This window comes from Brevundimonas sp. Root608 (genome assembly GCF_001427825.1).
Taxonomy (GTDB): Bacteria; Pseudomonadota; Alphaproteobacteria; order Caulobacterales; family Caulobacteraceae; genus Brevundimonas.
This window is the reverse complement of the sequence record NZ_LMGT01000009.1, coordinates 53919-104204: the sequence shown is the minus strand read 5'-3', so window position 1 is coordinate 104204 and position 50286 is coordinate 53919. Positions and strand designations below refer to the sequence as shown.

Sequence of the window (50286 nt, the reverse complement as noted above, 5' to 3'; positions counted from 1 at the left end):
CAGCAAGGCCAGCAGGCTCTGATCCTGTTTGAGCCGATCCAGACGAGCGGCGAGCATCTGGTCCCGCTCGGTCAGATCGGGGGCCGTCTGACCGGAACCGGAAGCGGCCGCCGGCGCCCCGTCGCCGGCGCTGCGCTGCAGATTGGCGTGAACCTCGGCCACCGTCGCCGGCCGGCCGTCGCGATAGAAGATCGACCGGTTGGCCGACGCGGCCTCGGGGAAGATGGCCGCCGCGGGACTTCCAGGCCGCCGGTCCATGGCGTCCATCAGCTGGGCGGCGCCCGCCGGTCCGAGAAAGTGAGCGGCGTAGAGGTCCCCGGCCCCCGGCTCACGGCCCGACCGGCCGCGAAGATAGGCGGCGTTGGAGGCGGTCAGCTCGGCCGCCATGGTCGAGGCTGCCTGGGGATCGAAGCGAAGGTCCAGCACCACGTTGCGGGCCGAGCCCTCGACGCGCCAGCGGCCGTCGCCGCCACGATAGATCAGGTCGGCGTACTGGCCGTAGCCGTGCTTGGCGCCGTGCGCCTTCACCGTACCCAGCCAGGTCTGTTCGATGAACTGGAACAGGCCGGCGGCCGATGACGTCCGGGCCTTGGCCGACGGGTTCATCGCGCTTTCGCGGCGGGCCGTCCGGACCAGGAAATCGGCGTCCACGCCAGTGGCGTTCGAGGCGCGCCGGATGGCCGCCTCGACTCCGCCAGAGGAAGGAATCGCTCCGATGTTCATGAGTCACGAGGCTGGGGGACCGTGGTTAATCAAATCCTAACGCCAGGATTAACGTCCACAGTCCCTTAACCCTGGCCGGTGGTGCGCGGTCCGGTGGCGTTTCCATGGCCACGCTCGTCCAAAACTTGCCGCAAGACCAGCGCTCAACTTCCCCGTGGGACGCTGTGGGGACGGCGAGAGACAGGGAGTGACGGCCATGATGATGACGACCGCTGGCGGACCCGGACTGGTGCATCCGCTCGATTTCAACGAACGCAGACGACCCCGGTTTTCCCGCGCGACCTGGATCGCAACGGGGATCGTGGTGGCGGCTCACGCCGGATTGGGAGTCGCCCTCTACTATCAGCGGTTCGAGATGCCGGCCGTGGCCGTCCCGACTGAGAGAAAGCCCATCGAAGTGATCTTCCGGCGGTCGCCTCCTCCTCCGAAGCCGGTCGAGGCGAAGACCCCTCCGGCGCCGAACCCCAACGTCAACGACACACCGATTCCCACGACGCCGGTCGAGACCCTGCCGACGGCCTCAACCGACAAGCCAGTCGGCGATACGACAGTGTTCACGATGGACAGGCCCGTCGACATTGTCGTGCCTGACAGCCCTTCCGCCGAACCGGTGGACACGCCCGCGCCGTTGATCCGGAACCCCAGCTGGTCGCGCCAGCCGTCCGCCGCCCAGATGATGGAAGCCTATCCGAAGCGGGCGCTCCAGGCGGAGGTCGAAGGCTCGGCCTCGCTGAACTGTCTGGTCCTGCCCACGGGAGCGGTGACGGACTGCAGCGTCACGCGTGAGACGCCCGGCTACGGGTTCGGTGGCGCGGCGCGGAGCCTGTCGCGCCATTTCCGGGTCAACCCGCGCACCGTGGACGGCGCGGCGGAGGGGTCGCGGGTCAGCATCAACCTGCGCTTCACCCTGCCGGAAGACTGATCAGGCGAACCTGAGCGGGTCGAGGGCGGCGGCGTCCGCCACGGGCGCCCTGCCCTCGACCCCGTCGGCGACGACCTGGGCGACCAGCGGCCCCAGCAGCCAGCCGTTGCGGAACGGGGCCAGGGCCAGGTGGAGGCCTGGCTCGCCGGCGGAACCGGCCAGCGGCAGGCCGTCCGGCGAAGCGCCCCGGACCCCCACCCGTGGCGACCCGGCCTCGCCTGCGGCGCCAAGCAGGGCCAGGCCTGCCGTCACGCGGCGCGCCGACTCGGCCAGGTCCGGTTCGATATCCCGGCGCCCCCGCTCCATGGTGGCCCCGATGACCACGCCCCCGGCGGCGGGGACGATATAGAGGTCGGGAGTCCGCAGCGTCCGCGGCGGCGGGGGAGCGGAAACCGGCGTCAGTTGGCCGCGAAAGGGTTCGACGGCGGCGACGGCGGCGGCGGCCCGCTCGGGCAAGCCCGGAAGCGGGGCCGCGACGCCCGTGGCGAGCACGACCGTCGGCGCGAACCATGTCCGCCCGTCCTCGGCCTCGACCCTCCAGCGACGCGCATCGGCGGACAGGCGCGCCACGGAAGAGCGAATGACGGTGACGCCGGGGGCGCGGGCGAGCGCCTTGAGGGCGGTCGCCACCTCGACGCGCCAGTCCTCGGGCGAGGTCAGTCCCGCGGGGCTGCGGCTGGCGGCGAAGCCCATGGCGGCCAGGCGCGTGAGGGCTGCGGGGATGTCGGGACCGCGCCAGTCGACGCCGTCGCGATGCAGGGTCAGGCCAAAGGTCTCGGCGAAGCCCGGCCACCGGTCGCGGGCGCGCTTCAGCAAGGCGGCCCGCTCGGGCGTGGAGTCGTCAGACAGGCTTTCCAGCGCCGGGGCGATCATGCCGGCGGCGGCGGAGCTGGCATTGGGGCCGCCGGGGTCGATGACGGTGACGGCATGCCCCCGCGCGCCCAGCTCGGCGGCCGAACACAGGCCGAGCACGCCGGCGCCGATGACGATTACATCCGGGGAAGAAGTCACGGGCGACCAGATCGACCCCCCGCGACTGGAATGCAAGCCTACTCCGCAGCAATCGCGGCGGCGCGGTTCGCGTCAATGCGAGCGGTGAGAGCCTCGTGCTGGTCCCACAGGGCCTGCGGCAGGCGGTCGCCGAACTGGGCGTAGAAATCCGGGATCAGCGAGGCCTCCTCGGCCCAGACCTCGGCATCGACGTCGAGCAGGATCGACAGGTCGGCGTCCGAAAGCGTCAGGCCCGTCAGATCCAGCGCCTCGCGCGTCGGCACACGGCCGACCGGCGTATCGACGGCCGCGGCCTCGCCGTCCAGGCGTTCCGAAATCCACTTCAGGACGCGGGCGTTGTCGCCGAAGCCCGGCCAGACGAATTGGCCGTCCTCGTTCTTGCGGAACCAGTTGACGAAGTAGAGGCGCGGCAGGTTCGCCGCCTCGGTCTTCCCGGCCATCGACAGCCAGTGGGCGAAATAGTCGCCCATGTTGTAGCCGCAGAACGGCAGCATGGCGAAGGGATCGCGGCGCAGGGTCCCGATGGCGTTCTCGGCCGCGGCGGTGCCTTCCGAGGCCACCGAGGAGCCCATGAAGACGCCGTGCTCCCAGTCGAAGGCCTCGGTCACCAGCGGCACGGCCGAGGCGCGGCGGCCGCCGAACAGGATGGCGTCGATGGGCACGCCCCGGGGATCTTCCCATTCCGGCGCGATGGTCGGGCACTGGCTGGCCGGGGCGGCGAAGCGCGCGTTCGGATGCGCGGCCGGCTCGCCGGACGCGGCGTCATGGGCGGCGCCTTTCCAGTTCGTCAGGCCCTCGGGCGCCTCCCTGGACAGGCCTTCCCACCAGACGTCGTTGTCATGGGTCAGGGCGGTGTTGGTGAAGACGGTGTTGGTCGCCATCGTCGCCAGGGCGTTGCCGTTGGTGTTGCGGCTGGTGCCGGGAGCGACGCCGAAGAACCCGGCCTCCGGGTTCACGGCGTACAGGCGGCCGTCGTCGCCGAAGCGCATCCAGGCGATGTCGTCGCCGATGGTTTCGGCCTTCCAGCCGGGGATGGTCGGCTGGAGCATGGCCAGGTTGGTCTTGCCGCAGGCCGAGGGGAAGGCGGCGGCGACGTATTTGGCGCGGCCCTTCGGATCGGTCAGCTTGAGGATCAGCATGTGCTCGGCCAGCCAGCCCTCGTCGCGGGCCATGACCGAGGCGATGCGCAGGGCGTAGCATTTCTTGCCCAGCAGGGCGTTGCCGCCATAGCCGGAGCCATAGGACCAGATCTCGCGGGTCTCGGGATAGTGGACGATCCACTTGTCGTCGTTGCAGGGCCACGGCACGTCGGCCTGACCCTCCGCCAGGGGCGCGCCCAGGGTGTGGACGGCGGGCACGAAGACGCCGTCATCGCCCAGCACGTCCAGCGCCGGCTGGCCCATGCGGGTCATGATGCCCATCGACACGGCGACATAGCCGCTGTCGGTGATCTCGACGCCGAGGGCGCTGATCTTCGAGCCCAGCGGGCCCATGGAGAAGGGCACGACGTACATCGTCCGGCCGGCCATGCAGCCGTCGAACAGGCCGTTGAGCCGCGCGCGCATCTCGACCGGGTCAGACCAGTTGTTGGTCGGGCCGGCGTCGATCTGGTTGGCCGAGCAGATGAAGGTGCGGCTCTCGACGCGGGCCACGTCCTTCGGGTCCGAGGCGGCGTAGTAGCAGCCGGGGCGTTTGGTCTGGTCGAGCTCGCGCAGCGTGCCCTTGCCGATCAGGTCGGCGACGATGGCGGCCTTTTCGGCCTCCGAGCCGTCGCACCAGTGGACGCGCGCCGGCTTCGTCAGGGCGGCGATCTGCCCGACCCAGGCGACCAGGCCGGCGTGGTTGGTGGGGGCCGGATGCAGGCCGGGAATGGTGTCCGTCACGCGCACTCTCCTGAACGTCGCCCGGCGATCTGACGCCGCCGTGGCTCTTCCCTTGCGTGGCTCATCACGCAATGTTTCAGCCGGAATGACACCGAAGCGGACGCCGCGTCAACCGATGCACGTTTCAACCTCTCGCAGGCCGAACGCCCGGCTGCCCCTGCATATTTCCGTTCCCTGCGGGCGGCCGCGCGGAGTATCCGGACAGGCATGCAGACGATGGACTCCGTTTCCCCGACTCCCTCCGGCGCCCTCGCCTCGCCCGCCGTCGCGCGGAACACCGGGCCGATCCTGCAGATTCTGCGGGCCCATCTGCCGGCCCGGGGACGGGTGCTGGAGATCGCGGCGGGTTCGGGCGAACACGCCGTGGCCTTCGCCGGGGCCCTGCCCGGCCTGGACTGGACGCCCAGCGATCCGTCGGTCGAGGCCCGGGCCAGCATCGCGGCCTGGGCCGCGGGGGCGGGCCTGCCCAATCTGCGCGCGCCGCTGGCGCTGGACGTGCTGGACCCCGCAACCTGGCCGGAGGGACCGCTGCGGGTCGTGGTCTGCATAAACATGATCCACATCAGCCCCTGGGCGGCGACGGAGGGGCTGATGGCGCTGGCCGGGAGCCGGCTGGCCGTCGGCGGCCTGCTGGTCCTGTACGGGCCGTATCGCGAGCCGGAGATGCCGCTGGCGGCGTCGAACGCGGCCTTCGACGAGAGCCTGAAAGCCCGCCATCCGGCTTGGGGACTGAGAGACCGGGACGAGGTTGCGGCGGCGGCGAAGGTGGAAGGGCTGGCTCTGACACGGCGGGTCGAGATGCCGGCGAACAATCTGATGCTGTTGTTCCGGCGGGTCTGACCGGCCCTTGTGCTTCCGGCGGAGATGTGAGGGCATCGACCCCAAGCTTGGCTGAACCTGATCGAAAGCGCCGACATGAAACGTCTCCTCCTTGTTCTGGCTGTTCTGGCCACCGCGGCTCCGGCGTGGGGGCAGACGCCGCCGACGGCCGCGCCGGCCGCTGCTCCGGCTCCGGCTCCGGCTCCGCCCTATGGCGCGCCGATCGGGCTGGAGGCGGCGCAGGCGCTGATCGATCGCGCCGTCGAGGCGGGCCGCGCCCGCGGTTTCCGCCTGGCCATCGCCGTGGTCGAGCCATCGGGGGAGCTGGTGGCCTTCGGGCGGATGGACGACGTCCAGTACGGCTCGATCACTGTCGCCCAGGCCAAGGCCCGGTCCGCGGCCCGGTTCCGCACCGCCTCCGCCTCGGCGGAGGAGCGGCTGGCCGCAGGGCGCATCGCCCTGCTGGCCATCGACGGGATCGTGCCCGTCGCCGGCGGCGTACCGATCGTGGTCGACGGCCGGGTGGTCGGAGCCATCGGCGTCTCTGGCGCATCCTCGGCGCAGGACGACGAGGTCGCGCGAGCCGCCATAGCCGCCGCCCTCGGCGGCTGATCGGCGGCTGGACCCGGCTTCGCCCTGCGGCTACGGACCCGCATGGCGTTTTCCCGCACCTATGACGGCCCCGAGCCGGTCCGGATCAACAAATGGCTGGGCCAGACCGGCGTCTGCTCGCGGCGCGAGGCCGACGCCCTGATCGCCGACGGCCTCGTCTCGGTCGACGGCGAGGTGGTGACCGACGCGGGCCGCAAGCTGGAAACCGGACAGACGCTGACGCTGAACGACCGGGCGACGGCGGCCCTGGCCGAGGGCGTGACCATCGTCATGCACAAGCCGCTGGGGTACGTCTCGGGCCAGCCGGAGCCGGACAAGATCCCGGCGGTGCGGCTGATCACCGAGGCCAACCGGGTCGGCGAGGGCGCGGTCCCGCCCGAGGACGCCTCCCTGCCCCCGATCGGCCGGCTGGATGAGGATTCGCGGGGCCTGCTGCTGCTGTCGTCGGACGGGGTGGTGGCCAAGGCGGTGATCGGGCCGCAATCCGATCTGGACAAGGAATATCTGGTCCGCGTCGCCGGCGACGTGACCGAGAAGAAGCTGAAGATCCTGCGCCACGGCCTGATGCTGGACGGGCGTCAGCTGAAGCCCGCCTACGTCAGCCGGATGGAGTCCTTCCGGCTGAAATTCATCCTGCGCGAGGGTCGCAACCGGCAGATCCGGCGGATGTGCGAGATGGTGGATCTGGAGGTTGTGGATTTGATCCGTGTACGGATCGGGCCACTGAAACTGGACAATCTGCCCGAGGGCAAATGGCGGATGCTGACCGCCGAGGAGCGGGCGGCGCTGGTCGGCTGAGACTCCGAAAAACACCGTCCAACTCGTCCAACTCGTCCAAAGAGTCCGCTCCGTCCGCTTCTCCGGAATGGGCGTGCACGGCGTGCGCCTTCGCCGGGCTGAGAGGCGTTCGATCGAAGGCCCAGGGACGCACCGTATCAGCCCGGTGCGTCAGAATCGGTCGCATCGCGGCGTGACGCCATCACGCGGGCACATAGGTCAACCGGATCGCTTCCCCGCCGATCCGGTCATGGGCGACAAGGCGGAGCGGCGGCCGGGGGACGGCGAAGAACGGAGCGCCCTGACCCAGGACGACGGGATGGAGGTAGAGGCGATATTCATCGATCAGACCGAGGTCGGTCAGGCTTTGCGCCAGAACCGGCCCGCCGACGTGGATGTCGCCCTCCAGGTCGGTCTTCAGCCCGCGGATCACGCCCTCCATGTCGCCTGAGACAAGGGTGGCGTTGGGACCGACCGAGGTCAGGGAGCGCGACACGACCCATTTGCGTTCGGCGCGCCACGCCGCCGCGAACGCCTGAAGATCCGGGGTCCAGTCGGGATCGTCCTGTTCCCAGTAGCGCATGATTTCATACAGGCGGCGGCCGTAGATGCTGCCCGTCGCGCCCCGCACCTGTTCTATCCAGTGACGAAAGAGCACCGGATCGGGCGCGAACTTCTCGTGGTCGACGTAGCCGTCGAGCGACACATTCATTCCAAACACGAGCCGGGCCATGCCGGAAACTCCCCCTGTCTAGGCCCGGCCCGCGGCGAGTTCCGGCCGCGCCGCCTCCGCCGCCCGGAACGGCTTCATCTGGTCGGCCAGCGCACGCTGGAAGGCCGGGCGGGCCTCGGCCCGGACCACATAGTCGGCCAGCGCAGGATAGTCGGCGAGGATGTCGGTATGGCGCAGGTCGCGCAGCACATGGGTCATCAGGATATCGGCGGCGCTGAAGCGGTCGCAGGCGAACCACCGGCGGTCGCCGAGCGCGGCCTGCAGATCGCCCAGCCGCTTGCGCAACATGGTCTCGACCTCGGGACGGCGCTCCTTCGCCCAGGCCTTGTCGGCATGGAACAGGTCGATGCCGGCCAGCTCGGCCACACAGGGCTCGACGCTGTTGGAGGCCGCGAACAGCCAGGTCATGACCATGGCGCGCCCGGCCTCGTCGGCGGGCATCAGCTGGTCAGAACTCTGGGCGATGTAGAGGACGATGGCGCCGCTCTCGAACATCTCGACCTTGCCGTCGCTGAAGGCGGGGACCTGGCCGAAGGGCTGTTTCGCGCGATAGGCCGGCGTCGCCTGGTCCTCGAAGCCGATCAGGTGGTCGTCATAGCCCAGACCCGCCTCCTCCAGCGCCCAGCGCACGCGGATGTCGCGGACCGAGCCCTGGGCGAAGGGCGGGACCCATCTGAAGGCGGTGACCTTGATCATGGCGGGCTCCCTCCCGTTTGACAGTTGCGTTGATATCAACATAATTGACGCCATGTCAAACGTGCCCGCCGCCTTCGCCGCCACCCTGCACATCCGCGACCATTGCCTGTGCCTGCATGCCCAGCGCGCGGCGCGGACCCTGTCGCGGCGGTTCGACGAGGCCTTTCGCGGCCTGGGCATCACCAGCGGCCAGTTCTCGCTGCTGAACGGACTGAACCGGCCCGAGCCGCCGACCATAGGCGCGGTGGCGGCGCTGCTGGCCATGGACCGGTCGACGGTGACGGCCAATCTGAAGCCGCTGGAGCGGATGGGCGCGGTCGTCCTCGGCGTCGATCCGAAGGACCGGCGCAGCCGCCGTCCGGCCCTGACCGACGCGGGTCGGGCGCTGCTGGCGGCGGCCACGCCGATCTGGGTGCGCGAGCATGGGGCGATCGAGGCCGGACTGGCCGGCGCCGGGGACGCGCTGCGGGCGGGTTTGCGGCAGGTGGGATGAGCCCCTGCCCTTCTCCCGAAAGGGGAGAAGGAAGGTCGCTCACTGGTGGTCGATATTCACATCGGCGTTGGCGCCGGTGATGGCGGTGTCGGTCCCGTTCACCTGGGTCGCCTTGACCCGGTTGATGTCGGCCAGGGTGATGCCGCTGTTGCCCGCGTCGAAGGCGCCGGTGATGGCGTGGCCGACGTGCCGGCCGCTGTCGTAGGTCCCGTCATCCTCGAGGAAGAAGTCGACCGGGGTGTCGTAACCGCCGCCCGAGGCCTTGCGGGCCGCCACGGTCGCGGCGTTGCCGAGGGTCAGGGTGACGGCGCCGCCGTTGTGCGCCACGCTGGCGACGCCCCGCTGCAGCACGGTGTCGGCGTCGGCCGAGCGGACGAAGCAGAGGTTCTTGCCCGGCCGCACATGCAGGGTGTGCGTCGCCGTCTTGGCCCTCAGGATCCCGCCCGGATAGACGAAATAGGCGCTGGTGCCGCGGTCGTCGCCGGCCGAGGTGAAGAACTGCGCCGCTACGTTGTCGTAAAGCATGATGACCTCCCTTGGTGTCGGTTGAAGACAACCAAGGGTTATCACAGGTTGTGACCGCGAGCTACTTTTTTCTCGCTTTAGTTGTGTTGGAGAGGTTCAGCGCCACGGCGGCGCGGACGAGGGCCTTCAGGGCCTCCGCGTCGATCACGTCCCCCTCGTGGAAATCGACGGCGCGGCGGGTGCTTCCCTCGAGGCTGGCGTTGAACAGGCCGGAGGGGTCCTCCAGCGCGGCGCCCTTGGCGAAGGTCATCTTGACGGCGGTCTTGTAGACCTCGCCGGTGGTGAGGATGCCGGCGCGCTCCCACACCGGGACGCGGCCCCATTTCACCGTCTCGACCACCTCCGGGTCAGCCTCGTGGACGAGGGCGCGGATGCGGGCGAGGGTCCGGCCGCGCCAGTCGCCGAGGGCCGCGATCTTCGCGTCGATCCGTTGCGGGGCGGAAAGACCGGCCTCGGCCGGGTCGATGTCCATCTTTCCCATGGTCGTTCCTCCGTCACATGCGCTCGCCGGGCAGCCGGCTGGCCTGCCGGATCCAGTCGGCCAGTCGAGTCTCGTCGAGCGGGTCGCCCTCGTGGATGTGGAAATAGCGCACGTCCTTGTGCTTCGAGCCCACGGGCGGAACGGGGTCCAGCGACGCGCCGCGGTAGAAGGCCAGCTTCAGATAGCGGTCGAAGGCGTGGAAGCCGGCAAACCAGGCCCCCTCCTCGACGCCGTACAGCGGGGTGTTCCATTTGACCGCCTTCCGCACGCCGGGAACCATGCGCGTGATCAGGGCGTCGAGGCGGCGGGCGGCGTCGCTTTTCCAGCCCGGGGCGGCGGCGATCCACGCCTGGACCGGGGCGTCGCCATGGCCCTTGGGGATCTGGGGATTGCCGCCCGAGAGCAGGACGGGTTTCTCTGGCTTGTCGGTCATCAGGTCGCCTCCTCAATCGGCCCGCGCCACCACCTGTTCCAGCTTCGCGAGGAACTGCCGCCAGCCGGCGTTGGCGCCGCCGAAGGCCTGTTTCTGATCGGGGCGGAAGCCGGCCTGCTCCACGCGCAGATGCGTTCCCGCGTCCGTCGGGGTCAGGGTGAAGGTCACCACGCTCTTCATCGCATAGGCCGGATCGTCGTGGGCGTAGTCCCAGGTGTAGGAGAGAGTCCTCTCCGGCTCGACGGTCAGGACCTCGCAGTCCAGCACCCCGCCCCAGTCGCCGCTGAGCCTGAAGCTGTGGCCGACCACCGGCCGGAAGTCGTTCTTCATCAGCCATTCCTCGATCAGGTGCGGCTGCGTCAGGGCGCGCCACAGCTTCCCGGGCGGAAACGGGATGTCCCGCTCGATGACGACGGAGCGGGTTTCGGTCGCGGCGGCGGTCATTGGTCCATCCTTTTGAGCAGGTCCTCGAGGTGGTCGATGCGGGCTTCCCAGAAGCCGGTCATGCGGCCGGTCCAGTCCGCCAGCGGGGCGAGGGCCTCGAGCCGGGCGCTGTAGTGGGTCTGGCGGCCGTCGGGCCGGTCACGCACCAGCCCGGCCTGTTTCAGCACCCCGAGATGTCTGGACACGGCCGGCTGCGACACCCCGGCCTGGGCCGTCAGCACCCCGACCGTGGTCTCGCCGTCGCGGCACAGACGTTCGAACAGGGCCCGCCGGGTGGGGTCGGCGAGGGTCCGGAACAGGACGTCGTGGGCGGGCGGCGGGTTCAATCCATAACTCCAGAGCTATGGATTGGACGCATAGCTGGCGGGTTATGGGTGAGTCAAGCCCGAGGCCGCCGCCGCCAGCATCCACACCGCCATGACGACCATCATCAGGTTCTCGGTAAGGGAGACGAAACCCAGCGGGACATTGGAGGCGCCGCCGACGCAGGCGCATTTGAGCTCGCGCTTGTCGACATAGACGGCCTTGAACACCGACACCGCGCCGATCCCGCCGATGAACAGGGCGACCGGGGCCGACAGCCAGGTCAGGGCGCCGGCCAGCATCAGCACGCCTGCGCCCAGCTCGGCGAAGGGATAGATGTAGCCGTAGGGCACCCAGCGCCGGGCCAGCAGGTCGTAGTTGAGGAACATGGTCGAGAATTTCTCGACGTCCTGCAGCTTCAGCATGGCCAGCAGACACATGGCCGTGGCGATGAAATTGGGCAGGACCATCGCGGTGATCGCCCGCAGCGACAGCCAGTCGATCGCCAGGGCGATCAGGGCGGCGACGGCGAAGACGGCCAGCACGGGGGTGTAGCTGGTCGCCCCCTCCTCCGGGACCGTCTCGCCGAAGAAGCGGCGCAGGTCGTCATGGCCGCCGATGCGGACGCCGCCGATGAAGGTCTGGGGCGTGGTCCTGACGCCGTGCACGGCCTTGAAGGCGTCGGTCTCCTCGCGGGTCTTCAGATGGTGGTCCTGGACGGCGTAGCCCTTGCGGCGCAGCAGCCAGAGCGACTTCCGGCCATAGGGGCAGACGTGGTCGGCCATGACCATGCGGTGGAGGACGGCGGTCCTGGGGGCGGCGGCGGTCTGGTCGGACATGGGTTTCTCCTGTTGCCGATAACGATCCGCCCCCCATGTAGGGTCCGGACCATGGTACGGAGTCAAGGCATGACCGGTATGACCATCGCGCGGCTGGCCAGGGCCGGCGGCGTGGGCGTGGAGACGGTGCGCTACTACCAGCGGCGCGGCCTGCTGGAGACGCCGCCGCGACCGGAGGGCGCGGGGCTCGGCGGCGGCGTGCGGCGCTACGGGGCGGAGGATGTGCGGCGGCTGAGGTTCATCCGCCAGGCGCAGGGGGCGGGCTTCACCCTCGAGCAGATCGGGGAGCTGCTGGCGCTGGACGCGGGCGAGGACCGCGGCCGGGCGCTGGCCCTGGCCGAGGCGCGGCTGGCGGAGCTGGATGCCCGGATCGCCGAACTGGAGGCGGCGCGCGCGGCGCTGCGGCGACTGGCGGGGGCTTGCGCGGGCGGGGGGAAAGGGCCCTGCCCGATCCTGGAGGCGTTCGAGGGGTGAGGTCAGCGCGGTCGGCGCATGGACGGTTCCGCGAAAAAACACGGTCCAGGTCGTCCAACTCGTCCACCGGACGGGCGGCGGCGCGCCTCTACGGCGCGACGGGGTTCGGTTGTCAAAGACCTGGACTGGGATGATAGCCGGCCGGTACGTCAAAAGCGGACGCAGGCGACCCCGCGCCGTTCCCCCTTGCGGGAGAAGGACGCCAGAGGAACGACCCGGCCTTCTTCTCCAGCAGCGCCACCAGCTCGGGCTGCATGAAGGCGTCGTCGTCGGGGATGTCGAGGCGGATGACGCGGGCGCGCTTCAGCTGCGGTTTGAAGCGGCGCAGGAGTTTGGCGCGGTGGGCGCGCTCCATGACGAAGATGAGGTGGGCCCGTCCTGTTGTCCTTTCGTCATCCTCCGGCGAGCGCAGCGAGACCGGGGGACCCAGCGGCGCCGAAGGCGATCTGTTCAGGCACGCTGTTTGACGACGGAGTCCGGGACAGGTTCGCGCTCTCGCGCGCCGCTGGGTCCCCCGGTCTGCGCCGCGAAGGCGCGGCTTGCCGGAGGATGACGAAAGGAAGGTCGGGCGCCAGGCCGGCGGAGGCGGTCCCGACTCCGGGGTGGGACGCGAACACCTGCTCGGCCGTGGGGGAGCGGAGGCGGTTGCGGGAGCAGAGGAAGAGGAGGTTGGTCAGGATGAGATTTAGTTAGAATCAGAAGGTTCGTCCGGGCTGAGAAGTCCGCGTCTCGGCGGATTCTTCACAGTTGGATTCGCGGCGAGTGCGTTGGACACAGTGTCCCAGTTCGCCAAGGCATTTCGAGCGCGTGGCGAGAGCGTATCTCGGCCAAGAGCTTTGACTACTTCTTCAACGCTCATTGTGGCCAGTTCGCCTTGGCCAACGATGCCCGCGCTGAAGTGATTTCCAGCAATGCGTGCGACATCAGCCTCAGTAAGTGGGCGATGAGGAAGGCGAGCTTCCATAGAGCGCACGATTTCGGTCAACTGGTCGAGGCGAGAATTCGTTTCCGAGTCAACGGGACTGACCGGCTCGGGAGCCGGCGTATTGCTCTCGCTGTCCGGCCTATGCACTTCACAAAGCGCTTCTCCGTAACGGGACCAAAGCGACTCGAAATGTTCAGAGAAGTCCGCGTCCAACTGACCGTAGCCCGTCATCTCGCGGATCGAGTCAGCAATCCGCTGGATTCCAAACTTGTTCAGGTCCGCTGCTTGGAAGGCACTGAGGGGCGTGTCGGCGATCAACCGAGTTGGAACGCCACATAACAGCGGCATAACGCGCGCTTTTGTAACAACCTTGGCTAGCGCGCCGGCTTCATAGTGGATCCAAGGCCTTAAATGATTTTCCGCAGTTACGACGACAATGCCAACATTACATGCATCGAGCTTCTCCGAGATCACATCATACCAGCGCTGGCCGCTGCTTATATTTTCCGAAGAAATAAAGAATCCAAAGGTTGGAAATAGTCTTCGAAAAAATTCGTAGACTTTTTGGGCCGTTTTCTGACTTGCTGGCAAAGACCAGCTAATAAAGATGTGTGAGTCCGTCATAGGGGAATGTTGTCATGCTTCTTCCACGGGTTGTCTAGCTGCTTGTTCTTCAGCGTCCGTAGCGCCCGGATCAGCCGCCGCCGCGTCCCGTGCGGCATGATCACGTCGTCGATATAGCCGAGGCCTGCCGCCACGAAGGGGTTGGCGAAGCGTTCCTTGTACTCGGCCTCGCGCGCCGCCAGGGCCTCGGGGTCGCCGGCCTCCTTGCGGAAGATGATCTCGACCGCCCCCTTGGCGCCCATGACGGCGATCTCGGCCGAGGGCCAGGCGTAGTTGACGTCGCCGCGCAGGTGTTTGGAGCTCATCACGTCATAGGCGCCGCCATAGGCCTTGCGGGTGATGACGGTCAGCTTGGGCACGGTGGCCTCGGCATAGGCGAACAGCAGCTTGGCGCCGTGCTTGATCAGGCCGCCGTACTCCTGACGCGTGCCGGGCATGAAGCCGGGCACGTCGACGAAGGTGACCAGCGGGATGCCGAAGGCGTCGCAGAAGCGCACGAAACGGGCGGCCTTGCGGCTGGAGTCGATGTCGAGGACGCCGGCCAGGACCTGGGGCTGGTTGGCGACGACGCCGACGGTCTGGCCGTCGAGGCGGCCGAAGCCGGTGACGATGTTCTTCGCGAAGTCGGGGGCGATCTCGAAGAATTCGGCCTCGTCGACCGTCTTCAGGATCAGCTCCTTGATGTCATAGGGCTGGTTCGGATTGGCCGGGACGAGGGTGTCGAGGCTGGCCTCGTCGCGCTGGGGATCGTCGTAGGAGTCGCGGACGGGCGGCTTTTCGCGGTTCGACAGGGGCAGGAAGCCAATCAGGCGGCGGACCTCGCTGAGGGCCTCGAGATCGTTCTCGAAGGCGCCGTCGGCGACGCCGGACTTCTGCGAATGGACGCGGGCGCCGCCCAGGTCCTCGTGGGTCACCACCTCATTGGTGACCGTCTTCACCACATCGGGGCCGGTGACGTACATGTACGACGTGTCCTTCACCATGAAGATGAAGTCGGTGATGGCGGGGGAATAGACGTCGCCGCCGGCGCAGGGGCCCATGATGACGCTGATCTGGGGGATGACGCCCGAGGCCAGGGTGTTCTGCAGGAAGATGTCGGCATAGCCGGCGAGGGATTCGACCCCCTCCTGGATGCGGGCCCCGCCGGCGTCGAACAGGCCGATGATCGGGGCGCCGTTGGTCAGGGCCATGGTCTGGATCTTGACGATCTTGGCCGCGTGGGCGCCCGAGAGCGAGCCGCCGAAGACGGTGAAGTCCTTGGAGAAGACATAGACCAGACGGCCGCCGATGGTGCCGCGGCCGGTGACGACGCCGTCGCCGGGGATGCGCTGGGTCTCCATGCCGAAGTCATGCGAGCGGTGCTCCACGAACATGTCGGTCTCCTCGAAGGAGCCCTCGTCCAGCAGCACGTCGATGCGTTCGCGGGCGGTCAGCTTGCCCTTGGCGTGCTGGCTGGCGATGCGTTTCTCGCCGCCGCCGAGGCGGGCGCCGGCGCGGCGCTGTTCCAGCTGTTCGAGGATGGTCTTCATGCGGCGTCTCCTTGAGCGCTGGCTTAAGGAGACGCGCTGGCGGTGGCAAGCGACGCTAGCCCGAGAAGCCCTCGCCCAGCGTCGGCGGCGCGGTCATGCCGGCCAGACGGGTCAGCTCCGCGACGTGAGCGGCGAAGGCGTCGCGGCCGGCGGGGGTGAAGGCGGCCCAGGTGCGCTGGCGGCCTCCGCTGGCGACCTTGCGCAGCTTGATATAGCCGGCGTCCTCGAGCTGTTTCAGATGTTTGGACAGGACCGAGTCGGACACGGCGATGGCGTCTCGGACCATGGCGAACTCGGCCTCGTCGGCGGCCGAGAGGATGGCGCAGATCTGGAGGCGGCCGGGCGCGTGGATGACCGGGTCGAACCGGGGCACGCCGCTCACGTTTTCGCACCCATTTCGGCGCGATAGACGCGACGCCAGATGCGGGAGCCGACCAGGGCCGCGACGAAGGCCGCGGCGCCGGCGAGGGCGGCGACGACCGCGACGTCGGTCTCCGGGGACTGGCGGCGGACGATGGTCACGCCGACGATGATGGCCGCGGCGGCCAGGCCGATGGCGATGGCGACCCATCGGGCGTGGCGCGGTGACACCCCGGTGATGCGCAGGCCGGTGCGGCGCGCCTCGTGCTGGAACAGCACGACCAGCGCCAGGACGCCAAGCGAACTGGCGGTCACGTTCCATGGGTTGTCGAAGGCCTGCCCCCCGACCATCACGGCCATGATGGCGGCATAGGTCAGATCATAGCGCCAGCCGCCGACGGCGACGCGGTCATGGACGGTCTTGCGGGAGCTGGCGATGGCGGCGAGCGCCTCGGCCGGCGTGGGGCCGGACTGCTGCGGGTGGTCGTCGGTCATTGGGCGTTCCTCACTTTCTGATCTGGAAAGTGAGTGTGATTTTCCAGATCGTCAAGTGATAACTTTCCGGCATGGAAAGTTATTCGAGGGCCCGGAACCACCGGTCCAGCAGGAGGGCTTCCGCGCGCCGGCCGGCGGTGCGTTCGGCGGCCTCGGCGTCGACGCCCCACTGGCGTTCCTGAAAGGCCTCGTCGAGCCGGCTGAGGTCGAAGGCCGCCTCCCCCGACAGGACGCCGCGCTGGACGGCGAGGCCGAGGACGGCGGACCCCAGCAGGGGCACGGCGGTCGCCAGACCGGTCAGGGCGAAATCGTCCAGCCGCAGGGCCAGATCACGCACGCGAGCGATAGCGGCGGGATCCTGGGGCCGGTGGATGATGCCCTCGGCGGGCTCCAGATGAACGCCGAGCTCGAGCGCCGCCCAGTCGCGCCAGGGCGTCCACTCGCGGGCCTGTTCGGCCGCCAGCGAGGTCGGATGGTCAGCGAGGTAGCAGAGCAGGTCCGAGCCGGCGAAGGCGGCGATCTCTTCGGCCACCGGTTCGCGGGCCTGGCTGACCCGGTCGATGGCGGTGGAGGCCAGACGGGTGGCGGGCATGGTGGCGGGGTCGATGAACTCGCCCTGGGCGGCCCATTCCTCGGCCACGAGGCGGGCGGCGGCTCCGGTGGGGAGGAGCAGCGGGGCGTGGGCCGGGGTTTTCGGCGTGCGGCCGTCGAGGGTGACCGCCCAGCCCCCTTCCCGCTCCGCCACATCGGCCGTGGTCCAGAAGCGTTTGAGGCGCTCTTCGGACTCGCGGAAACCCTTGCGGGCGGCGACATTCGGATCGAGGGGCGGGATGTGGCTCATGAAGATCTCAGGCGGCGCGGGTCAGGTCGGCGAAGCCGTCCAGCACCACGGTCAGTTCGGAGAAGGATCGGGCGACGTGGCGGGCCCCGGCGGCCTGCTGTTCCTCGACGGTGTGGAAGCCCCAGGCGACGCCCAGCGGCAGGACTCCGGCGTTGACCGCCATGGTGATGTCGTGGGCGGTGTCGCCGATCATCACGGTTTGCGAGGGTTCGGCGTCGCAGGCGGCCATGGCGGCGTGCAGCATGGCCGGATCGGGCTTGCCGGGCCCGTCCTCGGCGCAGTGGGACGAGAGGAACAGGTCGGCCCAGCCCTGGCGGGCCAGGTTGCGGGCCACGCCGCGGCGGTTCTGGCCCGTGGCCAGGGCGAGCCGCCAGCCGTCGCGGTGCAGCCGGCGCAGGGTGGTCATGGCTTCGGGATAGAGCGGCTCCTCGTGGCCCTCGGCGTACATGCGGTTGAAGCTGGCGCGGAAGCCGGCGACGAAGCGGGCCAGGGTTGGCGCATCGAGGCCCGGCTCCAGCACCGCCATGGCGTGCTCCAGAGACAGGCCGACGATCTGGCGGACGCGGTCGTAGTCGGGCTCGGGCAGGCCGATGTCGCGCGCGGCCTCGCAGGCGGCGCGATGGATCGAGGCGCGGCTGTCGACGAGGGTGCCGTCGATGTCGAAGACGGCCAGGGGCCGGGTCATCGCACCCCTCCCCGTGCATCGGAGTAAAAGGCGATCATCTCAGCCGCTTCACCCCTTCGAACGGATCGCTCTCGTTGCCCTCGGCCTCCTCGAAGCCGAAATGGGCGAAGCCGGCGCGCATCTCGGGCGACAGCGGCGCCTCGACCACCAGCATGCCGCCGCGCGGATGCTCCAGCTCGATGCGGCGGGCGTGCAACTGCAGCTTCAGCGGGCCTGACAGCTCCTTCGATTTCTCGTCGCCATATTTCGGATCGCCGAGGATCGGATGGCCGATGCCGGCCATGTGGGCGCGCAGCTGGTGGGTCCGGCCGGTGAAGGGCCGCAGCGCCATCCAGCTGGCCCGGTGAGCCGCGCGGCTGATGGTGGCGAAGGCGGTCTCGGCGGGTTCGGCCCGCGGGTCCTTGCGGTCGGCGGGACGCATCATCTCGAAGTCGTTGATGCCGGTCTTCTTCAGCGGCATGTCGATCTGGCCGGCCGAGGGCTTGGGGTTGCCGATGACGATGGCCCAGTAGGTCTTCTTCGCCTGCCGCCGCGCGAAGGCCCCGGCCAGCCGCTTGGCCGCCTCGGGGCCCTTGCCGAGCAGCAGCACGCCGGAGGTGTCGCGGTCGAGCCGGTGGACCAGACGCGGCCGGTCCATCCCCTCCCCCCAGGCCGACAGCAGCCGGTCGACGTGGCGGCTGGTCTTGGTGCCGCCCTGGACGGCGAGGCCGTGCGGCTTGTTGATGGCGATGACCATGTCGTCCTCATAGAGGACGAGGGATTTGGCGAACTTGATGTCCTGGGCGCTGAGGGTGTGGACGTCGCCGGCCTGGCGCGAGGTGTCGTCCGGGATCGGCGGCACGCGCACGGCGGCGCCGGCGGTCAGGCGGCCTTCCGGCTTGATGCGGGCGCCGTCGACGCGGATCTGGCCGCTGCGGGCCATCTTCTGCACCTGGATGTTGGACAGGTGCGGCCAGCGCCGGCGGAACCAGCGGTCAAGACGGATGCCGTCCTCGGCCTCGGCGACATAGAGGGTCTGGACCTCGCGTTTCGGGGCGGGTTCGGACTCTTGAATGGGTTCGTCGGTCAAAGGGCGGCTCCGAAGGCGCGGCGGGCGACCATCAGGCCGATGAAGAGGGCGAGCACCGAAAGCGCCACCGAGGCGGCCACGTAACCGCCCGCCATGGCCAATTGACGGCGCTCGATCATCAGGGCGGTTTCGAGCGAGAAGGCCGAGAAGGTGGTGAAGCCGCCCAGCACGCCGACGGCGGCGAACAGGCGCAGGCTCTCGCCGTGCACGCCGCCCCGGAAGGCCAGCCATCCGGCCAGCAGGCCCATCAGCAGGCCGCCCACGACGTTGGCCGTCAGGGTCGCCCACGGCCAGGCCGTCGCCGGCAGGAGGCGGCCGAGGCCGTAGCGGGCCACGGCGCCGAGGGCGCCTCCGGCTGCGACGATCAGGAAACGGGTCATGGCGGGGCTTATAGCGGACCCGCCGGGAAAGCGAAGGCGCGCCGCCTGACCGAAACTTCACTTGCCGAGGCGCAGGGTTAACGGTGATACCTGAGGCTACAGCGCCGCTTCGCGCTGTGAGGGAAGATCATCGCCCGGCGGCGGCGTTCCGCCATACTGCCGGGTTCAAGTTTCAGGGACCGCCGAAGCGTATGTCGCAGGACGATCACACACCCGGCTCGACGCCGCTGGACGGCGGCCACGGCGGTCAGGGCCATGACGCGCGGCTGCAGGCGGCGCCGAATCCGCCGCCTCCCGGAGCGGAAGACAGCGCCCATCGGGCCGTGCCGCCGCCGACGCCGGCCTCCCGCGGCGGGCCGCTGCGGTCGGCCGACGGCATCCTGCGCCCGATCCAGGACAGCGAGTATTTCGCCGCCACGCCCGAGGCCGAGGCGATCGTCTCGTCCCACATCGACGAGTATTTCAACCAGCCGCTGGACATCTTCCCCTTCTGGGAGACCGACGCCAAGCCGGACCGGTTCCACGTCCTGTTCAGCCGTCAGATCGAGGAACGGTTTCCGGTCGACCAGGACATCCGCAGCCGGATCCACAGCTATGGCCGGCGCGTCTTCCGGGCGCTGATCGTCCACGTGACGGTCAAGCGGCTGAGCCAGGCGGGGGCGCTGGCGGCCTTCGCCGCGCTGGCGATCCTCGGGCCCGGCCTGTTCGCCGGCTGGACCGGATCGGAGACCACGGGCCTGGCTCTGGCCGCGGGCGCCATGCTGGCGGTGCTGGGTCTCTACTGGGGCCTGCAGGCGGTGCTGTTCATCCAGTACCGGTTCCAGCTGGAGAACGACTCCTACGAACTGTCGCGCGAGATCGTTCAGAGGACACGCGAGCTGCAGAACCTGTTCACCTCGGCCCGGGCCATGGCCGACCAGGCCGAGACCCAGTTCCAGCAGGACGGCAAGGGCTGGGGCCAGCGCGCCATGTATCTGACCCGGCTGACCATGTGGCTGGGCGCGCGGATGGAATACCTCGAGAAGCACGTCCAGATGGAGTTGTGGCGCGTGCGCCGCGAACGCTACTGGATGCGCTGGGCCCAGCGGCTGATGACGCCGCTGGTGCTGATCGTCGGCCTGGCCGCCCTGGCGCTGGAGCCCGCGCCGGCCACCGGCGAGGCCGGTTTCCGCGCCCTGCAGGGACTGGCCGCCTTGCTGGGCCTGCTGGTCAGCTGGCTGTCCTATTTCCGCTGGCGCACGCCGGTGGCGGCGGTCCAGGACAAGCTGGGGGTCGACGGCTGGGTCCGCTACGCCTCGCTGGACGTCGACAACGCCGTCGCCGACCAGGTGCGGCGCGACAAGGAGCGGCTGGTCGAATACCGGGCGCTGACGCGCGGCGGGCGCTGATCGCCCGCATTTGACTCTCGTCAAGGACGCCTCGGTGGCGGCGGGACAGGGTCCCGTCCGCACCGGAGGCGGCTATGGATCTGTTCGGCGAACCACGGATGCGTCGGCGCCGGGCCAGGGCGCGCCGACGCGGCCTGCTCGTCATCGCCGGCGTGGCGGTCACCGCCGCCGTCGTGACTGCCGCCCTCGTTTTCCATCAGGACATGGACGAGGCCCGCGATCACGTGTCGGTGCGCAGCCGGGTGGTCGGCAGCCCGTGGGGAGAGATTGAATACGCCGACGTCCGCCCAGGCCCGCCGGTCCTGATGATCCACGAGCGGACGGCGGCCACCTGTGGATCGGCCACGATGCTGAACTGTGGCGCACCGTCGGCGCGTTCGTGAACGGCCTCTAGCCAGCCCTGAGGCGAGGCCGCAGGGCGTCCTGAACGCCGCGGGCGTCATAGGCGTCCGGGCGGTCGGGCTTCTGGCCGTTGCCCATGACGACCTCCAGCGTGGTCGAGGTCGCCGAGGGGCCGCTGAAATTCAGGCCCACGCCCACCCCGACGCCCGAGGCCGAGTAGTTGCCGTAGCGGCCGTCGTAGCGGCTGGAGCCGTAGCCGACGCCGACGCTGGGGCGCATGCCGCCGGCGCTGTCGGGCCGTCCGTCGATCCAGCGCTGGGTGACCTCGAACCAGTCATAGCCTTGCGAGGTCGTCAGCTCGGCCGCGCGCAGCAGGGCCATGTCGGCCACGGGACCCGCTGCGCCGACGCCGTTGTAGGTGACGCGGAAGCGGTTGGATTCGATGCGCTGCTCGGCATAGCCCTGCCCGCCCGGCGAAGTCTGGGCGCCGTAGGGGGCCAAGCTGGCGCAGGCCGACAGGGCGAGCCCGGCGGCGGCGATCAGGGGCAGGGCGAAGCGGGTCATGGCGGATCTCCGGGCGTGTGTGAATTAGCGCCGGGCGGTGTCGGAGGTTCCTGTGTCCGCCAGCCGATACGGAGGCGCCTAGAGCCCCGCCGCCGCCTTGAGGGCCTCGAAATCCGCGGGCGGGGGCGCCTCCACGGTGCGGTAGCCGCCTTCGGGATGGGGAAACACCAGTTTCGCGGCGTGCAGCATCAGCCGGGGCGCGGCGCGGCCGGCGAAGGTCAGGGCTCCGCCGTAACGGGCGTCTCCCGCCAGCGGGCGGCCGAGGGAGGCCATGTGGACGCGCAGCTGGTGCATGCGGCCCGTCGCCGGGTCCAGCTCGACCAGGGCCCCGTCCTCCGTGGCCGACAGGGTGCGGTAGCGGCTGAGGGCGGGCTGGGCGCCCGGCGTGTCGGGGGCGACCGCGCGCATATAGCTTTCGCGGCCGATCTCCTGACGCAACAGCGGCTTGTCGATGACGCCGGAGGTCGGCTCCGGCGCGGCGGAGACGAGGGCCAGATAGGTCTTCCTGAACCGCCGCGCCTGCAGGGCCTTGCCGAGGAAGCCGGCCGCCGGCCTGGTCTTCGCCGCGAGGATGACGCCGGAGGTGTCGCGGTCGAGCCGGTGCACCAGATCGGGCCGTTTGCCGTTGGATCGGGCGAAGGCCCACAGCAGGTCGTCCAGGGTATGGGCCTGGATGCGGCCGCCCTGGCTGGACAGGCCGGCGGGCTTGTTGAAGGCGATCACGGCCTCGTCCTCGTGGATGATCCACGAGCGGACGGCGGCGATGTCGGCGTCGGACAGGGAAACGGGGGAACGGTCGGTCACCGCGCCTGCATAGGCGAAAGACCGACCGTCCGTCAGCCCCTCACCGCAGCACGCCCTTCCTGCCCATGGTCCAGGCGTACCAGACGAAGAAGGCGCAGATCGCGCCCTTGGCGATCAGCATCGGCCACCAGGGCCCCATGGCCTGCATCCCGTTGGACAGGCCGATGGCGTAGATCGCGCCGGCCAGCCAGCCGAGGAAGGACACAACGAAGACCGGCGTGGCCCAGCTGCGCCGGAGCAGCAGCAGGACCCCGCCGAGCAGCCCGCCCCAGACAAGGATCGCCCAGGCGCCGTGCGTCCACGCGGGCATGGCGTGGAAATACGCCATCTGCAGCTCGGTCGGGTCCATATTGGCGAGCCAGGCGTCGCCCTGCACCTGGGTCATGGCGTAGTCGAGACAGCCGAGCCCGTTCCACAGCAGGGCGACGGCCCCGACGACCGGGAGATGCCAGGGCGCCGGGGAACGGCCGCTGCTCAACGCAGGACGCCCCTCTTGCCGAGCATCCAGGCGTACCAGATGAAGAAGACGCAGGCGCCGCCGATCACGATCTGCATCGGCCACATCGGTCCCATGGCCTCCATCCCGCCTGACAGGGCGAAGGCGTAGACCGCGCCCGCCAGCCAGCCGAGGAAGGAAATCACGAAGACCGGCGTCGCCCATTTGCGGCGCAGCAACAGCAGGATGGCGCCCAGCAGCCCGCCCCATACGCCGATGGCCCAGGCCCCGTGGGTCCAGGCCGGCATGGCGTTGAAATAGGCGATCTGCGCCTCGGTCATGCCCATCTGGGCGAACCATTCGTCCTGCCGCGTCTGGGTCATCACATAGTCGATGCAGCCGAAGCCGTTCCACAGGGCCGCGAGGATCCCGACGATCCACAGGTGCCACGGCGTGCGGACGCGTTCGGCCATGCCCATGCCGCTCATGCCAGCACCCCCTGCTTGCGCATGGTCCAGGCGTACCAGGCCAGGAAGGCGGCGATCAGGGTGATGACGTACGGCATCCAAGCCATCATCGCCAATTCGGGCGGCGGCGCCGGGGCCTTGTCGATGACAGCGCCGTACAGAAGGCTGACCGCCGCGCCGAGCAGCGACAGGGCGAAGGCGTGAACGGCGAAGCGGCTCCGCATCAACAGCAGGATCGAGCCCGCCACCGCGCCCCAGACGCCGAGGACCCAGGGAACGTACATCCAGGTCGGCATGGCGTTGTAATAGGCGATCATCGCGTCGGTCATGCCCGAGGCGCGCCAGTAGGTTTCGCGCTGCGTCAGGCTCATCACGAAGTCATAGGCGCCGAAGCCGTTCCACAGCAGCGAGAGCACGCCCACCGCCCAGAGATGCCACGGAACCGCGGCTCTTGTCGTATCGGTCATCATCCCCTCCCAAGGTTGATCGATGGCGGGAGGCTAACCCCAAAACCGGCGTTACGGCAACGCTAAGCGGCGCCGTCGTCGGTCATCGACGCCCGCATCGCGGCCCAGCGGTCGAGCCGCTCCTTCACCTTGGCCTCATGCCCCTCGCCCTTCGGCGCGTAGAAGACGCGGCGCTCCATGTCGTCGGGGAAGAAGTTGGCGCCGGAGAAGCCCTCGGGGGTCGAGGGGTCGTACTGGTAGCCCTTGCCGTAACCGAGCTGTTTCATCAGCTTCGTCGGGGCGTTGCGGATATGGGCGGGCGGCATGAGCGAGCCGGTCTCGGCCGCCGCCTTCTTCGCCGCCTTGAACGCCTCGTAGACGCCCACGGACTTGGGCGCGGTGGCCAGGTGGACCACGGCCTGGGCCAGGGCCAGCTCGCCCTCGGGGCTTCCGAGGAAGTCGTAGGTGTCCTTGGCCGCGTTGGCGACCAGCAGGGACAGGGGGTCGGCCTCGCCGATGTCCTCGACCGCCATGCGCACGATGCGGCGGGCCAGATAGAGCGGATCCTCGCCGCCGTTCAGCATCCGAGCCAGCCAGTAGAGGGCGGCGTCAGGGTCTGACCCTCGCACCGATTTATGCAGCGCAGATATGAGGTTGTAGTGTTCTTCTCTGCTCTTGTCGTAAGCGGGTGCGCGCTTCTGCAGGACGCCGGCCAGGGCCTGGACGTCCAGCGGATCGCTTGAGGTCAGGTCGAACAGAACCTCGGACATGGTCAGCAGATAGCGGCCGTCGCCGTCGGCCAGGGCCAGCAACGCCTGACGCGATTCCGGAGTCAGCGGGAGCGTCATCCCCTCCTGCGCCTCGGCCCGAATCAACAGTTGATCGAGGGCCGCATCATCCAGCCGTTTCAGCACATAGACCTGCGACCGCGACAGCAGGGCGCCGTTCAGTTCGAACGACGGGTTCTCGGTCGTGGCCCCGACGAGGGTGACGATCCCCTCCTCCACGAACGGCAGGAAGCCGTCCTGCTGGGCGCGGTTGAAGCGGTGGATCTCGTCGACGAACAGCAGGGTCGACTGTCCGGCGGCGCGCCGCATGCGGGCGGCCTCGAACGCCTTCTTGAGATCGGCGACGCCGGAGAAGACGGCGCTGATCTGCTGGAACTGATAGCCCGCCGCCTGGGCCAGCAGGCGGGCGATGGTGGTCTTGCCGGTGCCGGGCGGCCCCCACAGGATCATCGACCCCAGACGCCCGGCCTCGACCATGCGCCGGATCGGCCCGCCGGGTCCCAGCAGATGATCCTGGCCCACCACCTCGTCGAGCGTGCGGGGCCTCAGACGGTCGGCCAGGGGCGCGTCGGGGGGATGGATGCCGGAGGCTTCGAACAGGTCGGTCATGGACGCTCACAGATAGGCGTTCGCGGCGCGGTTTTCACGCGTTAGTATCGACATCCGAACCGAGGAGACCGCGCCATGACCGACCCCGAAGCGCAAGGCCCCGCAGCGGGCGTCACGCCGCACCTGACCATCCCGTCGCGCGGCGGCCAGGCGGCGATCGAATTCTACACCCGCGCCTTCGGGGCCGAGGAAGTGCGGCGGCACATGGCCGACGACGGCGAGCGGCTGATGCACGCCTATCTGATGATCAACGGCGGCGCCGTCATGCTCAACGACGAATTCCCCGAGTTCAACGGCGAGCAGGACATCGTGCCCAAGGGGGTGACCATCCATCTCCAGGTCGACGACGCCGACGAATGGTGGAACCGCGCCATCCTGGCCGGGGGCGTGCCCCTGTTCCCGATCGCGGACCAGTTCTGGGGCGACCGCTACGGCCAGTTGCGCGACCCGTTCGGCCACACCTGGTCGATCGGATCGCCGCTCCGGACCTAGGCGGCCGCGTCCTGGGCCGGGGCCCGGATCAGCGGATGACGCCGCTGATTCTCTGGCCGCGACGGTTGATGGTGAGTTCGGAGCCGCGGTCGACGTCGGCAAGTTGCTGAAGCGAGGTCACGGGCCGGCCGTTGACGGTCAGGATGATGTCCCCGCCCTGCAAGCCTATGCGGCTAGCGTAGCTGCCGCGCTGAACCCTTCCGACAATCACCCCGCCGGCGAATGGATCGCCGCCAAGGCTGTCGGCCAGCGCGGGGTTGAGGACCAACACCTGGGCGCCGCTAAGAACGCCGGAGCGGACGACCGTGGCCCGGTCGACGTTGGCGTCGCCCGGCAGGGGCTGGACCCGCGCGTTCAGCGTCTCGGTCCGGCCGTCGCGCAGCACCGAAACCTGCACCGTCTCGTTCGGCTCGCGCGTCCCGATGCGGAAATTGAGGCCGCCCTGGTCGTTGATCTCGGCCCCGTCGATGGCGGTGATGACGTCGCCTTCGCTCAGCCCTGCCCGGGCGCCCGGCCCGCCCGGGTAGACCTCGGTGATGACCAGACCCTGCGGGCGCTCGAGCCCGAGACTGCGGGCCACGTCGGCGCTGACCGCCTCGCCCTTCACCCCCAGCCACGGCCGGACGACGGTGGTGGCCCCGCCGACGGCGGAATCCACGACCCGGCGCACGGCGGCGGCCGGCACGGCGAAGCCGACGCCGGACGACGAGCCCGAGCGCGAGAAGATGGCGGTGTTGATGCCGATCAGGTCGCCGTCCATGTCGACCAGGGCCCCGCCCGAATTGCCCGGATTGATGGCGGCGTCGGTCTGGATGAAGGAACCGCTGTCGCTGATGCCCGTCTCGGTCCGGTTCAGGGCCGAGATGATGCCGTTGGTGACCGTCTGGCCGACGCCGAACGGGTTGCCGATGGCCAGCACCAGATCGCCGACCTGCTGTTCCTCGCGGTCGTCGATGTTGAGCGTCGGCAGGCGCTCGTTGACGCCTTCCAGCTGCAGGACGGCGATGTCCGAGCGTTCGTCGGCGAGGACGATGCGGGCGTCGAACTCGCGCCGGTCGTTCAGCACGACCTTGATCTGCTGCATGCCGTTGATGACGTGATAGTTGGTCACCACCACGCCGTTGGGGCGGACGATGACGCCGGATCCGACCGAGCCGGTCTGGCGCTGACCGGGAATGCCGAAGAAGGGATCGCGGACCACCTGGACCCCGCGCGCCGCGATGTTGACGACGGCGGGGGCGGCCTGTCGCACGACCGGCGAGAAGCTGGCCTTCATCGCCTGGTCGCCGCCCGGCACGACCCGGTTGTCCGCGAAGACCCCGTCCTGGGCCCGGGTATCGTCGGACCGGCCGCAGGCGGCGAGCAGCAGGGCGGCGGCGATGGCGAGCGTACGCGTCTTCATGGTCATCCGGTTCAGTCAGAAAGGCACAAGCGCCGCCATTCCGCACCGGCTTTTGGACCGGATCAAGGCGTCGGCGGGGCCTCAACGGCTCCGGCGTCGCGGCGTTCCTGCCCGCGCCCCACGAGCCAGCCGATGACCGCCGCCAGCAGCAGGACGACGGCGGCCAGATAGAAGGCCAGGCCCGGCATCTGGATGACCGCGTGCTCGCCGACCGACAGCGAATAGACCCAGCCGAAGAACAGCGGCGACATCACACCGGCGATCGAGGCGACGCTCATGTTGGCGCCCTGCAGCTGGCCCTGTTCGTCCTCGCCGACGCGGCGGGTCATCAGGGCTTGCAGGGTCGGCATGGCCAGACCCCACAGGGCGTTGGGCAGCATGGCGAGGACGAACATCAGGCCGTCGGGCGCCCAGCCCATGGCCGCGATCCCGACCGTGCCGCCGACCAGACCCAGCACCATGGTCGCCCGGTCGCCCAGCCGCTTGACGACCGGCCCCACCAGACCGCCCTGCACCACCATGTCCAGCACGCCGACGAGGGCCAGCAGCAGGCCGACCTCGCGCGGGCCCCAGCCGTAACGCCAGGCGGCGTAGAGCACGAACACCGCCGAAAAGACGTGGTGGGCGAAATAGAGCAGGAAGTTCACGACGGCCAGGCCGCTGAGCTCCGGGTGGCGGCGCAGCAGGATCAGGGACCCCAACGGATTGGCCCGCTTCCAGCTGAAATCCATCCGCTTCTCGACCGGCAGGCTCTCCGGCAGAACCAGAAGGCCGTAGAGGAAGGCCAGGGTCGACAGGCCGGCGGCGAACCAGAAGGGCACGCGCGGGCCGAACCCGCCGAGGAAGCCGCCCAGCACCGGGCCCAGCACGAATCCGAACGAAAAGGCGGCGCCGATCAGGCCATAGGCCTTGGCCCGTTTCTCGGGCGCGGTGATGTCGGCCATATAGGCGTAGACCGTCGTGAAGCTGGACGAGGTGATCCCGGCGATGATCCGCCCCAGCGCCAGCCACCACAGGTCCGGCGCGACGGCCATCAACACATAGTCCAGCGCCAGCCCCGCGCAGCTGATCAGGATGACCGGGCGGCGTCCGTACTTGTCCGACAGCGAGCCGATGATCGGCGAGCAGACGAACTGCATCAGCGCCCACAGCGCCACGAAGACGCCGTTGATCACCCCGGCCCGGGCGTTGGAGCCGACGAAGTCCTCGATCAGGCGGGGCAGCACCGGGATGATGATGCCCATGGCCACGATATCGAGCACCGCCGTCACGAAGATGAAGGCGAGCGCGGCGCGGTGGGTGCGGAGGCGGTTGAGGGCTGACATGGGCGGGCTTCGTGGAGGGACGCGCCTTCTAGCCGACCCGGGCGCGCCCGTCAGCCCTGTGGTACCCTTGGGGCGGAGGCCCTCATGACCAACTTCCTTCAGGTGACGCCCTTCCTGCACGTCGCGGACCTGCAGAAGGCGCTCGACTTCTTCACGGACATCCTTGGTTTCAGCGTGCCCTTCCGGAAGGACGGATACGCCTACATCCACCGCGAGACGGTCGGGTTCCGGCTGCTTCAGGCCGAAGATGGCGAGCTCACGCCGGGCCATCGCCGCTTCGCCTACTACATCGACGTGCGCGACGTGGACGCCCTGTACGCGGAGCTGAAGCCGAAACTGGACACCCTGCCCTCCCGCGACGTCCACGGGCCGGCGGACAAGCCCTACGGCCAGAGGGAGCTGCTGGTGCTGGCGCCGGACGGCGAGCTGATCGCCTTCGGCATGGCCATGCCGCAAGCCGAGGTTGCGAAACCTTAATCCCGGGACGTCTTGCGCGAAACGACGGCGCAAGGCCAAGCTGCCGCCATGACAACCGTGATAGAAGCCCGGGGCCTGACCAAGACCTACGGAACCGTGCGCGCCCTCGACGGGCTGCACCTGACCATCCCCCGGGGCGGCGTATACGGCGTGCTGGGGCCGAACGGGGCCGGCAAGTCGACCCTGTTCCGCATCCTTCTGGGCCTGATCCGGCCGACGGAGGGCTCGGCGACGGTGATGGGCGGACCCGTGGGCCAGGTCGCCTCGATGCGCCGCATGGGCTCGATGATCGAGACCCCGCGCTTCCCGCCCTATATGACCGCGCGCCAGGTGCTGCGCTGGCTGGCGCTGGAGCACGGCGTCGGGGCCGAGGTCGATATTCCGAACTGGCTGGAGCGCGTCGGCCTGACCGAGGCGGCCGACCGCAAGGTCAAGGGCTTCTCGGTCGGCATGCTGCAGCGGCTGGGCGTCGCCGCGGCGCTGATGAGCAAGCCCGAACTGGTCATTCTGGACGAGCCGACCAGCGGCATGGATCCCCCCGGGATCCAGGAGATGCGGGCCCTGATCCGCTCCCTGGCCGACCACGACGGCGTCACCGTCGTCCTGGCCAGCCACCAGCTTCAGGAGGTGCAGCGCATCTGCGACCGCGTGGCCATCCTGCACCGGGGCCGGCTGGTGCGCGAAGGCGCGGTCAGCGAGCTGACGGCGTCCGGCGAGCAGCTGCGCCTGTCGGTGACCGCGGCGGACCGGGTCATCGCCATCCTCGGATCCCGCGGTGTGCGCGACGGGGCCGGCGTCCTGGCCAATGTGCCGCGCGCCGAAGGGCCCGCGCTGATCCGCGCCCTCGTCGAGGCGGGGATCGAGATCGACGAGGCCCGCTGGGTCGGCGCCGATCTGGAAAGCGTCTTCTTCACCGAAACAGGCTCCATCCGCGCGCCGGAGACACCCCATGCTGGCTGATGCAATCCGGGCCGAGGCCTATCGATTCTCGCTCAACCGGCTGCAGGTGTTCGTCAGCGTCGTGCTGACGCCGCTGCTGTTCGCCGTCGGCGGCGTCTTCTTCCACCTGGTCAGCAAGTCCAAGGGCGACGAGGCCGCCGGGAACATCGGCCTGACCCTCCCCCCGTCGGTCGAGCCGCTCAATCTCGCGGAGGCCTTCTCGTTCGCGGCCTCGGCCAGCGCCAACGGCGTGATACTGATCTGCATGCTGATCGGCGCGGCGACGATCTATGCGGGCGACTACCGCTGGGAGTCGTGGCGGCTGATCAGCGCGCGCAATGACCGGGTCTCGCTGATCCTCGCTAAGGTCGGGCTGGTCAAGATGCTGGCCATCGCCGTGAGCCTGCTGTTCCTGGCGGCCACCTTCGTCTTCCTGATCGCCGAGGCGGTGATCTACCAGCGCGACCTGAGCTTCGCGATGGACGGCGCCGAGGCCGGGCGCGCGGCCCTGGTCGGGCTGTTGTCCTATGTCCGCATCGTCCAGTTCACGATGATCGCCCTGCTGACGGCGGTCATGACGCGGTCGCTGCTGGCCGCCCTGTTCGTGCCCTGGGCCCTCGGCTTCGTGCAGGGAATCGCCGGCACGGCCATGCCGCTGCTGGGATGGGAGCCGCAGATGTGGTTGCCGCAGCTGCTGCTGCCCGGCTTGGCCTATGACACGCTGAAGGCGGCGGTCGCGCCCGGAGCCCTGCCCGCGCCCTATACCGACGGGACGGTGTGGCGCTCCCTCACCGGGCTCGGACTCTGGACGGTCCTGCCCCTGGTCGGGGCGCTGGCGTGGTTCAAACGGCAGGATCTGTCGAAGGAGTAGCGCTCACAACCGCTTCTCCATCCACACGTCGCAGCGCGCATACGGCGTCGGCTGCGGCGGCAGATCGACGAAGCCGAAGCGGCGGTACAGGGCGATGGCGTGGGTCTGGGCCCTGTTGGTCTCCAGATACAGGCGATGGCCGCCCGCCGCCCGCGCCGCCGCCTCGCAGGCCTCCAGCAGCCGCCAGCCGAGGTTCAGACCGCGCGCGCCATCCGCGACCGCCATCTTGCCGACCTCATAGCCGCCGTCGGCCATGGCCATCAGCGAGCAGCAGCCGACCGGTTGGCCCTCGCGCTCGGCGATGAAGACGTGGCCGCCCTTGTCGAGGATCGACCCCTGCGGATCGCCCAGCACCAGCTGGTCCTTGGGTTCGAGCGCATAGCCCCCGGCGACCAGCCAGTCCTCGTTCAGCGCGCGCCAGGCCGCGGCGTGGTCGGGTCTGTAGGAAACGATCTCAACGACGGTCGGCATGGAGCCCTCCAAGGGTCTGTCTGGGGTGCTTTCAGGCATTAAAAAGGGCGGCCGGTTCGCACCGGCCGCCCCTTTGTCGTGGCCCCAACGGCCGAAGCTTACGCCTCGTCGTCGCCCTCGATGGCGTAGACCGGGCCCGAGTCCAGGCCCTTGGCGTCGGCGTCGCGATCGACGAACTCGATCACGGCCATGGCGGCGTTGTCGCCGTGGCGATAGCCGGCCTTCATGATGCGGATGTAGCCGCCGTTGCGTTCGGCGTAGCGCGGGCCGATCGTCTCGAACAGCTTGCCGACCTGCGGAACGTCACGGACCTGGCTGATGGCCTGACGGCGTGCGTGCAGGTCGCCCTTCTTGGCGAGCGTGACCAGCTTCTCGACGAAGGGACGCAGTTCCTTCGCCTTGGGAAGCGTGGTCGTGATCTGCTCGTGCTTGATCAGCGACGCAGCCATGTTGGCGAACATGGCGGTCCGGTGTGCGCTCGTACGACCGAGCTTGCGATAGGCGGCGCCGTGGCGCATCGGGGTCTCTCCTACTCAACCCTGGTATCCGGCTCGCGGACCTGGGGCTTTCTCATTCTAACCGCTCCGCGATCCGGGTGGATCAAGGGCGGAGGGTTGAAACTAGATCTGGTCGTCGAACTTCTTGGCCAGATCCTCGATGTTTTCAGGCGGCCAGTTCGGCACATCCATGCCGAGGCTGAGCCCCATCGTCATCAGGACTTCCTTGATCTCGTTCAGCGACTTGCGGCCGAAGTTCGGGGTGCGAAGCATTTCGCCCTCGGTCTTCTGGATCAGGTCGCCGATGTAGACGATGTTGTCGTTCTTCAGGCAGTTGGCCGAACGCACCGACAGTTCCAGCTCGTCCACCTTCTTCAGCAGGGCCGGGTTGAAGGGCAGGTCGGGCTTGCCGTCCGCGGCTTCCACGGCCTTCTTCGGCTCGTCGAAGGTGATGAAGATCTGCAGCTGGTCCTGGAGGATGCGCGAGGCGTAGGCCACGGCGTCCACCGGCGAGACCGCGCCGTTCGTCTCGACCTCGAGGATCAGCTTGTCATAGTCCAGCGACTGGCCCTGACGGGTCGGCTCGACGCGATAGGCGACGCGCTTGACCGGCGAATACAGGGCGTCGACGGCGATCAGGCCGATCGGGGCGTCTTCCGGACGGTTCAGCTCGGAGGCGACATAGCCCTTGCCGTTCTGGACGGTCAGTTCCATGCGCACCGAAGCGCCCTCGTCCAGCGTGCAGATCACGTGGTCGGGGTTCAGCACCTCGATGTCCGCGGGGACGTCGATCTGGCCGGCCGTGACGGCGCCGGGGCCCGTGGCGCGCAGGGTCATGCGCTTGGGGCCTTCGGCGTGCATGCGCAGCGCCAGTTGCTTGATGTTCAGAACGATGTCGACCACGTCCTCGCGCACGCCTTCCAGCGACGAGAATTCATGGACCACGCCGTCGATCTGGATCGCGGTCACGGCGGCGCCTTGCAGCGACGACAGGAGAACGCGGCGCAGGGCGTTGCCGAGCGTCACGCCGAAGCCGCGTTCCAGGGGCTCTGCAACCAGGCGCGACTTGCGCTGCGGGTCGGAGCTCGCCTCGATCTGCGGCTTCTCGGGACGGATCAGCTCTTGCCAGTTACGTTCGATCATGGGTGTCCCTCGAAAACGGAGTTCGCCGGTCCCTCGCCCCTCGTCAGGCGCGCCAGGACCGGCGGAGATAGGTAGTCGGTCTTGGTTCGCTTTAGACGCGGCGGCGCTTGGGCGGACGGCAACCGTTGTGCGGCATCGGCGTGACGTCGCGGATGGTGGTGATGGTCAGGCCGACCGACTGCAGGGCGCGCAGGGCCGACTCGCGGCCGGAGCCGGGACCCGAAACGTTGACTTCCAGCGTCTTGACGCCGTGTTCCTGGGCCTTCTTGCCCGCGTCCTCGGCGGCCATCTGGGCGGCGTAAGGGGTCGATTTGCGCGAACCCTTGAAGCCCATGTGTCCGGCCGACGACCACGAGATCGCGTTGCCCTGGGCATCGGTGATCGTGATCATGGTGTTGTTGAAGGACGCATTCACGTGGGCGACGCCCGAGGTGATGTTCTTGCGCTCGCGCTTCTTTACGCGACCCGGTTCCTTGGCCATGTGTCTGTCTTACTTCTTCTTGCCGGCGATCGGCTTGGCGGGACCCTTGCGGGTGCGGGCGTTGGTGTGGGTGCGCTGGCCGCGGACCGGAAGGCCCTTGCGGTGACGCAGGCCGCGGTAGCAGGCCAGGTCCATCAGACGCTTGATGTTCATCGACGTCTCGCGGCGCAGGTCGCCCTCGACGGTGTGATCGCGGTCGATGGTCTCGCGGATCTGCAGCACCTCGGCGTCGGTCAGCTGGTTCACCCGGCGAGCGGGCTCGATGCCGACCTTGGTCGTGATTTCCTTGGCGGCGTGGGCGCCGATGCCATGGATGTACTGCAGCGCGATCTCTACGCGCTTGTTGGTCGGGATGTTGACACCAGCGATACGGGCCACGAAGCTCTCCAGATACGCGTTGACGGACGCAACAAACGCTCCGGTCAACAGACCAGGAGCGCCGACGTCCTTCGCGGAAGCGCGCCTTATACAGGGGATTCCCGTCGCGTCAACGCCTGACGCGGTTTCGGAAGGGCCCGTCAGCGCCCGAACTGGACGAAGACGGTGACGCGCTGGCCCTCGACGGGCCGCCCCGAGGCGCTCATCGGCGGCCGGAAGCGGAAATAGGCCTCCGCCACCGTCACGGCGGCGGCGCCGTAGTTCAGCCCCGGCGGCGTCTCGTTGACCACGCGGCAGTCGTCCAGCCGTTCGTCCAGGCGGATGACGCAATTGACCGACCCCCGCCCCGGGCGGCGGCCGCGGGGTACGACGCTGAAGATTTCGGCCTGGGACGCGCCGCGGACGAACCGGGGGCCGATGCCGCCCGATCCCGATCCTTCGCCGTCCCCGTCGCCGGTTCCCGTGCCATTGCCCGTGCCGCCCTGCCCCATTCCGGGCGTCGGGCTGGCGACCGGGGCCGCGCCGACCACCAGCGTGGGTTCGGGCGCCGGTCGCGGCGGCGCGGGCAGTTCACGCGGCTTGTCTGCCGGCTTGGGCGTGACGTGGACGCGGGACGGCGCGGCCGGCTTGCCGCCGCCCGGATCGGGCGTGGGCTGCAGCGGCGGCGGCGGCGGAGGGGGCGGCGGCGTCGGGCGGAACAGCACCACGTTTATGGGCGGCGCCGGCGGCAGCATCGGAATATCGGCCTGGGTGCGCGCGATCACTGCGAACACCAGCAGGTGCGCCGCCGAAACGCCCACGACGACGCCGGCCGTGCGCAGGCGCTTTTTCGTCAGATATGGAGGTTGGATCCGCACGCTCTCGTCCTATCACTCGGACATGAACGCGTGACGCGACAAAAGGTCAGGCGTTGTTCAGCTAGCGGCGCCGTCCAGCGCCGCGTCGATGGCCCTGGCCACCTCGGCGATCGCGCCCATGCCGTCGATCTCGGTCAGCAGGCCCTTGTCGGCATAGTAGGGCAGCAGCGGCGCGGTGTTGCGGTTGTAGGCGTCCAGCCGGACCTTGAAGCTCTCGGGATTGTCGTCGGGACGCCCCTGATCGGCGAAGCGGACCGCGACCCGCTCCAGCAGGGCCGCGTCGTCGACCTTGAGCCGGACGACCCGGTCGATCTGCTTGCCCAGCTTGGCCAGCATGGCGTCCAGCGCCTGGGCCTGGGCCACGGTGCGGGGGAAGCCGTCGAAGATGGCTCCGCCGGCGTCCTCGGCCTCCTTCAGCCGGGCCTCGATCAGGGCGATGACGATGGCGTCGGACACCAGGTCGCCGCGCGACATGATGGCCTTGCACTCGAGACCCAGCTCGGAGCCCGAGGCGATGGCTTCACGCAGCATGTCGCCGGTCGACAGCTGGACCATGCCGCGGGACTCGACCAGCCGCTTGGCCTGCGTTCCCTTGCCCGCCGCGGGCGGTCCGAACAGGATCAGGTTCATCGCCGCCCCTCCCCCGAAGGTTCTAGCGCCGGGCCGGGGCGGTGACGCCCTTGCCCGCAATCTTGCCGCGTCCGCGCAGCTTGGCCTTCTTGATCAGGCCTTCGTACTGGTGAGCCAGCAGCTGCGACTGGATCTGCGCCACCGTGTCCATGGTCACCGAGACCACGATCAGGATGGAGGTGCCGCCGAAGGCCAGGCCCGAGCCGAAGTTGGCGATGACCATTTCCGGCAGCAGGCAGACGGCGGTGATGTAGGCGGCGCCGATCACGGTCAGGCGGGTCAGGACATAGTCCAGATATTCCGCCGTGCGCTTGCCCGGGCGGATGCCCGGCAGGAAGCCGCCGTATTTGCGCAGGTTCTCGGCCGTGTCCTCGGGGTTGAAGGTGATCGAGGTGTAGAAGAAGCAGAAGAAGACGATCAGCGCGCCGTACAGCAGCATGAAGACCGGCTGGCCGTGCTGCATCTGGGCGGTGACCAGCGGCAGCCAGCCCATCCACGACGGCAGGTTCGCATTGGCGGTCATCTGCGCCACCGTGGTCGGCAGCATCAGCAGCGACGAGGCGAAGATCGGCGGGATGACGCCGGCTGTGTTGACCTTCAGCGGCAGGAACGAGCGCTCGCCCCCGGCCATGCGGTTGCCTTCCTGGCGCTTGGGATACTGGATCAGCAACCGGCGCTGGGCCCGCTCCATGAAGACGATGAAGACCACGACGCCGATCATCATGGCGGCGATGAACAGCAGGGTGAAGGCGGACATCTGGCCCTGCTGGGCCAGGCCGAACAGACGGGCGATCGTGCCCGGCAGAACGGCGACGATGCCGGCGAAGATGATCAGCGAGATGCCGTTGCCGACGCCGCGCGCGGTGACCTGCTCACCCAGCCACATCAGGAACATGGTCCCGCCGGTCAGGGTGGTGATGGTCGAGACGATGAAGAACAGGCCGGGGCTGTCGATCAGGCCGGGCTGGGCGTTCAGGCCGATGGCGATGCCGGTCGACTGGAACAGGGCCAGGACCACGGTCAGATAGCGGGTGTACTGGTTCAGCTGCTTGCGGCCGCTCTCGCCGCCTTCCTTCCGCAGCTTCTCCCACGGCGGATACACAGCGCCCATCAGCTGGACGATGATCGAGGCCGAGATGTAGGGCATGACGTTCAGGGCGAACACGGCCATGCGCTCGACGGCGCCGCCGGAGAACATGTTGAACATGTCCAGGATGCCGCGCTGGCCATCCGGGTTCTGGAAGAACTGCAGGAAGGCTTCGGAGTTGATGCCCGGGATCGGCACATAGGTGCCGATGCGGTAGACCAGCAGGGCCAGGATCGTGAACAGCAGACGCTTGTGAAGCTCGGTCGCTTTCGCGAACGAGCCCATGTTCATGTTTGCTGCGAGTTGTTCGGCGGCCGAAGCCATGTGTCGTCACCCCGACTGATCAGAAGGCGGCGCATCGGACAGGAATCCGGCGCCAGCGTCCAGATAGGCGAAGGGCGCCCTCTTAGCGAGAGCGCCCCTCAAGCTTATTTTGCAGTGCGAGCCGCGGTGCGGGTCGTACGGGCCGAGATCTTGTTGGCGTCGCCGCGCGGCGCCTTGGCGGCCGGAGCCTTGCCCTTGGCGGCGTTGCGCTTCTCGACGCGCGCGGCGGCCTTGGCTTCAGCGGCGATGCGCTCCTGGACGACGGTGCCGCCGGCGGCCTCGATGGCCTTGACGGCGCCGGCCGAGGCCGACCAGACGACCAGGTTCAGCTTGGACTTGATCTCGCCGGTGCCCAGGATTCGGACGCCGTCCTTGACGCGACGGATCACGCCGGCGGCGACCAGGGCGTCGCCCTTGATCTCGCCCTTGATGTCCAGCTTCTTGGCGTCGATGGCGTCCTGCAGGCGCCACAGGTTCACTTCGGCCAGCTTCAGCGCGCCGGGATTATTGAAGCCGCGCTTGGGCATCCGCATGTACAGCGGCATCTGGCCGCCTTCGAAGCCGCCGATGGCGACGCCCGAACGGGACTTCTGGCCCTTGACGCCGCGGCCTGCGGTCTTGCCCTTGCCCGAACCCGGGCCGCGGCCGACGCGCATGCGCTTCTTGTGGGCGCCTTCGTTGTCGCGAATTTCGTTCAGTTTCATGTGCCTGATCCTTTCGGGTGCTAGCGCCCGGGTCAGACCCGGACTCGGCGTTGAAATAATTGAAGGGCCGCTTCTAGGCGGCCCCCTTCAGCATCGCAAGACACGAGACGCCCTCCCCCCGGTCAGGGAGAGGGCGAAACGGCTTACTTCTCGACGATCTCGGTCAGGTGGGCGACCTTGGCGATCATCCCGCGGACCGAGGGGGTGTCTTCCAGCGTGGACTCGCGGCCCATGCGGTTGAGACCCAGACCCATCAGGGTGGCGCGCTGGTCCGACTTGCGGCGGATCGGGCTGCCCGTCTGGCGGATGGTGACGGTGGTCTTGGTTTCAGTCTTGGCCATGGTCTCAGGCTTCCTGGGCTTCAGGCGCCGCTTCCGGAGCCGAGGCGCCGTCGTTGCGGCGGCCCATCAGATCGGCGACCTTCTTGCCGCGCTTGGACGCGACCTGACGGGGCGACGACTGGACCTTGAGGGCCTCGAACGTGGCGCGGATCATGTTGTAGGGGTTCGACGAACCGGTCGACTTGCCGACGACGTCCTGGACGCCGAGGGTTTCGAGCACGGCGCGCATCGGACCGCCCGCGATGACGCCGGTCCCGGGAGGGGCGGCGCGCATCATGATCTTGCCGGCGCCCCAACGGCCGTTGCCGTCGTGGTGCAGGGTGCGGTTCTCGCGCAGCGGAACGCGGATCATGGTCTTCTTGGCTTCTTCGGTCGCCTTGCGGATGGCTTCCGGCACTTCGCGCGCCTTGCCGTGACCGAAGCCGACGCGGCCCTTGCCGTCGCCGACGACCATCAGGGCCGCGAACGAGAACCGGCGGCCGCCTTTGACGGTGGCGGCGACACGGTTGATGTGCACCAGCTTCTCGACGATGTCCGAATCCGGACCGTCGGCCTGGGGAGCGTTGCGGTTGTCACGACGGTTGCGATCGTTGCCGCCGCCGCCACGTTGGGGAGTTTGCGCCATCTGTCGCGTCCTTAGAAGTTCAGGCCGGCTTCACGCGCGGCATCAGCCAGCGCCTTCACCCGTCCGTGATAGATGTAGCCGCCGCGATCGAAGACGACATCCTTGATGCCCTTCTCGAGGGCGCGTTCGGCGACCAGCTTGCCGATCAGAGCGGCGGCCGCGACGTCCGAACCCTTGGCCTTCTTGCCCTTCTCGCCTTCCAGCGAGGAGGCCGAGGCGATCGTGACGCCGTTCAGGTCGTCGATGATCTGGGCCGAGATGTTCTTGTCCGAACGGTGCACCGACAGGCGCAGACGGCCGTTGGCGACAGCCTTCAGGCGGCGGCGGGTGCGCTCCGTACGGCGCTGGGCTTGTTGTCGAAGAGAGAGAGCCATGACTTACTTCTTCTTGCCTTCCTTGCGCCGGACCTTTTCGCCCGTGTAGCGGACGCCCTTGCCCTTGTAGGGCTCCGGCGGACGCAGCTTGCGGATGACGGCGGCGATCTGACCGACGGCCTGCTTGTCGGCGCCGGTGATCTTGATTTCCGTCTGCTTGGGCACCGCGAAGGTGACGCCGGCGGGCGGTTCGATGTTGACGTCGTGCGAGAAGCCGAGCTGCAGCGACAGGGCGTTGCCCTTCATCGCGGCGCGGTAACCGACGCCGACCAGATCCAGGCTCTTTTCAAAGCCCGTGGTGACGCCGACGACCATGTTGTCGACCAGGGTGCGGGACAGGCCCCACATGGCGCGCGAACGCTGGTTGTCCTCGCGGATGGCCAGGTTCAGGCCGTCGTCGCCCTGGGTGACTTCGATCTCGTCGGCGACGGTCCAGGAGCGTTCGCCCTTGGGACCCTTCACTGTGACGGTCTGGCCGTCGAGCGTGACAGTCACGCCCTTCGGCACTTCAACGGTGCGTTTTCCGATACGGGACATCTTAGTAGACCCTGCAGAGGACTTCGCCGCCCACCTTGGCTTCGCGAGCCGCGGTGTCCGACATGACGCCCTTGGACGTGGAGAGGATCGAGATGCCGAGGCCGTTCTTGATCGGCTTCAGGTCGGAGATCGCGGAGTAGACGCGGCGGCCCGGCTTGGACACGCGGGCGATCTCGGCGATGACCGGCTGGCCGTCGAAGTATTTGAGCTCGATCTCGAACTGCGGGAACTCGCCGGGGTTCTGAACCAGCGAATAGCCGCGGATGTAGCCCTCGTCCTGCAGCACGTCGAGGACGCGCTGGCGCAGGCGGGAAGCCGGGGTGAGCACCTTGGAACGTTTGCGCATGTGCGCGTTCCGGATGCGGGCGATCATGTCGCTCAGGGGATCGTTGATCATCATGTCTGTCGCTCCCCTTACCAGCTGGACTTGGTCAGACCCGGGATCTGACCCAGGTTGCCGAGTTCACGAAGCGCGATACGGCTCATCTTGAGCTTGCGATAGAAGGCCCGCGGACGGCCCGTCACTTCGCAGCGGTTGCGAATCCGGTTGGCGGCCGAGTTGCGCGGCAGCTTGGCCAGCTTGAGGCGCGCTTCGAAACGCTCCTCGAGAGGCAGGGATTCGTTGTTGGCGGTCGCCTTCAGGGCGGCCCGCTTGTCGGCGTATTTCGCGACGAGGGCCTTGACCATCTCGTTGCGGTTTACGGCGCTTTTCTTAGCCATGGTTTCTTTCCCTTCCCGCTCAGTTCGTCACGAACGGGAACTTGAACTCGGTGAGAAGCGCGCGCGCCTCGTCATCGGTCTTGGCCGTGGTGCAGACGATGATGTCCATGCCCCACATCTGGTCGATCTGGTCGTAGTTGATCTCGGGGAACACGATGTGTTCCTTGAGGCCCATGGCGTAGTTGCCGCGACCGTCGAACGAGGTCGGCTTCAGGCCGCGGAAATCCTTCACGCGCGGCAGCGCGATCGTGATCAGGCGGTCCAGGAACTCGTACATCTGGTCGCCGCGCAGCGTGACCTTGCCGCCGATGACCATGCCTTCGCGCAGCTTGAAGCCGGCGATGGAGTTGCGGGCCTTGGTGGCGACGGGCTTCTGACCGGCGATGGCGGCCAGGTCCTTGAGGGCCGCGGTGGCCTTCTTGGAGTCGGCCACAGCTTCACCGATGCCCATGTTGAGGACGATCTTGTCCAGCCTGGGCATCTGCATCGGGTTGGTGTAGCCGAATTTCTCGGTCAGCACGCCCTTGATGCGGTCGTTGTACTCGCCCTTGAGGCGGGGGGTGTATTTGGTCTCGGCCATCAGATGACGTCTCCCGTCGTCTTGGCGAAGCGAACCTTCTTGTCGCCTTCCATGCGGAAGCCGACGCGGGCCGCCTTGCCGTTGGCGTCGGCGATCGCGACGTTCGACAGGTGAAGCGACGCTTCCTTGTTCTTGATGCCGCCCTGGGGGTCGGCCTGGGTCGGGCGGGTGTGGCGCTGAACCATGTTGATGCCTTGCACCATCACGCGGTTCGTCGCCGGCAGGACCTTGGTCACCTTGCCGGTGCGGCCCTTGTCCTTGCCGGTCAGGACGACGACGTTGTCGCCCGTTTTGATCTTGGCGGCCATGACTACAGGACCTCCGGAGCCAGAGAGATGATCTTCATGTGGTTCTTGGCGCGCAGTTCGCGGGGAACCGGGCCGAAGATCCGCGTGCCGACGGGCTCGTTCTGCTTGTTGACGATGACGGCGGCCGACTTGTCGAAACGGATGACAGAGCCGTCCTTGCGCATGATGTCCTTGGCGGTGCGCACGACGATGGCGCGAACGACGTCGCCCTTCTTCACGCGGCCGCGCGGAATCGCTTCCTTCACCGAAGCGACAATCGTGTCGCCCACCGAGGCGTAGCGGCGCTTGGAGCCGCCCAACACCTTGATGCACATGACCCGGCGAGCACCCGAATTGTCGGCTACCTCCAGGTTAGTTTGCATCTGGATCATATGATCAGATCTTTCTGATTACGAAGCCGAGGCCGAGGAGTCCGACAGGACTTCCCAGCGCTTCAGCTTGGACTTGGGGGCGCACTCGATGATGCGGGCCTGATCACCCACCTTGAGGGCGTTGGCTTCGTCGTGAGCGTGGTACTTCTTGGACAGGCGCACGATCTTTTTAAGGACCGGGTGCAGCAGCGTGCGTTGGACGACGACGACGACAGTCTTGTCGCCCTTGTCGGAGACGACCACGCCTTCGAGAACTCGTTTGGGCATCTTCGTTTCCTTAACCCGCCGCGCGGTTCGCACGCAGAAGCGTGGAAATACGGGCGATGTCCTTGCGCACTTCCGAGACCCGATGGGTCTTTTCCATCTGGCCGGTGGCGGCCTGGAAGCGCAGGTTGAACTGTTCCTTCTTGAGCTTCAGCAGCTCGTCGGACAGCTGGTCGGGCGTCTGGGCCCGGAGGTCGGCGATCTTGGTCATGCTCCGACGTGCTCCACGTGCGAGACACCGGCGTCGAGGCGGGTGACCACCTTCGTACGGACCGGCAGCTTGGCGGCGCCAAGACGCAGGGCCTCGCGAGCCACGTCGTCCGGCACGCCGTCGATTTCAAACAGGATACGGCCCGGGTGGCAGCGCGCCGCCCAGTGATCGACCGCGCCCTTGCCCTTGCCCATGCGGACTTCGGCCGGCTTGCCCGTGACGGGCAGGTCGGGGAAGACGCGGATCCAGACGCGGCCCTGACGCTTCATCTGGCGGGTGATCGCGCGGCGTGCCGCCTCGATCTGACGCGCGGTGATGCGTTCCGGCTCCACCGTCTTCAGGCCATAGGACCCGAAGTTCAGCGAGAAGCCGCCCTTGGCGGCGCCGTGGATGCGGCCCTTGAAGGCCTTGCGATACTTGGTCTTTTTCGGTTGCAGCATGACTTAGCCCTCACGCCCGCGACGCTGACCGCGATCGTTGCGGCCGCCGCGATCACCGCCGCGGCCTTCGTTCGAAGAAGGACCCGAAGCCTCGATCGCCCAGCGCTTGTCCTGCGCCATCGGATCGTGCTCGAGGACCTCGCCCTTGAAGACCCACACCTTCACACCGATGATGCCGTAGGTCGTCTTGGCCTGGATGAAGCCGTAGTCGATGTCGGCGCGCAGGGTGTGCAGCGGCACGCGGCCTTCGCGATACCATTCCATCCGCGCGATTTCCGCGCCGCCGAGGCGGCCCGACACGTTGATGCGGACGCCCTTGGCGCCGAGACGCATGGCCGACTGCATCGCGCGCTTCATGGCGCGGCGGAAGGCGATCCGGCGTTCCAGCTGCTGCGCGATGTTCTCGGCGATCAGCTGGGCGTCCGTCTCGGGCTTGCGCACTTCGACGATGTTCAGGTGAACCTCGCCGTCGGTCCGCGCCGAGATGTCCTTGCGGAGCTTCTCGATGTCGGCGCCCTTCTTGCCGATCACGACGCCCGGACGGGCGGCGTAGATCGTCACGCGGCACTTCTTGTGCGGACGCTCGATGATGATGCGCGACACGCCGGCGGCGTTCAGGCGTTCCTTCAGCCACGTACGCAGCTTGAGGTCCTGGTGCAGCAGGTTGGCGTATTCGGCGCCGCGGGCGAACCAGCGGCTGTCCCACGTACGGTTGACGCCGAGGCGCAGACCGATCGGATTGACTTTCTGACCCATCAGGCGGCCTCACCGGCTTCGCGGACCACGATGGTGATCTCCGCGAAAGGTTTCAGGATGCGCGACGAACGGCCGCGAGCACGGCTCGCGAAACGCTTCATCACCAGGTTCTTGCCCACGAAGGCCTCGGCGACGACCAGGTTGTCGATGTCGAGGTTGTGGTTGTTCTCGGCGTTCGACACGGCCGAATACAGCACCTTGCGGACGTCGGTGGCGATGCGCTTGCGGCTGAATTCCAGCTCGTTCAGCGCCTTCTGCACCGGCAGGCCGCGGATCGACTGGGCGACCAGGTTCAGCTTCTGAGGGCTGATCCGGACGTTCACCAGCTTGGCGCGCGCTTCGGTCGGGGCGACCCGACGGGAGTTTTTGGTCTGGGCCATCAGTTACTTCCTTTTGGCCTTCTTGTCCGCCGCGTGCCCGGGGAACGACCGGGTCGGGGAGAACTCGCCGAACTTCATGCCGACCATTTCTTCGGAAACCGACACCGGCACATGCTTGAGGCCGTTGTGGACACCGAAGGTCAGGCCGACAAACTGCGGCAGGATGGTGGAGCGGCGCGACCACGTCTTGATCACGTCCTTGCGGCCCGACGACGCTGCCGTCTCGGCCTTCTTCAGCAGATACCCGTCGACAAACGGGCCTTTCCAGGAGGAGCGGGCCATCTTTAGCGAGCCTTCTTAACGTGGCGGGTACGGATGATGTACTTGTCCGTAGCCTTGTTCTTGCGGGTCCGGGTGCCCTTGGTGTCCTTGCCCCACGGCGTAACCGGGGTGCGACCGCCAGAGGTCCGGCCTTCACCACCACCGTGCGGGTGGTCGATCGGGTTCATGGCCACGCCGCGAACGTGCGGACGCCAGCCCATGTGACGGACGCGGCCGGCCTTGCCGAGGTTCTGGTTCATGTGGTCGGGGTTCGAAACCGCGCCCACCGTGGCCATGCAGCCGTCCAGGACCATGCGAAGCTCGCCCGAGCCGAGACGGATCTGGGCGTAGCCCTGATCGCGACCGACCAGCTGGGCGTAGGCGCCGGCCGAACGGGCCAGCTGGGCGCCCTTGCCCGGCTTCATTTCGACGTTGTGGATGATCGTGCCGACCGGCACCGAGCGCAGCGGCATCGCATTGCCCGGCTTCACGTCGACCTTCTCGCCGGCCACGACCGTGTCGCCCGCCTTCAGGCGTTGCGGCGCGATGATGTAGGCCTTTTCGCCGTCCTCATAGACGATGAGGGCGATGAAGGCGGTCCGGTTCGGATCGTATTCCAGGCGCTCGACGGTCGCCGTGGCGAACTTCCGGCGCTTGAAGTCGATCTTGCGGTACAGCGTCTTGGCGCCGCCGCCGCGGAAGCGGACGGCGATACGACCGCCGGCGCCCCGGCCGCCCGACTTGGTCAGGCCTTCGGTCAGCGACTTTTCCGGACGCCCCTTGTGGAGCTCCGAACGGTCGATCAGCACCAGGGCGCGACGGCCCGGCGATGTCGGATTGTATGTTTTCAAGGCCATCTGATCAGAGCCCCGTGGTGACGTCGATCGACTGGCCTTCAGCCAGCGTCACGATCGCTTTTTTGATGTCGACCCGACGGCCCATGATGCCGCGGAAGCGCTTGGTCTTGCCCTTTTGAACCAGGGTGTTGACCTTCAGGACGTTGACCTTGAACAGGCTTTCGACCGCGGCTGCGATCTCATCCTTGGTCGAGGTGCCCGAGACGCGGAACACGACCTTGTTCTGCTCCGACAGGATCGTGGCCTTTTCCGTGATGATCGGGGCCAGGATGGTGTCGTAGTGTTTTGCGGTGGGATTGGCGCCAGCCATTACGCGGCCTCCTTCTTCGTCTTGGCAGCCGGTTTGGCGGCCGAGGCGGCCTCGGCTTCACGACGCGACGGGGTGTAGTCCTTGTAGGTGGCCTCGATGGCTTCGACAGCCGCCTTGGTCAGCACCAGCTTGTCGGCGCGCAGGATGTCGTAAACGTTCAGGCCGGCGTTCGGCAGGACGTTGACCATCGGGATGTTGCGGGCGGCCAGGCCGAAGTTCGTGTCGACTTCCGGACCGGCGATGATCAGCGTGCGGGTCCAGCCCAGCTTGCCGAGGGTTTCGCGCAGACCGGCGGTCTTGGCGTCCTTCAGCGAGAGGCTGTCGACGACGACCAGATCACCGGCGACGACCTTGGCCGACAGCGCATGACGCAGGGCCAGGGCGCGGACCTTCTTGGGCAGGGAGAAGCCGTGGTCGCGAACGACCGGGCCGAAGGCGCGCGAACCACCGACGAACTGCGGGGCGCGACGCGAACCGTGACGGGCGCCGCCGGTTCCCTTCTGCTTGTACATCTTCTTGCCGGTGCGAGAGTTCTCGTTCCGGGTCTGGACCTTGTGGGTGCCGGCGCGGCGTTTGGCCAGTTGCCAGTTGACGTAGCGGGCCAGGATGTCGCCGCGAATGTCGGTGATGCCGAAGACGGCCTCCGACAGTTCGACGTCACCGGCGGCCTTGCCGTCGAGTTTGATGACCGAGAGTTTCATTACGCTTCACCGCCTTCGGTGGTTTCGACGGCCGGGGCTTCCTCGGCCGGCGTTTCAGCCGGTTGAGCCGCAGCAGCCGAACCGCCCTTGGACTTGACGCCGCCCGGGAAGGGAGCGTCGGCCGGACGGGTCTTCTTGACGGCGTCGCGAACCTTGACCCAGGTGCCTTCGTGACCGGGGACAGCGCCCTTGATCAGCAGCAGGCCACGCTCGGCGTCGACGCGGAACACGGTGAGGTTCTGGGTGGTGACGACTTCACAGCCATAGTGGCCGGCCATCTTCTTGCCCTTGAACGTCTTGCCCGGATCCTGACGCTGACCGGTCGAACCGTGCGAACGGTGCGAGACCGAGACGCCGTGGGTCGCCCGCAGGCCGCCGAAGTTCCAGCGCTTCATGGCGCCGGCGAAGCCCTTGCCGATGGTCTCGGCCTGGACGTCGACCTTCTGGCCGGCGACGAAGTGGTCAGCCGAGAACTCGGAGCCCACATCCATCATGGCGTCCGCATCGATGCGGAACTCGGTGACATAGGCCTTGGGTTCCACTTCCAGCTTGGCGAAGGATTCGCGCTGAGCCTTGTTGGTGTTCTTGGCCTTCTTGGTGCCAGCGCCCAGCTGGAGAGCGACGTAGCCGTCACGCTCCTGGGTACGTTGGCCGACGACCTGGCAGCCGTCTAGCTGAAGCACAGTGACCGGTACGTGCGCGCCGTCATCGGCGAACACGCGGGTCATGCCCAGCTTCTTGGCGATCACGCCCGTGCGCATCGGATCCCGCCTCTTTCTTATTAAATCTTGATCTCGACGTCCACGCCGGCGGACAGGTCGAGCTTCATGAGCGCGTCCACGGTCTGCGGGGTGGGGTCGACGATGTCGAGCACGCGTTTGTGCGTGCGGATTTCAAACTGCTCGCGCGACTTCTTGTCGACGTGCGGCGAGCGGTTCACGGTGAACTTTTCGATCAGGGTCGGCAGCGGGATCGGACCGCGAACGGTCGCGCCCGTGCGCTTGGCCGTGTTGACGATTTCGCGCGTCGAAAAGTCGAGGACGCGGTGATCGAAGGCCTTGAGCCTGATGCGGATGCTTTGATCCATATCGGTCGTATTTCCCAAGCAGGCGAACCTGCGTCCCTGTGAACCATTTCAAAGACCGGAGCCTTCAGGCCGTGAGGCCTTCAGAGTACGCACGTCCGCAAAAACGATCGGCCCACGCAGCGAACCGCGAAGGCCGTTGAAGTCCTGGGTCACTGCAAAGAACAGGTCCGAGGTCGTTCCTGCGGGCCGCGTCTGCATCCCAAAAACACGCGGGATGCACAGCCGGTCCAACAAGAGTGGGGGCTTATGACCGTCGATTCCGATTTGGTCAAGCGGCGAAACTGTGGCTGAGCCTGCGATCCGCCGGTTTCCGCCGGACTGTGGGTCGACGAGCGAGCGTCACGCCACGCCGCCCGGCCGGGAGGCCCGGGTCGGGCATCTGCGCATCCAGACCCTTCGGCGTCCACACCCCTGTCAGGCGAGAGTGATGGACATGGTTAACGAAAGGTTTCTCCACTGGCCTCCACGACGACAAGGAGGCTTCCCATGCGCCATCTCACCACGCTGTCACTCGCTCTCGCGCTCACCCTCGCCTCCGCCGGCGCCACCGTCTCGCAAGTGACGGATCATCCTGGCATCCAGCGATGCAACGCGGGTCTGCAGCGCAGCATCGCCGTCTGCGACAACATGCACGAGGCAGGCTCCAGCAACTGGAAAAAATGCCTCGACTACAGCATCTCCATGCATCTGCAGTGCGTCACCGAGGTGGTCGCGCATATGGATACGCTCGAGCCCGCCTAGGGCGCAGGCCTACTGGCCGATGTGGATGTCGCCGACTCCGGCGATCGAACGGCTCACCGTACCGGTCGCGCGGGCGATGCTGACATCGCCGGCCCCCGCGAGCGAGACATCCACGTCGCCGGCGACGCCGTCGAAATCGACATCGCCGACGCCGGCGATGCTCACGCTCAGGGTCGGAGCCGTTCCGGCCCGGACGGCGACGTCCCCGGCGCCCGAGATGCTGATCTCGGCCGGCCCGTCGACACGGGCGATGATGACGTCGCCGGCGCCGGACACCGAGACGTCAAGGTCGCGGGTGGCGCCGGCCGTGATGGACCCGGCTCCCGAGACGCTGGCCTCGAGCGCGGACGAGGTCCCGGCCCGGATATCCCCCGATCCGGAGACGCCCAGCGACATCTCGCCTTCGGTGTTGGCGACATTCCAGGTCCCGCATCCGCCGTTGCCGAGCTCGATCGAGGCGGCGCCGCGCCCGACGGAGCCGAACACGGCGCCGGAGGCCTCGACGTTCACATCGCGGGGGGTGCGGATGACGATCAGCGGCGCGGCCGACAGATTGACCCGGCCCACATTGCGGACCTCGACCGACGCCCCGACGCCGGGCTGGGCGGTTTCGGGACCCGGGCGGCAGTTCCGGATGTTGTCGCCGCCGCTGAACAGACCCCGGCCACGCACCCCCCCGTCGATGCGAACATTGGCGCCGTCCCGCGTGACCCGCACCGGCGGCAGGCCGGAACTCCCCTGTTCGATCTCCACGGCGATGTCGGTGCGGTCCTCGACCACGACCGCGACGCGGGCCACGGCGTGGCGGATATCGACCTCCGGGCCCGCCTTGGCGAAGGCGGGGGCGGCCACGGCGGCGATGGCGATGGCGGCAGCGGATGCGATGGCGAGTTTCATGACGGCGTTCCCTCTCCGGAATGTGCCGGGAAGGTGCGGCTGACCAACACTGAAGTCAGCTTAAAACGAGGTCATGACTTCGAATTCACCGAAGTCGTCCGTGTCACACCGGATTCCGTCGTCGGAGTCTTTGAAATCCGTCGTCCAATTCTCCGGCGGATTCCCGCTCCCGCTCAGGCCTTCAGGGCACCCGCCCCGTCAGCCGCGCCGACGTCCGGTTCGAAATCGCGCTCGAACGTCGCGATCCGGCTCTTCAACGCCCCGGCCCGCTTCAGCGCCAGCGACGCGGCCCAGCGGGCGGCCAGCTCGGGCGGCGTCATTCGGTCCGTCATGCGGGGCCGGGCGCCCCGGCTGCGCAGCGCCGCATTGGTATAGAGGGCCCCGTTCCTGAGCCGCGACGACCAGGTCTGGAAGTCCATCGACAGGGAGACGCAGAACCGGTCCAGGTTCTCGACCCGGTGCGGCGCGTAGATCGGCCAGGTCAGCGCCTGGCCCGGCTCGAGATCGATGACCTGGGCGTCCGCCTCGAAGGCCAGCGAATAGGGCAGTTCCTCGGTTGTCTGGCGCGACACCACCTGTTCCATGTCCGCCTCGGCCAGATGCGCCTCGTCGCCCGGATAGACGAAGATCCGCTTGCGGCCGCGCATATGGAACAGCACCACGCCTGCGGCGTCGAAATGATAGGGCACCCGCGCCCGGGGCGAAGACAGGATCAGCTGTCCGGCGTTTCTGACCGCCCGCAGGCCCGGATAGGCGGCCTGAACCTTGCGGAACTCCGCCATGGCGGCGGCCCACAGCTCGGGCCAGCCCGTCTCGACCTCGCGCAGATTGACCCACAGCCGGCCCTGCTGGATCGCCGCCAGCAGTTCGTCGCCGTTCAGCCGCCCCCGCGCCCCGGTGCGCAACGAGACCTGCCCCTCCTCGTCGTAGTCATAGAGGTTGATGTCGAACAGCCCGGCCGGATAACGGTCCAGCACCGCCGCCAGCGCTTCGTCGGAGGCGAAGCCCTGCTCCACCAGATTGTGCGGATGGACTTCGACCCGTTCGATCGGGCCGGAATAGCGGGTGCGCTTGTCAGTCATGGGGTGTCTCAGGCCGGAACGGGTCGAATCGAACTCTGGCGGGCCTTTGCAAGCGCGGCGCCGGCCGCGTGCATCGCGCCCTTGAGGCGGGCCCCCGGCGTCGTTTCGCAGGCCTCGATGGCGGCCCACCGCCGCCGCACGCTGGTGCGCAGCCGCACGCCACGCCCGCCCAGCACGCCGACCGCCGCCTCGCTGACCGCCGCGCCCAGACCGGGCTTCAGCACCACGGCCTCGCGCACGATCCGCGCGCCATTGCAGAAATACTTCTTGTAGTGTTCGCCCTCGAACCCGAAATCGAAGGTCCGGTAGCCGAGGTCAGACGCCAGCCGCATGGTGTCCATGCTCAGCAGGATGCCCGGCGAACAGCGCGCCAGGCTGGGCTCATAGCCCGGGAACCAGAAATGATACTGGTCGCCCGCATGCAGCGAATATTCGATCGCGGTCAGCCGGTCGCCGGCCCACAGCCCCGCCATGGAGGCACCGAAGCCGTCGCGGCCGTCCTTCAGCAGGGCGTGCAGCAGGTCGACCGTCCAGCCGCAGGCGAAGATGTCGTGCCGCGCCGTGCGCCGGTACTGGTCCCGCTTCAACGCGATCAGCCAGTCCAGCAGGGACGGGTCGCGCAGGCCCCGCTCGACCCGCAGCGGACCCAGCTCGGCCTCCATGCTGCGTCGGGCGCGCTCCTTGTCCTTGAAGAATTTGCCCTGGGTCGCGCGTCGTTCGGCGTACCAGCCCTCATAGCCGCCCTCGCCCAGCTCCACCTGGACGGTGCGGCGGTCCTCGCCGAGACCCGTCTCGCCCACCCAGGCCGTGACGTTCAGCCGGGCCGCGCCCAGCGCCCGCGCGACCTCTTCCAGCGAAGGCGCCTGACGCGGGAAGGCGATGACGCCGTGGTAGTCGTTCATCGGCGCGGCCAGGGGCTGAACCGCCCCGCCCCGCCGCTGGTGGGGGAAGAAGCCGACCGTCTCCCCGCCGCGCGAGAACACCGCCACCGCTGCGGCCGGACTGATCCGGCCCGCGACCTGGGCGAACTCAGGCCGGAAATAGGGGCTGTTCAACGACGGATCGGCGGCCAGCATGGCGCGCCAGTCCGACCACGCGGTCTCCTCCAGCGCATCGACCTTGACGATATCGACCCTCAATCCGGTCATGCGGCTTCCCTTGGGCGGGCGCGACGGCTCGCTGTTTCCGGTCCTGTGTCGCACAGGCCCCGTTTCAGGCCGGTGAGCGTTCATGGTGAACGAAGTCTGTGCGGAGCCTCGCACCGCGGCGGGCGTTGCCCATCCAGTCCCCCTTCGCCCCGTCCGGAGCCCGCCATGACCGACCCCCGCCGTCCGCCCAGCCGTGAAACCGAAAACGAGGACCAGCGCACGCCCGCGCGGCAAGGCCAGCCGCCGCGGCCCGCCACGGAACCGAGGGGTTCCGAAGGGTCGTCCAACTCGGGCGAG

Annotated in this window: 74 protein-coding genes (2 of these 74 running past the window's edge); 14 read left to right on the top strand and 60 right to left on the bottom strand. The window is 68.3% G+C overall.

Annotated features, from left to right (window positions below; all coding sequences use genetic code 11):
- Window positions 1-723, bottom strand: the 5' portion of a protein-coding gene (locus ASD59_RS12725; RefSeq protein ID WP_055832255.1) for a transglycosylase SLT domain-containing protein. It extends 75 nt beyond the left edge of the window; only the first 723 of its 798 coding nucleotides appear in the window; the start codon lies at window positions 721-723; its stop codon lies beyond the left edge, outside the window.
- Window positions 724-919: 196 nt separating this feature from the next.
- Here ASD59_RS12725 and ASD59_RS12720 point away from each other — a divergent pair, with 196 nt between their 5' ends.
- Window positions 920-1645, top strand: coding sequence for a TonB family protein (locus ASD59_RS12720; protein ID WP_055832254.1), 726 nt, complete (start codon window positions 920-922; stop codon window positions 1643-1645).
- Here the strand turns inward: ASD59_RS12720 and ASD59_RS12715 are convergent, their stop codons facing one another.
- Together ASD59_RS12715 and ASD59_RS12710 are read right to left on the bottom strand one after the other, a co-directional pair.
- Window positions 1646-2656 carry an NAD(P)/FAD-dependent oxidoreductase gene (locus ASD59_RS12715; protein WP_200943650.1) on the bottom strand — a complete coding sequence of 337 codons (1011 nt, stop codon included), beginning with the start codon at window positions 2654-2656 and terminating at the stop codon, window positions 1646-1648. It abuts the gene before it with no gap.
- 38 nt (window positions 2657-2694) lie between these two features.
- Complete coding sequence (locus ASD59_RS12710) at window positions 2695-4539, bottom strand: phosphoenolpyruvate carboxykinase (GTP) (RefSeq protein ID WP_055832252.1); 1845 nt, start codon at window positions 4537-4539, stop codon at window positions 2695-2697.
- Window positions 4540-4746: 207 nt separating this feature from the next.
- Between ASD59_RS12710 and ASD59_RS12705 the strand changes: the two genes are divergently transcribed.
- The 3 genes from ASD59_RS12705 to ASD59_RS12695 all read left to right on the top strand — a co-directional run bounded on the left by ASD59_RS12705 (window position 4747) and on the right by ASD59_RS12695 (window position 6768).
- On the top strand, window positions 4747-5379 hold the full coding sequence (locus ASD59_RS12705; protein WP_055832251.1) for a DUF938 domain-containing protein: 633 nt from the start codon (window positions 4747-4749) through the stop codon (window positions 5377-5379).
- A gap of 75 nt (window positions 5380-5454) precedes the next feature.
- Complete coding sequence (locus ASD59_RS12700) at window positions 5455-5970, top strand: GlcG/HbpS family heme-binding protein (RefSeq protein WP_055832250.1); 516 nt, start codon at window positions 5455-5457, stop codon at window positions 5968-5970.
- Window positions 5971-6012: 42 nt separating this feature from the next.
- Window positions 6013-6768 carry a pseudouridine synthase gene (locus ASD59_RS12695; protein ID WP_055832249.1) on the top strand — a complete coding sequence of 252 codons (756 nt, stop codon included), beginning with the start codon at window positions 6013-6015 and terminating at the stop codon, window positions 6766-6768.
- Window positions 6769-6949: 181 nt separating this feature from the next.
- Here the strand turns inward: ASD59_RS12695 and ASD59_RS12690 are convergent, their stop codons facing one another.
- Together ASD59_RS12690 and ASD59_RS12685 are read right to left on the bottom strand one after the other, a co-directional pair.
- The gene (locus ASD59_RS12690; RefSeq protein WP_055832248.1) at window positions 6950-7480 is read right to left on the bottom strand and encodes a dihydrofolate reductase family protein; all 531 of its coding nucleotides are present in this window, start codon (window positions 7478-7480) and stop codon (window positions 6950-6952) included.
- An 18-nt stretch (window positions 7481-7498) separates the two neighbouring features.
- Entirely contained in the window at window positions 7499-8176 is a 678-nt protein-coding gene (locus tag ASD59_RS12685; protein WP_055832247.1) for a glutathione S-transferase family protein, read from the bottom strand.
- A 52-nt stretch (window positions 8177-8228) separates the two neighbouring features.
- Between ASD59_RS12685 and ASD59_RS12680 the strand changes: the two genes are divergently transcribed.
- Window positions 8229-8669 carry a MarR family winged helix-turn-helix transcriptional regulator gene (locus ASD59_RS12680; RefSeq protein WP_055832245.1) on the top strand — a complete coding sequence of 147 codons (441 nt, stop codon included), beginning with the start codon at window positions 8229-8231 and terminating at the stop codon, window positions 8667-8669.
- A 39-nt stretch (window positions 8670-8708) separates the two neighbouring features.
- Here the strand turns inward: ASD59_RS12680 and ASD59_RS12675 are convergent, their stop codons facing one another.
- The 6 genes from ASD59_RS12675 to ASD59_RS12650 all read right to left on the bottom strand — a co-directional run bounded on the left by ASD59_RS12675 (window position 8709) and on the right by ASD59_RS12650 (window position 11694).
- A complete protein-coding gene (locus ASD59_RS12675) occupies window positions 8709-9194 on the bottom strand; it encodes a hypothetical protein (RefSeq protein WP_055832243.1) in 486 nt (161 codons plus the stop codon).
- A 61-nt stretch (window positions 9195-9255) separates the two neighbouring features.
- Window positions 9256-9675, bottom strand: a complete 420-nt coding sequence (locus ASD59_RS12670; RefSeq protein WP_055832241.1) for a DUF1801 domain-containing protein — start codon at window positions 9673-9675, stop codon at window positions 9256-9258.
- A gap of 13 nt (window positions 9676-9688) precedes the next feature.
- Complete coding sequence (locus ASD59_RS12665) at window positions 9689-10108, bottom strand: DUF1801 domain-containing protein (RefSeq protein ID WP_055832239.1); 420 nt, start codon at window positions 10106-10108, stop codon at window positions 9689-9691.
- Between the two features lie 12 nt (window positions 10109-10120).
- Window positions 10121-10552, bottom strand: a complete 432-nt coding sequence (locus ASD59_RS12660) for an SRPBCC family protein (RefSeq protein WP_055832237.1) — start codon at window positions 10550-10552, stop codon at window positions 10121-10123.
- A complete protein-coding gene (locus ASD59_RS12655) occupies window positions 10549-10878 on the bottom strand; it encodes an ArsR/SmtB family transcription factor (RefSeq protein WP_055832234.1) in 330 nt (109 codons plus the stop codon). The genes ASD59_RS12660 and ASD59_RS12655 overlap by 4 nt, the downstream gene beginning before the upstream one ends.
- A gap of 42 nt (window positions 10879-10920) precedes the next feature.
- Window positions 10921-11694: a MauE/DoxX family redox-associated membrane protein gene (locus ASD59_RS12650; protein WP_055832232.1), complete on the bottom strand. Its 774-nt coding sequence runs from the start codon at window positions 11692-11694 to the stop codon at window positions 10921-10923.
- A 69-nt stretch (window positions 11695-11763) separates the two neighbouring features.
- Here ASD59_RS12650 and ASD59_RS12645 point away from each other — a divergent pair, with 69 nt between their 5' ends.
- Window positions 11764-12168 (top strand): MerR family DNA-binding protein, encoded by a 405-nt coding sequence (locus tag ASD59_RS12645; RefSeq protein WP_055832230.1) that lies wholly within the window; start codon window positions 11764-11766, stop codon window positions 12166-12168.
- Window positions 12169-12280: 112 nt separating this feature from the next.
- On the opposite strand, the gene ASD59_RS12640 is transcribed toward ASD59_RS12645, so the two are convergent.
- From ASD59_RS12640 to crcB, 9 genes are all read right to left on the bottom strand, one after another.
- Window positions 12281-12523 (bottom strand): hypothetical protein, encoded by a 243-nt coding sequence (locus ASD59_RS12640; protein WP_055832228.1) that lies wholly within the window; start codon window positions 12521-12523, stop codon window positions 12281-12283.
- Window positions 12524-12853: 330 nt separating this feature from the next.
- Window positions 12854-13717, bottom strand: coding sequence for a toll/interleukin-1 receptor domain-containing protein (locus tag ASD59_RS14050; RefSeq protein WP_082560197.1), 864 nt, complete (start codon window positions 13715-13717; stop codon window positions 12854-12856).
- Window positions 13714-15246 carry an acyl-CoA carboxylase subunit beta gene (locus ASD59_RS12635; RefSeq protein ID WP_055832226.1) on the bottom strand — a complete coding sequence of 511 codons (1533 nt, stop codon included), beginning with the start codon at window positions 15244-15246 and terminating at the stop codon, window positions 13714-13716. Before ASD59_RS12635 ends, ASD59_RS14050 begins: the two co-directional genes overlap by 4 nt.
- Before the next feature lie 55 nt (window positions 15247-15301).
- Window positions 15302-15628, bottom strand: coding sequence for a winged helix-turn-helix domain-containing protein (locus tag ASD59_RS14635; RefSeq protein ID WP_055832224.1), 327 nt, complete (start codon window positions 15626-15628; stop codon window positions 15302-15304).
- Window positions 15625-16101 carry a hypothetical protein gene (locus tag ASD59_RS14630; RefSeq protein WP_055832222.1) on the bottom strand — a complete coding sequence of 159 codons (477 nt, stop codon included), beginning with the start codon at window positions 16099-16101 and terminating at the stop codon, window positions 15625-15627. Before ASD59_RS14630 ends, ASD59_RS14635 begins: the two co-directional genes overlap by 4 nt.
- A 79-nt stretch (window positions 16102-16180) precedes the next feature.
- Window positions 16181-16942, bottom strand: coding sequence for an ATP12 family chaperone protein (locus ASD59_RS12620; protein WP_055832219.1), 762 nt, complete (start codon window positions 16940-16942; stop codon window positions 16181-16183).
- A 7-nt stretch (window positions 16943-16949) separates the two neighbouring features.
- Window positions 16950-17627 carry an HAD-IA family hydrolase gene (locus ASD59_RS12615; protein WP_055832217.1) on the bottom strand — a complete coding sequence of 226 codons (678 nt, stop codon included), beginning with the start codon at window positions 17625-17627 and terminating at the stop codon, window positions 16950-16952.
- A gap of 34 nt (window positions 17628-17661) precedes the next feature.
- Window positions 17662-18696: an RluA family pseudouridine synthase gene (locus ASD59_RS12610; protein ID WP_055832215.1), complete on the bottom strand. Its 1035-nt coding sequence runs from the start codon at window positions 18694-18696 to the stop codon at window positions 17662-17664.
- The gene (gene crcB, locus ASD59_RS12605; protein WP_055832213.1) at window positions 18693-19076 is read right to left on the bottom strand and encodes a fluoride efflux transporter CrcB; all 384 of its coding nucleotides are present in this window, start codon (window positions 19074-19076) and stop codon (window positions 18693-18695) included. Before crcB ends, ASD59_RS12610 begins: the two co-directional genes overlap by 4 nt.
- Before the next feature lie 191 nt (window positions 19077-19267).
- Between crcB and ASD59_RS12600 the strand changes: the two genes are divergently transcribed.
- Together ASD59_RS12600 and ASD59_RS12595 are read left to right on the top strand one after the other, a co-directional pair.
- Complete coding sequence (locus ASD59_RS12600) at window positions 19268-20464, top strand: hypothetical protein (RefSeq protein WP_200943665.1); 1197 nt, start codon at window positions 19268-19270, stop codon at window positions 20462-20464.
- 74 nt (window positions 20465-20538) lie between these two features.
- A complete protein-coding gene (locus ASD59_RS12595; protein WP_055832211.1) occupies window positions 20539-20847 on the top strand; it encodes a hypothetical protein in 309 nt (102 codons plus the stop codon).
- A gap of 7 nt (window positions 20848-20854) precedes the next feature.
- On the opposite strand, the gene ASD59_RS12590 is transcribed toward ASD59_RS12595, so the two are convergent.
- The 6 genes from ASD59_RS12590 to ASD59_RS12565 form a co-directional block, all read right to left on the bottom strand.
- The gene (locus tag ASD59_RS12590) at window positions 20855-21370 is read right to left on the bottom strand and encodes a CC0125/CC1285 family lipoprotein (protein ID WP_055832209.1); all 516 of its coding nucleotides are present in this window, start codon (window positions 21368-21370) and stop codon (window positions 20855-20857) included.
- Window positions 21371-21448: 78 nt separating this feature from the next.
- Window positions 21449-22174, bottom strand: a complete 726-nt coding sequence (locus ASD59_RS12585) for an RluA family pseudouridine synthase (protein WP_055832206.1) — start codon at window positions 22172-22174, stop codon at window positions 21449-21451.
- A gap of 40 nt (window positions 22175-22214) precedes the next feature.
- Window positions 22215-22652: a hypothetical protein gene (locus tag ASD59_RS12580; protein WP_055832204.1), complete on the bottom strand. Its 438-nt coding sequence runs from the start codon at window positions 22650-22652 to the stop codon at window positions 22215-22217.
- On the bottom strand, window positions 22649-23098 hold the full coding sequence (locus ASD59_RS12575) for a hypothetical protein (RefSeq protein WP_055832202.1): 450 nt from the start codon (window positions 23096-23098) through the stop codon (window positions 22649-22651). The genes ASD59_RS12580 and ASD59_RS12575 overlap by 4 nt, the downstream gene beginning before the upstream one ends.
- On the bottom strand, window positions 23095-23544 hold the full coding sequence (locus ASD59_RS12570) for a hypothetical protein (protein WP_156377028.1): 450 nt from the start codon (window positions 23542-23544) through the stop codon (window positions 23095-23097). The genes ASD59_RS12575 and ASD59_RS12570 overlap by 4 nt, the downstream gene beginning before the upstream one ends.
- Before the next feature lie 62 nt (window positions 23545-23606).
- Entirely contained in the window at window positions 23607-24920 is a 1314-nt protein-coding gene (locus tag ASD59_RS12565; RefSeq protein ID WP_055832198.1) for a replication-associated recombination protein A, read from the bottom strand.
- A gap of 75 nt (window positions 24921-24995) precedes the next feature.
- Here ASD59_RS12565 and ASD59_RS12560 point away from each other — a divergent pair, with 75 nt between their 5' ends.
- The gene (locus tag ASD59_RS12560) at window positions 24996-25412 is read left to right on the top strand and encodes a VOC family protein (protein WP_055832196.1); all 417 of its coding nucleotides are present in this window, start codon (window positions 24996-24998) and stop codon (window positions 25410-25412) included.
- 28 nt (window positions 25413-25440) lie between these two features.
- On the opposite strand, the gene ASD59_RS12555 is transcribed toward ASD59_RS12560, so the two are convergent.
- Window positions 25441-26814: a trypsin-like peptidase domain-containing protein gene (locus ASD59_RS12555; RefSeq protein ID WP_055832322.1), complete on the bottom strand. Its 1374-nt coding sequence runs from the start codon at window positions 26812-26814 to the stop codon at window positions 25441-25443.
- Between the two features lie 62 nt (window positions 26815-26876).
- Window positions 26877-28139 carry a TCR/Tet family MFS transporter gene (locus tag ASD59_RS12550; RefSeq protein WP_055832193.1) on the bottom strand — a complete coding sequence of 421 codons (1263 nt, stop codon included), beginning with the start codon at window positions 28137-28139 and terminating at the stop codon, window positions 26877-26879.
- 84 nt (window positions 28140-28223) lie between these two features.
- On the opposite strand from ASD59_RS12550, the gene ASD59_RS12545 reads away from it, so the two are divergent.
- Genes ASD59_RS12545 through ASD59_RS12535 form a run of 3 tightly spaced genes read left to right on the top strand, consistent with a single transcriptional unit; the run spans window position 28224 to window position 30426 of the window.
- A complete protein-coding gene (locus ASD59_RS12545) occupies window positions 28224-28616 on the top strand; it encodes a bleomycin resistance protein (protein ID WP_055832191.1) in 393 nt (130 codons plus the stop codon).
- Window positions 28617-28664: 48 nt separating this feature from the next.
- Window positions 28665-29576 (top strand): ABC transporter ATP-binding protein, encoded by a 912-nt coding sequence (locus tag ASD59_RS12540; protein WP_055832189.1) that lies wholly within the window; start codon window positions 28665-28667, stop codon window positions 29574-29576.
- Entirely contained in the window at window positions 29566-30426 is an 861-nt protein-coding gene (locus ASD59_RS12535) for a hypothetical protein (protein ID WP_055832188.1), read from the top strand. Before ASD59_RS12540 ends, ASD59_RS12535 begins: the two co-directional genes overlap by 11 nt.
- Window positions 30427-30429: 3 nt before the next feature.
- On the opposite strand, the gene ASD59_RS12530 is transcribed toward ASD59_RS12535, so the two are convergent.
- The 29 genes from ASD59_RS12530 to rpsJ all read right to left on the bottom strand — a co-directional run bounded on the left by ASD59_RS12530 (window position 30430) and on the right by rpsJ (window position 46121).
- Window positions 30430-30897: a GNAT family N-acetyltransferase gene (locus tag ASD59_RS12530; protein WP_055832185.1), complete on the bottom strand. Its 468-nt coding sequence runs from the start codon at window positions 30895-30897 to the stop codon at window positions 30430-30432.
- Window positions 30898-30995: 98 nt separating this feature from the next.
- On the bottom strand, window positions 30996-31415 hold the full coding sequence (rplQ, locus tag ASD59_RS12525) for a 50S ribosomal protein L17 (protein ID WP_055832183.1): 420 nt from the start codon (window positions 31413-31415) through the stop codon (window positions 30996-30998).
- Between the two features lie 102 nt (window positions 31416-31517).
- Window positions 31518-32537 carry a DNA-directed RNA polymerase subunit alpha gene (locus ASD59_RS12520; protein ID WP_055832180.1) on the bottom strand — a complete coding sequence of 340 codons (1020 nt, stop codon included), beginning with the start codon at window positions 32535-32537 and terminating at the stop codon, window positions 31518-31520.
- Between the two features lie 91 nt (window positions 32538-32628).
- Window positions 32629-33018, bottom strand: a complete 390-nt coding sequence (gene rpsK, locus ASD59_RS12515) for a 30S ribosomal protein S11 (RefSeq protein ID WP_013268944.1) — start codon at window positions 33016-33018, stop codon at window positions 32629-32631.
- 9 nt (window positions 33019-33027) lie between these two features.
- Window positions 33028-33396, bottom strand: a complete 369-nt coding sequence (gene rpsM, locus ASD59_RS12510; RefSeq protein WP_055832177.1) for a 30S ribosomal protein S13 — start codon at window positions 33394-33396, stop codon at window positions 33028-33030.
- A gap of 140 nt (window positions 33397-33536) precedes the next feature.
- Window positions 33537-34253 (bottom strand): hypothetical protein, encoded by a 717-nt coding sequence (locus tag ASD59_RS12505; RefSeq protein ID WP_055832175.1) that lies wholly within the window; start codon window positions 34251-34253, stop codon window positions 33537-33539.
- Between the two features lie 57 nt (window positions 34254-34310).
- Complete coding sequence (locus ASD59_RS12500; RefSeq protein WP_055832173.1) at window positions 34311-34883, bottom strand: adenylate kinase; 573 nt, start codon at window positions 34881-34883, stop codon at window positions 34311-34313.
- Window positions 34884-34905: 22 nt separating this feature from the next.
- On the bottom strand, window positions 34906-36294 hold the full coding sequence (secY, locus tag ASD59_RS12495; protein WP_055832171.1) for a preprotein translocase subunit SecY: 1389 nt from the start codon (window positions 36292-36294) through the stop codon (window positions 34906-34908).
- A gap of 104 nt (window positions 36295-36398) precedes the next feature.
- Window positions 36399-36998, bottom strand: a complete 600-nt coding sequence (gene rplO, locus ASD59_RS12490; RefSeq protein WP_055832169.1) for a 50S ribosomal protein L15 — start codon at window positions 36996-36998, stop codon at window positions 36399-36401.
- 143 nt (window positions 36999-37141) lie between these two features.
- Window positions 37142-37339, bottom strand: coding sequence for a 50S ribosomal protein L30 (gene rpmD / locus ASD59_RS12485; RefSeq protein WP_055832167.1), 198 nt, complete (start codon window positions 37337-37339; stop codon window positions 37142-37144).
- 4 nt (window positions 37340-37343) lie between these two features.
- Window positions 37344-37964 carry a 30S ribosomal protein S5 gene (rpsE, locus tag ASD59_RS12480; RefSeq protein WP_055832165.1) on the bottom strand — a complete coding sequence of 207 codons (621 nt, stop codon included), beginning with the start codon at window positions 37962-37964 and terminating at the stop codon, window positions 37344-37346.
- Between the two features lie 11 nt (window positions 37965-37975).
- Window positions 37976-38338, bottom strand: a complete 363-nt coding sequence (rplR, locus tag ASD59_RS12475) for a 50S ribosomal protein L18 (RefSeq protein WP_055832163.1) — start codon at window positions 38336-38338, stop codon at window positions 37976-37978.
- A 3-nt stretch (window positions 38339-38341) separates the two neighbouring features.
- Complete coding sequence (rplF, locus tag ASD59_RS12470; protein ID WP_055832161.1) at window positions 38342-38875, bottom strand: 50S ribosomal protein L6; 534 nt, start codon at window positions 38873-38875, stop codon at window positions 38342-38344.
- A gap of 1 nt (window position 38876) precedes the next feature.
- On the bottom strand, window positions 38877-39275 hold the full coding sequence (gene rpsH / locus ASD59_RS12465; RefSeq protein WP_055832159.1) for a 30S ribosomal protein S8: 399 nt from the start codon (window positions 39273-39275) through the stop codon (window positions 38877-38879).
- A gap of 14 nt (window positions 39276-39289) precedes the next feature.
- A complete protein-coding gene (rpsN, locus tag ASD59_RS12460) occupies window positions 39290-39595 on the bottom strand; it encodes a 30S ribosomal protein S14 (protein WP_055832157.1) in 306 nt (101 codons plus the stop codon).
- Between the two features lie 19 nt (window positions 39596-39614).
- Entirely contained in the window at window positions 39615-40175 is a 561-nt protein-coding gene (rplE, locus tag ASD59_RS12455) for a 50S ribosomal protein L5 (RefSeq protein ID WP_055832155.1), read from the bottom strand.
- Window positions 40175-40483: a 50S ribosomal protein L24 gene (gene rplX / locus ASD59_RS12450; RefSeq protein WP_055832153.1), complete on the bottom strand. Its 309-nt coding sequence runs from the start codon at window positions 40481-40483 to the stop codon at window positions 40175-40177. The genes rplE and rplX overlap by 1 nt, the downstream gene beginning before the upstream one ends.
- A gap of 2 nt (window positions 40484-40485) precedes the next feature.
- Window positions 40486-40854, bottom strand: a complete 369-nt coding sequence (rplN, locus tag ASD59_RS12445) for a 50S ribosomal protein L14 (RefSeq protein WP_055832151.1) — start codon at window positions 40852-40854, stop codon at window positions 40486-40488.
- An 18-nt stretch (window positions 40855-40872) separates the two neighbouring features.
- Complete coding sequence (gene rpsQ / locus ASD59_RS12440) at window positions 40873-41121, bottom strand: 30S ribosomal protein S17 (protein ID WP_055832150.1); 249 nt, start codon at window positions 41119-41121, stop codon at window positions 40873-40875.
- 10 nt (window positions 41122-41131) lie between these two features.
- Window positions 41132-41329 carry a 50S ribosomal protein L29 gene (rpmC, locus tag ASD59_RS12435; RefSeq protein ID WP_055832148.1) on the bottom strand — a complete coding sequence of 66 codons (198 nt, stop codon included), beginning with the start codon at window positions 41327-41329 and terminating at the stop codon, window positions 41132-41134.
- Window positions 41326-41769, bottom strand: coding sequence for a 50S ribosomal protein L16 (rplP, locus tag ASD59_RS12430; protein ID WP_055832145.1), 444 nt, complete (start codon window positions 41767-41769; stop codon window positions 41326-41328). Before rplP ends, rpmC begins: the two co-directional genes overlap by 4 nt.
- A gap of 3 nt (window positions 41770-41772) precedes the next feature.
- Window positions 41773-42525, bottom strand: a complete 753-nt coding sequence (gene rpsC / locus ASD59_RS12425; protein WP_055832143.1) for a 30S ribosomal protein S3 — start codon at window positions 42523-42525, stop codon at window positions 41773-41775.
- Complete coding sequence (gene rplV, locus ASD59_RS12420) at window positions 42525-42905, bottom strand: 50S ribosomal protein L22 (protein ID WP_055832140.1); 381 nt, start codon at window positions 42903-42905, stop codon at window positions 42525-42527. The genes rpsC and rplV overlap by 1 nt, the downstream gene beginning before the upstream one ends.
- Window positions 42906-42908: 3 nt before the next feature.
- Window positions 42909-43187, bottom strand: coding sequence for a 30S ribosomal protein S19 (rpsS, locus tag ASD59_RS12415; RefSeq protein WP_055832138.1), 279 nt, complete (start codon window positions 43185-43187; stop codon window positions 42909-42911).
- A gap of 2 nt (window positions 43188-43189) precedes the next feature.
- Complete coding sequence (gene rplB, locus ASD59_RS12410) at window positions 43190-44023, bottom strand: 50S ribosomal protein L2 (RefSeq protein ID WP_055832136.1); 834 nt, start codon at window positions 44021-44023, stop codon at window positions 43190-43192.
- A gap of 4 nt (window positions 44024-44027) precedes the next feature.
- Window positions 44028-44333: a 50S ribosomal protein L23 gene (locus ASD59_RS12405; RefSeq protein ID WP_055832134.1), complete on the bottom strand. Its 306-nt coding sequence runs from the start codon at window positions 44331-44333 to the stop codon at window positions 44028-44030.
- Window positions 44333-45034: a 50S ribosomal protein L4 gene (gene rplD, locus ASD59_RS12400; protein ID WP_055832133.1), complete on the bottom strand. Its 702-nt coding sequence runs from the start codon at window positions 45032-45034 to the stop codon at window positions 44333-44335. Before rplD ends, ASD59_RS12405 begins: the two co-directional genes overlap by 1 nt.
- Complete coding sequence (rplC, locus tag ASD59_RS12395) at window positions 45034-45795, bottom strand: 50S ribosomal protein L3 (RefSeq protein ID WP_055832131.1); 762 nt, start codon at window positions 45793-45795, stop codon at window positions 45034-45036. Before rplC ends, rplD begins: the two co-directional genes overlap by 1 nt.
- A 20-nt stretch (window positions 45796-45815) precedes the next feature.
- Entirely contained in the window at window positions 45816-46121 is a 306-nt protein-coding gene (gene rpsJ, locus ASD59_RS12390) for a 30S ribosomal protein S10 (RefSeq protein ID WP_003164367.1), read from the bottom strand.
- A 486-nt stretch (window positions 46122-46607) separates the two neighbouring features.
- On the opposite strand from rpsJ, the gene ASD59_RS12385 reads away from it, so the two are divergent.
- The gene (locus ASD59_RS12385; protein ID WP_055832129.1) at window positions 46608-46862 is read left to right on the top strand and encodes a hypothetical protein; all 255 of its coding nucleotides are present in this window, start codon (window positions 46608-46610) and stop codon (window positions 46860-46862) included.
- A 9-nt stretch (window positions 46863-46871) separates the two neighbouring features.
- On the opposite strand, the gene ASD59_RS12380 is transcribed toward ASD59_RS12385, so the two are convergent.
- The 3 genes from ASD59_RS12380 to ASD59_RS12370 all read right to left on the bottom strand — a co-directional run bounded on the left by ASD59_RS12380 (window position 46872) and on the right by ASD59_RS12370 (window position 49989).
- Entirely contained in the window at window positions 46872-47759 is an 888-nt protein-coding gene (locus tag ASD59_RS12380) for a GIN domain-containing protein (protein WP_055832127.1), read from the bottom strand.
- 173 nt (window positions 47760-47932) lie between these two features.
- Window positions 47933-48841 carry a cupin-like domain-containing protein gene (locus ASD59_RS12375; RefSeq protein WP_055832126.1) on the bottom strand — a complete coding sequence of 303 codons (909 nt, stop codon included), beginning with the start codon at window positions 48839-48841 and terminating at the stop codon, window positions 47933-47935.
- An 8-nt stretch (window positions 48842-48849) separates the two neighbouring features.
- Window positions 48850-49989 (bottom strand): GNAT family N-acetyltransferase, encoded by a 1140-nt coding sequence (locus tag ASD59_RS12370; protein WP_055832124.1) that lies wholly within the window; start codon window positions 49987-49989, stop codon window positions 48850-48852.
- 165 nt (window positions 49990-50154) lie between these two features.
- On the opposite strand from ASD59_RS12370, the gene ASD59_RS14460 reads away from it, so the two are divergent.
- A protein-coding gene (locus ASD59_RS14460; RefSeq protein ID WP_200943735.1) for a hypothetical protein crosses the window boundary here: on the top strand, window positions 50155-50286 show its 5' portion. Its footprint extends 39 nt past the window's final position; the window shows 132 of its 171 coding nt (coding positions 1-132); its start codon is at window positions 50155-50157; its stop codon lies beyond the right edge, outside the window.

Coding starts and splice junctions, on each gene's coding strand:
- rplQ (WP_055832183.1), bottom strand. CDS start 31,415: ATGCGCCACGGCGCCGCCTATCGCAAGCTCGGTCGTACGAGCGCACAC.
- ASD59_RS12575 (WP_055832202.1), bottom strand. CDS start 23,098: ATGAGCGGCATGGGCATGGCCGAACGCGTCCGCACGCCGTGGCACCTG.
- ASD59_RS12665 (WP_055832239.1), bottom strand. CDS start 10,108: ATGACCGACAAGCCAGAGAAACCCGTCCTGCTCTCGGGCGGCAATCCC.
- rpmD (WP_055832167.1), bottom strand. CDS start 37,339: ATGGCCAAGACTGAAACCAAGACCACCGTCACCATCCGCCAGACGGGC.
- ASD59_RS12645 (WP_055832230.1), top strand. CDS start 11,764: ATGACCGGTATGACCATCGCGCGGCTGGCCAGGGCCGGCGGCGTGGGC.
- rplX (WP_055832153.1), bottom strand. CDS start 40,483: ATGGCCGCCAAGATCAAAACGGGCGACAACGTCGTCGTCCTGACCGGC.
- ASD59_RS14050 (WP_082560197.1), bottom strand. CDS start 13,717: ATGACGGACTCACACATCTTTATTAGCTGGTCTTTGCCAGCAAGTCAG.
- ASD59_RS12600 (WP_200943665.1), top strand. CDS start 19,268: ATGTCGCAGGACGATCACACACCCGGCTCGACGCCGCTGGACGGCGGC.
- rpsN (WP_055832157.1), bottom strand. CDS start 39,595: ATGGCTAAGAAAAGCGCCGTAAACCGCAACGAGATGGTCAAGGCCCTC.
- ASD59_RS12385 (WP_055832129.1), top strand. CDS start 46,608: ATGCGCCATCTCACCACGCTGTCACTCGCTCTCGCGCTCACCCTCGCC.
- ASD59_RS12380 (WP_055832127.1), bottom strand. CDS start 47,759: ATGAAACTCGCCATCGCATCCGCTGCCGCCATCGCCATCGCCGCCGTG.
- ASD59_RS12560 (WP_055832196.1), top strand. CDS start 24,996: ATGACCGACCCCGAAGCGCAAGGCCCCGCAGCGGGCGTCACGCCGCAC.
- ASD59_RS12615 (WP_055832217.1), bottom strand. CDS start 17,627: ATGACCCGGCCCCTGGCCGTCTTCGACATCGACGGCACCCTCGTCGAC.
- rplR (WP_055832163.1), bottom strand. CDS start 38,338: ATGGCTCTCTCTCTTCGACAACAAGCCCAGCGCCGTACGGAGCGCACC.
- ASD59_RS12570 (WP_156377028.1), bottom strand. CDS start 23,544: ATGACCGATACGACAAGAGCCGCGGTTCCGTGGCATCTCTGGGCGGTG.
- ASD59_RS12520 (WP_055832180.1), bottom strand. CDS start 32,537: ATGATCGAACGTAACTGGCAAGAGCTGATCCGTCCCGAGAAGCCGCAG.
- ASD59_RS12695 (WP_055832249.1), top strand. CDS start 6,013: ATGGCGTTTTCCCGCACCTATGACGGCCCCGAGCCGGTCCGGATCAAC.
- ASD59_RS14630 (WP_055832222.1), bottom strand. CDS start 16,101: ATGACCGACGACCACCCGCAGCAGTCCGGCCCCACGCCGGCCGAGGCG.
- ASD59_RS12500 (WP_055832173.1), bottom strand. CDS start 34,883: ATGAACCTGATCCTGTTCGGACCGCCCGCGGCGGGCAAGGGAACGCAG.
- rplO (WP_055832169.1), bottom strand. CDS start 36,998: ATGAAACTGAACGAAATTCGCGACAACGAAGGCGCCCACAAGAAGCGC.
- rpmC (WP_055832148.1), bottom strand. CDS start 41,329: ATGACCAAGATCGCCGACCTCCGGGCCCAGACGCCCGACCAGCTGTCC.
- ASD59_RS12640 (WP_055832228.1), bottom strand. CDS start 12,523: ATGGAGCGCGCCCACCGCGCCAAACTCCTGCGCCGCTTCAAACCGCAG.
- ASD59_RS12555 (WP_055832322.1), bottom strand. CDS start 26,814: ATGAAGACGCGTACGCTCGCCATCGCCGCCGCCCTGCTGCTCGCCGCC.
- ASD59_RS12675 (WP_055832243.1), bottom strand. CDS start 9,194: ATGCTTTACGACAACGTAGCGGCGCAGTTCTTCACCTCGGCCGGCGAC.
- ASD59_RS12700 (WP_055832250.1), top strand. CDS start 5,455: ATGAAACGTCTCCTCCTTGTTCTGGCTGTTCTGGCCACCGCGGCTCCG.
- rpsS (WP_055832138.1), bottom strand. CDS start 43,187: ATGGCCCGCTCCTCCTGGAAAGGCCCGTTTGTCGACGGGTATCTGCTG.
- rpsE (WP_055832165.1), bottom strand. CDS start 37,964: ATGGCGCAAACTCCCCAACGTGGCGGCGGCGGCAACGATCGCAACCGT.
- rplB (WP_055832136.1), bottom strand. CDS start 44,023: ATGGCCTTGAAAACATACAATCCGACATCGCCGGGCCGTCGCGCCCTG.
- ASD59_RS12370 (WP_055832124.1), bottom strand. CDS start 49,989: ATGACCGGATTGAGGGTCGATATCGTCAAGGTCGATGCGCTGGAGGAG.
- rplN (WP_055832151.1), bottom strand. CDS start 40,854: ATGATCCAGATGCAAACTAACCTGGAGGTAGCCGACAATTCGGGTGCT.
- ASD59_RS12375 (WP_055832126.1), bottom strand. CDS start 48,841: ATGACTGACAAGCGCACCCGCTATTCCGGCCCGATCGAACGGGTCGAA.
- ASD59_RS12650 (WP_055832232.1), bottom strand. CDS start 11,694: ATGTCCGACCAGACCGCCGCCGCCCCCAGGACCGCCGTCCTCCACCGC.
- rplP (WP_055832145.1), bottom strand. CDS start 41,769: ATGCTGCAACCGAAAAAGACCAAGTATCGCAAGGCCTTCAAGGGCCGC.
- rpsK (WP_013268944.1), bottom strand. CDS start 33,018: ATGGCCAAGGAACCGGGTCGCGTAAAGAAGCGCGAGCGCAAGAACATC.
- rpsC (WP_055832143.1), bottom strand. CDS start 42,525: ATGGGTCAGAAAGTCAATCCGATCGGTCTGCGCCTCGGCGTCAACCGT.
- rpsH (WP_055832159.1), bottom strand. CDS start 39,275: ATGATGATCAACGATCCCCTGAGCGACATGATCGCCCGCATCCGGAAC.
- ASD59_RS12530 (WP_055832185.1), bottom strand. CDS start 30,897: ATGCCGACCGTCGTTGAGATCGTTTCCTACAGACCCGACCACGCCGCG.
- ASD59_RS12535 (WP_055832188.1), top strand. CDS start 29,566: ATGCTGGCTGATGCAATCCGGGCCGAGGCCTATCGATTCTCGCTCAAC.
- ASD59_RS12690 (WP_055832248.1), bottom strand. CDS start 7,480: ATGGCCCGGCTCGTGTTTGGAATGAATGTGTCGCTCGACGGCTACGTC.
- rplC (WP_055832131.1), bottom strand. CDS start 45,795: ATGCGCACGGGCGTGATCGCCAAGAAGCTGGGCATGACCCGCGTGTTC.
- ASD59_RS12550 (WP_055832193.1), bottom strand. CDS start 28,139: ATGTCAGCCCTCAACCGCCTCCGCACCCACCGCGCCGCGCTCGCCTTC.
- ASD59_RS12565 (WP_055832198.1), bottom strand. CDS start 24,920: ATGACCGACCTGTTCGAAGCCTCCGGCATCCATCCCCCCGACGCGCCC.
- ASD59_RS12685 (WP_055832247.1), bottom strand. CDS start 8,176: ATGATCAAGGTCACCGCCTTCAGATGGGTCCCGCCCTTCGCCCAGGGC.
- rpsJ (WP_003164367.1), bottom strand. CDS start 46,121: ATGGATCAAAGCATCCGCATCAGGCTCAAGGCCTTCGATCACCGCGTC.
- rplE (WP_055832155.1), bottom strand. CDS start 40,175: ATGGCCGAGACCAAATACACCCCCCGCCTCAAGGGCGAGTACAACGAC.
- ASD59_RS12545 (WP_055832191.1), top strand. CDS start 28,224: ATGACCAACTTCCTTCAGGTGACGCCCTTCCTGCACGTCGCGGACCTG.
- secY (WP_055832171.1), bottom strand. CDS start 36,294: ATGGCTTCGGCCGCCGAACAACTCGCAGCAAACATGAACATGGGCTCG.
- ASD59_RS12590 (WP_055832209.1), bottom strand. CDS start 21,370: ATGACCCGCTTCGCCCTGCCCCTGATCGCCGCCGCCGGGCTCGCCCTG.
- crcB (WP_055832213.1), bottom strand. CDS start 19,076: ATGACCCGTTTCCTGATCGTCGCAGCCGGAGGCGCCCTCGGCGCCGTG.
- ASD59_RS12405 (WP_055832134.1), bottom strand. CDS start 44,333: ATGGCTGGCGCCAATCCCACCGCAAAACACTACGACACCATCCTGGCC.
- ASD59_RS12680 (WP_055832245.1), top strand. CDS start 8,229: ATGTCAAACGTGCCCGCCGCCTTCGCCGCCACCCTGCACATCCGCGAC.
- rpsQ (WP_055832150.1), bottom strand. CDS start 41,121: ATGCCCAAACGAGTTCTCGAAGGCGTGGTCGTCTCCGACAAGGGCGAC.
- ASD59_RS12620 (WP_055832219.1), bottom strand. CDS start 16,942: ATGAGCCACATCCCGCCCCTCGATCCGAATGTCGCCGCCCGCAAGGGT.
- ASD59_RS12660 (WP_055832237.1), bottom strand. CDS start 10,552: ATGACCGCCGCCGCGACCGAAACCCGCTCCGTCGTCATCGAGCGGGAC.
- ASD59_RS12705 (WP_055832251.1), top strand. CDS start 4,747: ATGCAGACGATGGACTCCGTTTCCCCGACTCCCTCCGGCGCCCTCGCC.
- ASD59_RS12540 (WP_055832189.1), top strand. CDS start 28,665: ATGACAACCGTGATAGAAGCCCGGGGCCTGACCAAGACCTACGGAACC.
- rplF (WP_055832161.1), bottom strand. CDS start 38,875: ATGTCCCGTATCGGAAAACGCACCGTTGAAGTGCCGAAGGGCGTGACT.
- ASD59_RS12635 (WP_055832226.1), bottom strand. CDS start 15,246: ATGAAGACCATCCTCGAACAGCTGGAACAGCGCCGCGCCGGCGCCCGC.
- ASD59_RS12595 (WP_055832211.1), top strand. CDS start 20,539: ATGGATCTGTTCGGCGAACCACGGATGCGTCGGCGCCGGGCCAGGGCG.
- rplV (WP_055832140.1), bottom strand. CDS start 42,905: ATGGCCCAGACCAAAAACTCCCGTCGGGTCGCCCCGACCGAAGCGCGC.
- ASD59_RS12720 (WP_055832254.1), top strand. CDS start 920: ATGATGATGACGACCGCTGGCGGACCCGGACTGGTGCATCCGCTCGAT.
- ASD59_RS12670 (WP_055832241.1), bottom strand. CDS start 9,675: ATGGGAAAGATGGACATCGACCCGGCCGAGGCCGGTCTTTCCGCCCCG.
- rplD (WP_055832133.1), bottom strand. CDS start 45,034: ATGAAACTCTCGGTCATCAAACTCGACGGCAAGGCCGCCGGTGACGTC.